This is a genomic window from Venenivibrio stagnispumantis, from assembly GCF_900182795.1.
Classification (GTDB): Bacteria; Aquificota; Aquificia; order Aquificales; family Hydrogenothermaceae; genus Venenivibrio; species Venenivibrio stagnispumantis.
The window spans coordinates 1-55,222 of sequence record NZ_FXTX01000010.1; the positions used below are offsets into that span (position 1 = coordinate 1).

At 28.2% G+C, this 55,222-nt stretch carries 59 protein-coding genes, 2 tRNA genes and 2 pseudogenes; 26 read left to right on the top strand and 37 right to left on the bottom strand.

Annotated features, from left to right (window positions below):
- Positions 1-98 precede the first annotated feature (98 nt).
- Positions 99-350, top strand: coding sequence for a rhomboid family intramembrane serine protease (locus tag QOR43_RS04770; protein ID WP_265133880.1), 252 nt, complete (start codon positions 99-101; stop codon positions 348-350).
- Here QOR43_RS04770 and QOR43_RS04775 read toward each other — a convergent pair.
- The 7 genes from QOR43_RS04775 to QOR43_RS04805 all read right to left on the bottom strand — a co-directional run bounded on the left by QOR43_RS04775 (position 345) and on the right by QOR43_RS04805 (position 6,495).
- Entirely contained in the window at positions 345-1,508 is a 1,164-nt protein-coding gene (locus tag QOR43_RS04775; protein WP_265133879.1) for a cation:proton antiporter, read from the bottom strand. The genes QOR43_RS04770 and QOR43_RS04775 overlap by 6 nt on opposite strands.
- Positions 1,509-1,510: 2 nt before the next feature.
- On the bottom strand, positions 1,511-2,923 hold the full coding sequence (locus tag QOR43_RS04780) for a potassium channel family protein (RefSeq protein WP_265133878.1): 1,413 nt from the start codon (positions 2,921-2,923) through the stop codon (positions 1,511-1,513).
- Between the two features lie 16 nt (positions 2,924-2,939).
- On the bottom strand, positions 2,940-3,470 hold the full coding sequence (locus QOR43_RS04785) for a LabA-like NYN domain-containing protein (RefSeq protein ID WP_265133877.1): 531 nt from the start codon (positions 3,468-3,470) through the stop codon (positions 2,940-2,942).
- Positions 3,471-3,480: 10 nt separating this feature from the next.
- Positions 3,481-4,272 carry an SAM hydrolase/SAM-dependent halogenase family protein gene (locus QOR43_RS04790; protein ID WP_265133876.1) on the bottom strand — a complete coding sequence of 264 codons (792 nt, stop codon included), beginning with the start codon at positions 4,270-4,272 and terminating at the stop codon, positions 3,481-3,483.
- Positions 4,244-4,690 (bottom strand): OmpH/Skp family outer membrane protein, encoded by a 447-nt coding sequence (locus tag QOR43_RS04795; RefSeq protein WP_265133875.1) that lies wholly within the window; start codon positions 4,688-4,690, stop codon positions 4,244-4,246. Before QOR43_RS04795 ends, QOR43_RS04790 begins: the two co-directional genes overlap by 29 nt.
- Positions 4,691-4,736: 46 nt before the next feature.
- Positions 4,737-5,573, bottom strand: a complete 837-nt coding sequence (locus QOR43_RS04800; RefSeq protein WP_265133874.1) for a family 1 encapsulin nanocompartment shell protein — start codon at positions 5,571-5,573, stop codon at positions 4,737-4,739.
- Between the two features lie 64 nt (positions 5,574-5,637).
- Positions 5,638-6,495, bottom strand: a complete 858-nt coding sequence (locus QOR43_RS04805; protein ID WP_265133873.1) for a YicC/YloC family endoribonuclease — start codon at positions 6,493-6,495, stop codon at positions 5,638-5,640.
- A 90-nt stretch (positions 6,496-6,585) separates the two neighbouring features.
- Here QOR43_RS04805 and hisIE point away from each other — a divergent pair, with 90 nt between their 5' ends.
- The 4 genes from hisIE to plsY are packed head-to-tail and all read left to right on the top strand — an operon-like array spanning position 6,586 to position 9,447.
- The gene (hisIE, locus tag QOR43_RS04810; protein ID WP_265133872.1) at positions 6,586-7,203 is read left to right on the top strand and encodes a bifunctional phosphoribosyl-AMP cyclohydrolase/phosphoribosyl-ATP diphosphatase HisIE; all 618 of its coding nucleotides are present in this window, start codon (positions 6,586-6,588) and stop codon (positions 7,201-7,203) included.
- An 11-nt stretch (positions 7,204-7,214) separates the two neighbouring features.
- On the top strand, positions 7,215-8,360 hold the full coding sequence (ftsZ, locus tag QOR43_RS04815; protein ID WP_265133871.1) for a cell division protein FtsZ: 1,146 nt from the start codon (positions 7,215-7,217) through the stop codon (positions 8,358-8,360).
- On the top strand, positions 8,357-8,872 hold the full coding sequence (gene pgsA, locus QOR43_RS04820; protein ID WP_265133870.1) for a CDP-diacylglycerol--glycerol-3-phosphate 3-phosphatidyltransferase: 516 nt from the start codon (positions 8,357-8,359) through the stop codon (positions 8,870-8,872). The genes ftsZ and pgsA overlap by 4 nt, the downstream gene beginning before the upstream one ends.
- The gene (gene plsY / locus QOR43_RS04825) at positions 8,863-9,447 is read left to right on the top strand and encodes a glycerol-3-phosphate 1-O-acyltransferase PlsY (protein WP_265133869.1); all 585 of its coding nucleotides are present in this window, start codon (positions 8,863-8,865) and stop codon (positions 9,445-9,447) included. The genes pgsA and plsY overlap by 10 nt, the downstream gene beginning before the upstream one ends.
- 1 nt (position 9,448) lies before the next feature.
- Here plsY and dapC read toward each other — a convergent pair whose 3' ends face one another.
- The 4 genes and pseudogenes from dapC to QOR43_RS04845 all read right to left on the bottom strand — a co-directional run bounded on the left by dapC (position 9,449) and on the right by QOR43_RS04845 (position 14,724).
- A complete protein-coding gene (dapC, locus tag QOR43_RS04830) occupies positions 9,449-10,603 on the bottom strand; it encodes a succinyldiaminopimelate transaminase (protein ID WP_265133868.1) in 1,155 nt (384 codons plus the stop codon).
- A complete protein-coding gene (locus QOR43_RS04835; RefSeq protein ID WP_265133884.1) occupies positions 10,600-13,719 on the bottom strand; it encodes a DNA gyrase subunit A in 3,120 nt (1,039 codons plus the stop codon). Before QOR43_RS04835 ends, dapC begins: the two co-directional genes overlap by 4 nt.
- Positions 13,711-14,067 (bottom strand): annotated as a pseudogene (locus tag QOR43_RS04840) (DNA gyrase subunit A); the annotation flags it as partial. The gene QOR43_RS04835 and the pseudogene QOR43_RS04840, both read right to left, overlap by 9 nt.
- Positions 14,068-14,151: 84 nt before the next feature.
- On the bottom strand, positions 14,152-14,724 hold the full coding sequence (locus QOR43_RS04845) for a Uma2 family endonuclease (RefSeq protein ID WP_265133867.1): 573 nt from the start codon (positions 14,722-14,724) through the stop codon (positions 14,152-14,154).
- 126 nt (positions 14,725-14,850) lie between these two features.
- Between QOR43_RS04845 and QOR43_RS04850 the strand changes: the two genes are divergently transcribed.
- From QOR43_RS04850 to gltA, 4 genes are read left to right on the top strand one after another with little or no spacing between them, the layout of a single operon-like run.
- Entirely contained in the window at positions 14,851-15,420 is a 570-nt protein-coding gene (locus QOR43_RS04850; protein WP_265133866.1) for a DedA family protein, read from the top strand.
- A complete protein-coding gene (locus QOR43_RS04855) occupies positions 15,417-16,325 on the top strand; it encodes an aspartate carbamoyltransferase catalytic subunit (RefSeq protein WP_265133865.1) in 909 nt (302 codons plus the stop codon). Before QOR43_RS04850 ends, QOR43_RS04855 begins: the two co-directional genes overlap by 4 nt.
- A 58-nt stretch (positions 16,326-16,383) precedes the next feature.
- Positions 16,384-17,298: an ornithine carbamoyltransferase gene (argF, locus tag QOR43_RS04860; RefSeq protein ID WP_265133864.1), complete on the top strand. Its 915-nt coding sequence runs from the start codon at positions 16,384-16,386 to the stop codon at positions 17,296-17,298.
- A 10-nt stretch (positions 17,299-17,308) separates the two neighbouring features.
- Positions 17,309-18,739 (top strand): NADPH-dependent glutamate synthase, encoded by a 1,431-nt coding sequence (gene gltA, locus QOR43_RS04865; protein WP_265133863.1) that lies wholly within the window; start codon positions 17,309-17,311, stop codon positions 18,737-18,739.
- A gap of 58 nt (positions 18,740-18,797) precedes the next feature.
- On the opposite strand, the gene QOR43_RS04870 is transcribed toward gltA, so the two are convergent.
- The 10 genes from QOR43_RS04870 to QOR43_RS04915 form a co-directional block, all read right to left on the bottom strand.
- Positions 18,798-19,868: a M24 family metallopeptidase gene (locus tag QOR43_RS04870; RefSeq protein WP_265133862.1), complete on the bottom strand. Its 1,071-nt coding sequence runs from the start codon at positions 19,866-19,868 to the stop codon at positions 18,798-18,800.
- On the bottom strand, positions 19,868-20,422 hold the full coding sequence (locus QOR43_RS04875) for a DJ-1 family glyoxalase III (protein ID WP_265133861.1): 555 nt from the start codon (positions 20,420-20,422) through the stop codon (positions 19,868-19,870). The genes QOR43_RS04870 and QOR43_RS04875 overlap by 1 nt, the downstream gene beginning before the upstream one ends.
- A gap of 78 nt (positions 20,423-20,500) precedes the next feature.
- The gene (locus QOR43_RS04880) at positions 20,501-21,670 is read right to left on the bottom strand and encodes a metallophosphoesterase family protein (protein WP_265133860.1); all 1,170 of its coding nucleotides are present in this window, start codon (positions 21,668-21,670) and stop codon (positions 20,501-20,503) included.
- Entirely contained in the window at positions 21,670-21,873 is a 204-nt protein-coding gene (locus tag QOR43_RS04885; protein ID WP_265133859.1) for a YgaP-like transmembrane domain, read from the bottom strand. Before QOR43_RS04885 ends, QOR43_RS04880 begins: the two co-directional genes overlap by 1 nt.
- Before the next feature lie 87 nt (positions 21,874-21,960).
- Complete coding sequence (gene thiO / locus QOR43_RS04890) at positions 21,961-23,058, bottom strand: glycine oxidase ThiO (protein ID WP_265133858.1); 1,098 nt, start codon at positions 23,056-23,058, stop codon at positions 21,961-21,963.
- Positions 23,059-23,087: 29 nt separating this feature from the next.
- On the bottom strand, positions 23,088-23,774 hold the full coding sequence (locus tag QOR43_RS04895; RefSeq protein WP_265133857.1) for an MBL fold metallo-hydrolase: 687 nt from the start codon (positions 23,772-23,774) through the stop codon (positions 23,088-23,090).
- A 71-nt stretch (positions 23,775-23,845) separates the two neighbouring features.
- Positions 23,846-24,568 (bottom strand): SDR family NAD(P)-dependent oxidoreductase, encoded by a 723-nt coding sequence (locus QOR43_RS04900; protein WP_265133856.1) that lies wholly within the window; start codon positions 24,566-24,568, stop codon positions 23,846-23,848.
- A gap of 1 nt (position 24,569) precedes the next feature.
- Entirely contained in the window at positions 24,570-26,627 is a 2,058-nt protein-coding gene (locus tag QOR43_RS04905; protein WP_265133855.1) for a thioredoxin domain-containing protein, read from the bottom strand.
- 74 nt (positions 26,628-26,701) lie between these two features.
- On the bottom strand, positions 26,702-28,567 hold the full coding sequence (locus tag QOR43_RS04910; protein WP_265133854.1) for a sensor histidine kinase: 1,866 nt from the start codon (positions 28,565-28,567) through the stop codon (positions 26,702-26,704).
- A 9-nt stretch (positions 28,568-28,576) separates the two neighbouring features.
- Positions 28,577-29,191, bottom strand: coding sequence for an endonuclease III domain-containing protein (locus tag QOR43_RS04915; RefSeq protein WP_265133853.1), 615 nt, complete (start codon positions 29,189-29,191; stop codon positions 28,577-28,579).
- Positions 29,192-29,398: 207 nt separating this feature from the next.
- Here QOR43_RS04915 and QOR43_RS04920 point away from each other — a divergent pair, with 207 nt between their 5' ends.
- A complete protein-coding gene (locus tag QOR43_RS04920; protein WP_265133852.1) occupies positions 29,399-29,848 on the top strand; it encodes an Hsp20/alpha crystallin family protein in 450 nt (149 codons plus the stop codon).
- Between the two features lie 120 nt (positions 29,849-29,968).
- The gene (hfq, locus tag QOR43_RS04925) at positions 29,969-30,226 is read left to right on the top strand and encodes an RNA chaperone Hfq (protein ID WP_265133851.1); all 258 of its coding nucleotides are present in this window, start codon (positions 29,969-29,971) and stop codon (positions 30,224-30,226) included.
- Positions 30,227-30,235: 9 nt separating this feature from the next.
- On the opposite strand, the gene QOR43_RS04930 is transcribed toward hfq, so the two are convergent.
- The 4 genes from QOR43_RS04930 to QOR43_RS04945 are packed head-to-tail and all read right to left on the bottom strand — an operon-like array spanning position 30,236 to position 34,266.
- Positions 30,236-31,342, bottom strand: coding sequence for a glycosyltransferase family 4 protein (locus QOR43_RS04930; RefSeq protein ID WP_265133850.1), 1,107 nt, complete (start codon positions 31,340-31,342; stop codon positions 30,236-30,238).
- Positions 31,339-32,070 (bottom strand): 3-deoxy-manno-octulosonate cytidylyltransferase, encoded by a 732-nt coding sequence (gene kdsB / locus QOR43_RS04935; protein WP_265133849.1) that lies wholly within the window; start codon positions 32,068-32,070, stop codon positions 31,339-31,341. Before kdsB ends, QOR43_RS04930 begins: the two co-directional genes overlap by 4 nt.
- Positions 32,067-32,867 carry a thiazole synthase gene (locus QOR43_RS04940; protein WP_265133848.1) on the bottom strand — a complete coding sequence of 267 codons (801 nt, stop codon included), beginning with the start codon at positions 32,865-32,867 and terminating at the stop codon, positions 32,067-32,069. Before QOR43_RS04940 ends, kdsB begins: the two co-directional genes overlap by 4 nt.
- A 22-nt stretch (positions 32,868-32,889) precedes the next feature.
- Positions 32,890-34,266: an MBL fold metallo-hydrolase RNA specificity domain-containing protein gene (locus tag QOR43_RS04945; RefSeq protein ID WP_265133847.1), complete on the bottom strand. Its 1,377-nt coding sequence runs from the start codon at positions 34,264-34,266 to the stop codon at positions 32,890-32,892.
- Between the two features lie 106 nt (positions 34,267-34,372).
- Here QOR43_RS04945 and uvrB point away from each other — a divergent pair, with 106 nt between their 5' ends.
- Positions 34,373-36,364 (top strand): excinuclease ABC subunit UvrB, encoded by a 1,992-nt coding sequence (gene uvrB, locus QOR43_RS04950; protein ID WP_265133846.1) that lies wholly within the window; start codon positions 34,373-34,375, stop codon positions 36,362-36,364.
- On the opposite strand, the gene QOR43_RS04955 is transcribed toward uvrB, so the two are convergent.
- From QOR43_RS04955 to QOR43_RS04975, 5 genes are all read right to left on the bottom strand, one after another.
- Positions 36,351-37,226 carry a glycosyltransferase family 2 protein gene (locus QOR43_RS04955; protein WP_265133845.1) on the bottom strand — a complete coding sequence of 292 codons (876 nt, stop codon included), beginning with the start codon at positions 37,224-37,226 and terminating at the stop codon, positions 36,351-36,353. The two genes, uvrB and QOR43_RS04955, sit on opposite strands and share 14 nt — an antisense overlap.
- On the bottom strand, positions 37,213-37,986 hold the full coding sequence (locus tag QOR43_RS04960) for a glycosyltransferase family 2 protein (protein ID WP_425609134.1): 774 nt from the start codon (positions 37,984-37,986) through the stop codon (positions 37,213-37,215). Before QOR43_RS04960 ends, QOR43_RS04955 begins: the two co-directional genes overlap by 14 nt.
- Before the next feature lie 244 nt (positions 37,987-38,230).
- Positions 38,231-38,854, bottom strand: a complete 624-nt coding sequence (locus QOR43_RS04965; protein WP_265133843.1) for an O-methyltransferase — start codon at positions 38,852-38,854, stop codon at positions 38,231-38,233.
- Between the two features lie 4 nt (positions 38,855-38,858).
- Entirely contained in the window at positions 38,859-39,677 is an 819-nt protein-coding gene (gene rsmI / locus QOR43_RS04970; RefSeq protein ID WP_265133842.1) for a 16S rRNA (cytidine(1402)-2'-O)-methyltransferase, read from the bottom strand.
- Positions 39,677-40,489: a hypothetical protein gene (locus QOR43_RS04975; protein ID WP_265133841.1), complete on the bottom strand. Its 813-nt coding sequence runs from the start codon at positions 40,487-40,489 to the stop codon at positions 39,677-39,679. The genes rsmI and QOR43_RS04975 overlap by 1 nt, the downstream gene beginning before the upstream one ends.
- Before the next feature lie 71 nt (positions 40,490-40,560).
- Between QOR43_RS04975 and QOR43_RS04980 the strand changes: the two genes are divergently transcribed.
- From QOR43_RS04980 to QOR43_RS05025, 10 genes are all read left to right on the top strand, one after another.
- A complete protein-coding gene (locus QOR43_RS04980; RefSeq protein ID WP_265133840.1) occupies positions 40,561-41,025 on the top strand; it encodes a MotA/TolQ/ExbB proton channel family protein in 465 nt (154 codons plus the stop codon).
- Positions 41,012-41,407: an ExbD/TolR family protein gene (locus tag QOR43_RS04985; protein WP_265133839.1), complete on the top strand. Its 396-nt coding sequence runs from the start codon at positions 41,012-41,014 to the stop codon at positions 41,405-41,407. Before QOR43_RS04980 ends, QOR43_RS04985 begins: the two co-directional genes overlap by 14 nt.
- Positions 41,408-41,410: 3 nt before the next feature.
- Positions 41,411-42,292: an energy transducer TonB gene (locus QOR43_RS04990; protein ID WP_265133838.1), complete on the top strand. Its 882-nt coding sequence runs from the start codon at positions 41,411-41,413 to the stop codon at positions 42,290-42,292.
- A 62-nt stretch (positions 42,293-42,354) separates the two neighbouring features.
- A complete protein-coding gene (locus QOR43_RS04995; RefSeq protein ID WP_265133837.1) occupies positions 42,355-43,557 on the top strand; it encodes a methionine adenosyltransferase in 1,203 nt (400 codons plus the stop codon).
- Positions 43,558-43,625: 68 nt separating this feature from the next.
- Entirely contained in the window at positions 43,626-43,937 is a 312-nt protein-coding gene (locus tag QOR43_RS05000; RefSeq protein WP_265133836.1) for an ATP synthase subunit I, read from the top strand.
- Positions 43,915-44,409 (top strand): phosphate-starvation-inducible PsiE family protein, encoded by a 495-nt coding sequence (locus QOR43_RS05005; RefSeq protein WP_265133835.1) that lies wholly within the window; start codon positions 43,915-43,917, stop codon positions 44,407-44,409. Before QOR43_RS05000 ends, QOR43_RS05005 begins: the two co-directional genes overlap by 23 nt.
- Positions 44,406-45,176: a prepilin peptidase gene (locus QOR43_RS05010; protein WP_265133834.1), complete on the top strand. Its 771-nt coding sequence runs from the start codon at positions 44,406-44,408 to the stop codon at positions 45,174-45,176. The genes QOR43_RS05005 and QOR43_RS05010 overlap by 4 nt, the downstream gene beginning before the upstream one ends.
- Complete coding sequence (locus QOR43_RS05015) at positions 45,176-45,505, top strand: winged helix-turn-helix domain-containing protein (RefSeq protein ID WP_265133833.1); 330 nt, start codon at positions 45,176-45,178, stop codon at positions 45,503-45,505. The genes QOR43_RS05010 and QOR43_RS05015 overlap by 1 nt, the downstream gene beginning before the upstream one ends.
- 316 nt (positions 45,506-45,821) lie before the next feature.
- Positions 45,822-46,280, top strand: coding sequence for a D-glycero-beta-D-manno-heptose 1-phosphate adenylyltransferase (gene rfaE2 / locus QOR43_RS05020; RefSeq protein WP_265133831.1), 459 nt, complete (start codon positions 45,822-45,824; stop codon positions 46,278-46,280).
- Positions 46,280-46,828 carry a CDP-alcohol phosphatidyltransferase family protein gene (locus QOR43_RS05025; protein ID WP_265133830.1) on the top strand — a complete coding sequence of 183 codons (549 nt, stop codon included), beginning with the start codon at positions 46,280-46,282 and terminating at the stop codon, positions 46,826-46,828. Before rfaE2 ends, QOR43_RS05025 begins: the two co-directional genes overlap by 1 nt.
- Here QOR43_RS05025 and dapE read toward each other — a convergent pair.
- From dapE to QOR43_RS05060, 7 genes are all read right to left on the bottom strand, one after another.
- Entirely contained in the window at positions 46,806-47,852 is a 1,047-nt protein-coding gene (gene dapE / locus QOR43_RS05030) for a succinyl-diaminopimelate desuccinylase (RefSeq protein WP_265133829.1), read from the bottom strand. The genes QOR43_RS05025 and dapE overlap by 23 nt on opposite strands.
- Before the next feature lie 5 nt (positions 47,853-47,857).
- Complete coding sequence (locus QOR43_RS05035) at positions 47,858-48,652, bottom strand: IclR family transcriptional regulator (RefSeq protein ID WP_265133828.1); 795 nt, start codon at positions 48,650-48,652, stop codon at positions 47,858-47,860.
- A gap of 36 nt (positions 48,653-48,688) precedes the next feature.
- Positions 48,689-48,764, bottom strand: a tRNA-Asp gene (locus QOR43_RS05040).
- Between the two features lie 13 nt (positions 48,765-48,777).
- Positions 48,778-48,851 (bottom strand) — tRNA-Val (locus QOR43_RS05045).
- A 31-nt stretch (positions 48,852-48,882) separates the two neighbouring features.
- Complete coding sequence (locus tag QOR43_RS05050) at positions 48,883-49,098, bottom strand: hypothetical protein (protein WP_265133827.1); 216 nt, start codon at positions 49,096-49,098, stop codon at positions 48,883-48,885.
- A 4-nt stretch (positions 49,099-49,102) separates the two neighbouring features.
- Positions 49,103-49,330 (bottom strand): hypothetical protein, encoded by a 228-nt coding sequence (locus QOR43_RS05055; protein ID WP_265133826.1) that lies wholly within the window; start codon positions 49,328-49,330, stop codon positions 49,103-49,105.
- Positions 49,327-49,956 carry a uracil-DNA glycosylase gene (locus QOR43_RS05060; protein ID WP_265133825.1) on the bottom strand — a complete coding sequence of 210 codons (630 nt, stop codon included), beginning with the start codon at positions 49,954-49,956 and terminating at the stop codon, positions 49,327-49,329. Before QOR43_RS05060 ends, QOR43_RS05055 begins: the two co-directional genes overlap by 4 nt.
- A gap of 259 nt (positions 49,957-50,215) precedes the next feature.
- Here QOR43_RS05060 and ligA point away from each other — a divergent pair, with 259 nt between their 5' ends.
- From ligA to QOR43_RS05080, 4 genes and pseudogenes are all read left to right on the top strand, one after another.
- Positions 50,216-52,282, top strand: a complete 2,067-nt coding sequence (gene ligA, locus QOR43_RS05065) for an NAD-dependent DNA ligase LigA (RefSeq protein ID WP_265133824.1) — start codon at positions 50,216-50,218, stop codon at positions 52,280-52,282.
- A complete protein-coding gene (locus QOR43_RS05070; RefSeq protein WP_265133823.1) occupies positions 52,279-54,048 on the top strand; it encodes a lytic transglycosylase domain-containing protein in 1,770 nt (589 codons plus the stop codon). The genes ligA and QOR43_RS05070 overlap by 4 nt, the downstream gene beginning before the upstream one ends.
- 2 nt (positions 54,049-54,050) lie before the next feature.
- Positions 54,051-54,704, top strand: coding sequence for a riboflavin synthase (locus tag QOR43_RS05075; protein ID WP_265133822.1), 654 nt, complete (start codon positions 54,051-54,053; stop codon positions 54,702-54,704).
- Between the two features lie 83 nt (positions 54,705-54,787).
- Positions 54,788-55,222, top strand: a pseudogene (locus QOR43_RS05080) (RNA-guided endonuclease TnpB family protein); the annotation flags it as partial.

Sequence of the window (55,222 nt, forward strand, 5' to 3'; positions counted from 1 at the left end):
TTATCAGAAAACCATCTTAAGAGTTTAACTTTTTATCCTTATATTAAGGAGGCTTTTAATGTGATATAATTATCATTCCTTTTCGGTTTTGGTATTATATGAAACTTTACCCAAATGCAAGAATATTAACTATTATTCCACCGTTTATTTTCTTTGGATTTGTTCTTCCTGCTTGGTTTTTTGTAGGATATTGGTTTATTATGCAAGTTTTATTTGCTTTAATTACCCCAACTTATATGGGTGGTGTAGCTTGGTATGCCCATATAGGTGGGTTTATAGCCGGCTGGTATCTTACAGATATTTTATACCAGCCAAAAAAGGTTAAGATTTATTATAGAGAAAGATTATGATAATAATTTTTTTGCAAAATTTCTAAATATAAATGGATATAAAAATGCTGTTAAGATAGCAGTTAAGAGAATAGCAGAAGCATTATCTTTGCTAAGTAAATTTATTTCGTATCCTATTGTTGCTATTGCAGCCAATAAAGTAAGAGGAAAAGATAAAGCAAAAGGTGTTAAAATTATCTCTTTAAAAGAAAATCCGGCAAACCTTAAAATTAAAGAGGCTAAAAATCTAACTGAAAGAATTAAAATACTTAAAAATAAAGCCTCAATAATTATATGAGGCTGAATAAGTTCTAAAAGATTAAATCTCAAGCCTACATCTATAAAAAATATAGGAATTAAAAATCCATATCCAAAAGAAGATAATTTATGAATTATATCTTCTTTTTCTTTAAACAAAGCAGAAAAAATCATACCACCGAAAAATGCTCCTATAACAGGCTCAAGACCAAGTAATACTGCAAGGGAAACAAATATGAACATATTTGATATATTCATTCTTACAGATATTTCAGAAATTCCTTCACTTTTAAGAACTGATATTATCTTTTCCGGATACCACCAAACCAAAAGCTTAAACAATTTCAAAAGTAAATACACAAAAGTAAAAAAAGCATATATCTTAATCAGATGTAGCAATGTTTCCATAGAAAAACCATTTTTAGCTATTACAAAATATATAGTTATGAATATTAAGCTTAAAACCTCCCCTATTCCACCTATAACAAGTAATGCCTGTCCGAAATTAGTAGATAATAAATTCAAATCTTTTAAAATAGGAAATAAAAGGCCTATAGCAGTAGTAAGTATAACAAGACCATATATATTAGGAAGATTAAAATATAAAACTGTGATGAAAGAAAAAATTACTATCAGAAAATTTGTTAATAAAAATATTAATTTAGTTTTTGTTTTTAACTTTTTAATTAATTCAAAATTAATTTCCATACCGGCTAAATACATCAATATTATAAATCCAAGTTCACCTAAAAATTTAACGATTTCTGTTTGTTTAAATATTTCAGAAAAAAATAATCCTATAATAAGACCAAAGAATATTTCGGCAACTGAAGAGGGTATATTTATTTTTTTACTTATAAATGGCATAAGAAAAGCACCTAAGGACACAACAAGTATTAAAAGAGCTTCAGTCGTATGCATATTTAATCTCCAATTACCGGTATAACTAAGGAGGAATATTTATACTTTTTAGCAATTAAATAATGCTCCAACGGTTCTAAAAGGGATATTTTTTTATTTTTATATGACATTATCAAAAGAGAAGAAGGAAAATTTTCCATATATTTTAATGTTTCTTTTACTGAATTTCCTTCTAATATGCTAAAATTCATACTTTTTTTATAAATTTTTTCAAAATCTTTGATTACTTTGGTTACTTCTCCTAATTCTTTTTCATCAGCCTCTTTTCTAAGAGATTTAGGTAATGCTACATAAAACGGAATTACTTCTAACTTAAATAACCTTGATATTTCCATACCTATTTCCAAGGTATATGCCGGCTTAGGTGAATTCATTAAAACAGCTATGTATGAATAGCTATTAGTTCCCTTAGAAACTAAAAAAGGTTTGTTGGCATTTTCAAAAATTGTTTTTAATTTTAATCTCTCAAAAAATGATAAACCATTAAATGGAAAAACATAAAAAGCAACATTTTCATTTGAAAATAAAATATCTGATAATCTAATTATGTTATATTTTATCTCAAAATTTTCAAATTTATCTTTGATAATATTTAAAACTTCATTTTCATCACTTTCATAAGGAAATATAACAACTTTATTGGTTTTTATATATTTAATAATATAAGAAATCTCATCTATCACATACATAAATCTTTCATTAAAAGGTATTAAAATATCTGTTCCAAATTGTAATGGGAATTGAGGCACTCCTTTGAGTAATATATTTGATATATTTTCTAATATTTTTGGTTCACCTACCAAGATAACTATATCTCCAATCTTTAATCTTTCATCATCTGATGGTAATATTATTTTATTATCCCTATAAATAGCCGCAACTTTCCATTTTGTTGAGTTTATATATTTTAACTTTCTATCCACAAGATTAGATTTAGCCGAAATTTTAACTTCTATAATATCTCCTTTTCCTAACCCAATATTTGTTGCTATTTTATATCCTTTTTCAAGCAAGGAAATAATAGAAGTAGAAACTATCTCTGTAGGAGTTATTATATTGATATTATCAAATTCTGAAAATTTATATTTTTCTTCAGCATTAAATAAAACAACTATTATAAGCATTTTTTGATTGAAAACTGTTCTCACTAAACGACATATCTCCAAAGAAACATCTATATCTTTAACAGTTATTATTATAGATTCAACATCGGAAAAATCCAGTTTTTTCCAAACAAGAATAGAACTTGCATCTCCATGAATTATTTCTATTCCTTCTTTAAAAATATTATTTAAATTTTTTATCTTTTCCTCTTTAAACTCTATGACAACTATATCAAAATTTTGTATAACTTTTTTTATTATTTCTATTCCAAAGCTACCTGCCCCTACAATAATAATTTTATTTTTTTTCATAATGTTTACCTCATAATTACAAAAATATATCCTCACCAAAGATGGATAAATCTATAAATTCATCTGCCACTTCAATTAATTCTTTTGCAGCTGTTTGTTTAAAGGCTGCAATTTCTACTTTTACTCCTTTTGTTTTCAAAAATCTAACAAGTTCACTAAAATCTCCATCTCCACTTGCCAAAATTGCCACATCTACTTTTTCAGATAATGATATTGCATCTATGGCTATTCCCATATCCCAATCTGCTTTTATAGTAGTCCATAAAACGCCGGTATCATCTACTCTTTTAAATATTTTTGGTTCTTTTTCTCTAACATAATAACCTATATGCTTTAATGTATTTATAAAATTCTTTTGGTCTACCCCCTGTAATTTTACAAGATAGGCTATTGCTCTTATCAAAACTCTATCTGCCACAACTTTATATAAAACAGTCTCAAAATTTACTTTTCTATTAAAAGTATCTCTTGCCGAGTAATATAAATTTTGAACATCTAAAAAAACTGCAACCCTCTGGTTTTTATAGAGTTTATTATTATACTGCATAACCTCTCCTTTATTTTAAAATTATGACTTCTTCAAATAGATTTATATTAAGTATATCTTTGGCACTATTTTCTTTCAAGAATATTTCATAAAATCCAAAACTTCCTTTTATCAAAGATGGAATATATTTATCTCCCTCTTGAAAATTATTACATATTTTTAGCTGATAATCTCTAAATAATATTTTGCTATTTTCCGGTATTTTATCAATATTTGTAATAGCATTTCCGAATTTATCAAATTTTATAACCTTACCTATTATTCTATCTTCTTTTTCTTCCGGATAAATATCTTTCATTATCACTAAATTATCTTTTTTTAACTTTTTGCCAAAATTTTTTAATGCTACTCCCCTTGATATGTAAGCAGATACCGGTGCAAAAATATCCCTTCCGTGAAATGTGTTCGTATCACTTTTTAACATATATTTTTTATTTTCTATTTTAACAATTTCCTTTATCTTTTCATTTTTTAAAGGTAGGGTAAGAATTCCATTGTTTGGAGATACGAATATATAATTTTCGGTTTTTACTATGATAGCTTCTCTTTCTGTGCCTACTCCTGGGTCTACTACCGATAAAAATATGGTTCCTTTTGGAAAATATTTATAAGTAGCATTTAATATAATAGAGGCTTCAAGTATTGAAAAAGATTCTACTTCATGGGATATATCAACTATTTCTATATTTGGATTTATTGAAAGGATAACGGCTTTTAAAGACCCTACAAAACCGTCTTTATTTCCAAAGTCGGTCAGTAGGGCTATTATTTTTTTACTTTTTTGATTTTTTATAATTTTCATCAAAATACTTTAAAAATTCATCTGTTTTGTCAAGTTCATCTTTACCGTATAAAACAGCCTGTTTATCTATGATGAGTGTGTAATTTTTTGCTTTTGCAAAAGAACTGATATTATCCTGAACATTTTTCATAAAAGATTGAATTAACTCTTCTCTTTTGGCAAGTATTTCTTGTTGTTTTTGAACTGCTAAAGCTTGAAGTTCTTCTTGAGCCTTTTGGTCACCTGGTTTTAATGCTTTTTCTTTTTGAGAAATCTCTTCCTGAGCCTTTTTAGCCATGTTTTCTAATATGCTTTGGGCTTCTTTTCCGGCTACTGAGTCTCTAACAATTTTTTGGATATCAATAAAAACTATCTCTGCTGCAAATGTAAAACTTGAGATAACTAAAACTGATAACAATGAAAATAAAATTTTAAACATAAAATCCTCCTTTAAAATCAAATTTTAATATATATTACCACAAATATTATTCTATTGTGCAGATACTTTCAGGTCTTTTTATTCTCAGTGCCAATATCTCAAATATTCTAAAATAATGATCCATATTTTCATAATTTATATAGGCTGTTATCATATCCTGGGCTACTAAAATATCCATATTTTCTATTCCTGCAGAGAGAACTATTGCTGTGTTTGGTGGTATTACAGGAGTAGCAAATATTCCAAAATCACATAACTTTCTTATCTGTTCTATTTCTAATATTCCTGTATTTGAATAAACTCTATGAAGTTTTGCATAATCTTTTGTATTTAATATTAAAGCAAAGTTTGAGTAAAATCCGGCATCATTTAAAACCTGAATAGCTTGGAGAACATCTTCAAATGCATTTCCGGTTTTATTCCACTCCGAAATTGATATAGAATTTCTACCAACAACATTTAGAAGTCCCGGATATCCAATGGTAGCATCTCCGTGAAAAATAAGCTGGTCTTCTGCTATACAAACGGACACTGTTGCAGTTGCAACTATACTTTTATCTATACCGGCATTTATTTTTTTTGCATACTCTATATCTCTCCAATGAATTTTAAAATCTTTATACAAAATCGGTAATGGCAAAAATTTTCTATCTTTTATCTGAACTACTCCGCATTCCTGTTCTCCAAATAATCCACAAGCTCCATAATCTCCACTGTCTATAATATCATAATTAATAGATTGAATAGATGGGTCAGGTAAAGTAGAGATTTCTATAAATCTCCTACCTATCAATGTTTTTCTTGCTGTTTCTATTACAGTATTATCTATCTCTTGCCATTGGCTTTCTGTTAAAGGTGCCTCATTTCTTTTTAAAAATTCCATTTCTATAACCTCCTAAATATCTTTTCCTAATCCTAAATATAAATATTAATTTTAGTTTTGCAATCTATTCTATATTTTGAACCTGTTGTTTTATTTTATCTATCTCTGATTTTATCTGAACTGTAAAACTACTTAAATCCGGAATTTTGTTTCCCATTGTTGTTGCTTCTCTAAGCATCTCTTGGGTTAAAAAATCAAGCTTACGACCGATGGCTTCATCTTTTTTAAGCATATCTTTAAAAGCAGATATATGAGCTTTTAATCTTACTATTTCTTCTGTTATATCCATTTTTTCAGCAATGATACTACTTTCAATAAAAGCCCTTTCAGAAAAATTTTCTCCAAGAAGTTGTTTTATTCTGAGAGAAATTTTTTCCTGATATCTTTTGATAATATCATCTTTTATCTTTTCTACCTCTTCCAATAAATCAGATATATTGCTTAATCTCAAATCTATATCTTCAATCAAGAATTGTGCTTCTTTTTTTCTTTCTTCTTTTAGTTTTGTCAAAGCCTCTTCTAAAACTTCCATTATTAATGATTTTTTATCTTCCTCTATCTCTTTTTCTTCTTTATTTGTTAAAGCAAAACTAATATCATAAAGTTTATCATCTGATAGATTTAAATTCATATTTTGAAATATATCTCTTAATGAGTTTAATGTATTTTTAAAACTTTCTACATCAAAAGCAAGATTAATAATATTGTTATCTACATAATTTATATAAATCTGAAAACTTCCTCTTTCAAAGAATTCTTGGACTTTTTTTCGGATATCAAGTTCTAAATAAAAAAGAATATCTTTATTACCTTTGATTGAAATATCTATCCCTTTATTATTAACTGATTTAATCTTTACAGAAATTTCACAATTATCAATATTTTTCTTTATAAAAGAAAAACCGGTCATACTATACGGCATAAAAAACCTCCAATTTTTTCTTTATTTTATCACAGCTTTAAATTAAATTTATGGTAGAATATTTTTTAGTTTGAGTTAGAGGTTTTTTTTATGTTTGAAAATTTGAAATTTGATGAAAATGGATTAATACCTGTTATTACCCAAAGTTATTATACAGGAAAAATATTAATGCAGGCTTATGCCAATAAAGAAGCCCTTGAAGAAACTTTAAAATCAGGTTATGCCACTTATTATTCCCGTTCAAGAAAATCTTTATGGAAAAAGGGAGAAACATCAGGAAATCTCCAAAAAGTTATAAAAATTAAAATAGATTGTGATGAAGATAGTGTTTTATATCTTGTAGAAGAAGAAGGACCGGCATGCCATACAGGAAGAGAAAGCTGTTTTTTCAGAGATATAGATTTTAAAGAGGATGAAAAACCTGATGGTTTTGAAGTTTTTTTTAAATTATATGAAAAAATAAAAGATAGAAAAAATAATCTACCGGAAAACTCTTATGTTAGCTCATTATTTAAAAAAGGTTCCGATAAAATAATTCAAAAAGTAGGAGAGGAAGCAGTAGAAACAGTTATAGCTTTAAAAAATGGAAAAAAGGAAGAAATTATTTATGAAGTTTCAGATTTAATATTTCATCTACTGATTGCTTTGGTAGATAAAGAGGTATCATTAAAAGAGATTGAAGAAGAGTTATTAAGAAGGTATAAATAGGAGGGTTTGATATGGAAATAAATATTGAAGCTAAAAATCCATCAAAAATTAAGGTTTTCGGGGTTGGTGGTGGTGGAAGTAATGCAGTTGCAAGAATGTATCAAGAAGGTCTTCAAGATGTGGAGCTTTATATTGTTAATACGGATTTACAACATCTTGCATCTTTACCGGTTCCAAATAAAATACATATTGGAGAATCAAAAACAAGAGGACTTGGTGCAGGTTCAAAACCGGAAGTAGGAAGAGAAGCAGCCCTTGAAAACCTTGATAAGATAAAAGAGGCAATGGAAGGGGCTGATATGATATTTATAGCAGCCGGTTTAGGTGGTGGAACAGGAACAGGTGCAGCCCCTGTGATAGCTCAGGCAGCAAAAGAGATGGGAATATTAACGGTAGCAGTAGTTACAAAACCTTTTGCATTTGAAGGTAAAATAAGAGCCAATATAGCAGAACAAGGTCTTCAAGAAATAAAGGATAAAGTAGATACATACATTGTGATTCACAATGAAAAATTATTATCAATTGCCGGAAGAAATTTAGCTTTTTCTCAGGCATTTAAATTAGTTGACAATATCCTATACAGAGCTGTAAGAGGAATAACAGATTTAATATTAGTTCCTGCTCTTATCAATCTTGATTTTGCCGATGTAAAAACTATAATGGAAAATGCAGGTAAGGCTTTAATTGGTGTAGGTTCCGGAAAAGGAGAAAATAAAATTGAAGAAGCAGTTATATCTGCAACAACATCTCCACTTCTCGAAGGAACATCTATACAGGGAGCAAAAAGAATACTTATTAATATAGAAGTTAGTCCCGATTTATCGTTTATAGAAGTTAATGAGGCTATAAAACAAATAAGAGAACAGGCTCATGAAGAGGCTCATATCATATTTGGAGCTGCTATAAACAATGAGATAGAAGATGAAATAAAAATAACAGTTGTGGCAACTGATTTTGAAGGTGAAGAAAAAGAAGATTACATTCAAAGAAAAAAAGAGATATCAGTACAACCTACACAACAAAGAAAAGTTATAATACCACCAAAAACAGAAAAAGAACAACCAAAAGAAATTCCAAAAGTTCAACTTAATGATGATTTCCTAAATGAAGATTTAGACATACCGGCCTATATTAGAAAAAGGGGTAAACCGTCTTGATTATAAGTTTGGCTAATCTTACAACATTATCAAGATTAGCTATTATTCCTTTTTTGATATATGCTATCTTGAATGAAAAATATATTATTTCAGGAATATTAACCGGATATGCTATCTTTTCTGATTATATAGATGGCATAATAGCAAGAGCTAATAAAGATGTAACAAAACACGGAGAGTTATTAGACCCGGCTGTAGATAAAATATTTACAATATCGGTTTTGGTTGCTTTTGTTGAAAAGCAAGTAATATCTACTTATGTGGTTTTTTTAATAGTTTTAAGGGAAATGATTATAACTTGGGTCAGGTCTGTTTTGGTAAATAAAGGTATAGTTTTGCCGGCTTCTTATCTTGGAAAGATAAAAACAACTTTTCAGATGATAGGTATTTTTCTACTTACTATAAATTTTAATTTTTATGGTGTTATATTTTTATGGATATCTATATTTTTTGCTTATGTATCTGCTATTGATTATTTTAGAATCTTTTATAGAGAGAAAGCATGGATTTAGCAATTTATCTACTACTGACATATATAATTGCCTCAATTCCTTTTGGTTTATTAATATCTAAACTATTTGGCAGGGATATAAGGAAAGAAGGAAGTGGAAATATAGGTGCCACAAATGTAACAAGGGTTCTTGGGAAAAAAGCCGGATTTTTAGTTTTAATACTTGATGCATCAAAAGGGTTTATTCCTACTTATTATGCTTATTATTATTTTCAGGATTATTTATATATTTCCTTAGTTGCAATTATAGCAGTTATTGGTCATTGTTTTTCTATATTTATGAAATTTAAAGGTGGTAAAGGAGTAGCAACTGCTTTGGGTGTGCTTATAGCTTTATCCGGTAAAACTGCCTTTATTATAATCTTATTCTGGCTTGGAGTTTTTCTTATATCCGGATATGTTTCCCTTGCATCTATTCTCTCCGCTTCTTTATCCTGGGTTGTTATATTTTATGTAGAAAACAATATTTATTACACAATCGCTGCATTTATAATATCTTTAATAATATTTTATAAGCATAAGGACAATATCAACAGATTACTATCGGATACAGAACATAGATTCTTGCATAAATAAGTTATCTATGTATTTTCTCCCAAACTTTTGTAGCTTCTTTACATTCTTCTATTGTTGGAACAAGGGCTATTCTGAAATATTCTGATTGGCATATATTTTCTTTTACTTCTGTAGAACTACAGAAATTTTCTCCTATGGAAACTATAATTCCATTTTGTATTAGATTTTTCACATAATCTTTTGAAGGTGATTTTATCCATATATAAAATGTTGCTTTTGGATATAGATACTGTAAGCCTATTTTATCTAAAAATTCTATCATTATATCTCTTTTTGCTTTAAATATCTGATTTCTTTCTTTAACATGCTCTTCATCTGACCAAGCTTTAGCAGCTGCAAGTTGTATAAAATCCGGTGAAGCTACTCCAAAATTTGCTCTTTGTTTTTTATATTCCGATATTATTTTTTCATCTCCGGCAATAAATCCAGACCTGTATCCTGTCATTCCGCTTCTTTTAGATAAAGAATGGAAAACCACTACATTTTCTTTTTCTATTTCAAGTAAAGATAATGGTTTTTCTTCAAAATATATCTCTGTATAACATTCATCAGAACAAAGGATTATATTATATTCTTTGCATATATGATATATATCTTCAAGATAACTTTTATCTGCTGTTGCTCCGGTTGGGTTATGTGGATAATTTATCCAGACTATTTTTGTTTCTTCTAATATAGATTTTTCTACTTTATCTAATCTGAGTAAAAATTTATCTTCTTCTTTTAGTTTTATAGGAGTAGGTATGCCATTTGCAAATAATGTGCCTCTTTCATATACCGGATATGCCGGTGTGCCAAATATTACTCTTTTTTTTGCTTCTTCTTCATCTATAAAAACAAGTGGAAAATGAAATATCGCTTCTTTTGAGCCGGCAGATGGTATAATCTCTTTATCCGGATTTAACTTTACTCCAAACCTTTTTTCAAACCATACTGAAATTGCATCTCTTAACTCTTTTCTTCCGGCTACAGAAGGATATTGGGAGATTTCCGGAATAGAGTTTTTTAAAGCATCTATTATAAATTTTGGTGTTGGTTCCCTTGGGTCTCCTGTCCCAAAATCATATATCTTTATATTTTTTTCTTTAAGAGATGCTTTTATCTTATTAAGCTCTTCCATTGGATATTCTTTTAACTCTTTTATAAATCTATTCATTCTTTTACCTCTGGATATAAAATAGCTCCTATAACTTTATCTTTAAATAATAACTCTCCAATGGCTGTTCTTTTTGATGTTGGGAATACTTTTTCATCTATTTTGGTTTTTAATATTCTGCCGGATTCAAGGGAAAGTATTACTGTATCGTTTATATTTACAGGTAGTATTACAGAAAGGGCATCATCTTTATTTAATTTTACAGTCATTAAACCTTTTTGTCCTCTTTTCTTCGTAGGAAATTCTTCTACCGGAACAAGTTTTGCATATCCTTTTTCTGTAATTGTTAAAAGATACTTTTTATCCTCTTTTAATAAAAATCCACCTACTACTTCATCTGATGGGTCAAGGTCTATTGCTGATATTCCTTTTGCTTTATCTTTTGTGATTCTTATTTCATTTCTTTCAAATATTAATAAATCTGCTTTCCTTGTGTATATTCCTAATACCGTGTTATCTTGGTCTGCAAAAGCTGTGCAAAGGGCATCATCTTCATCAAGAGGCATTATATTATGTGCCTGGGATTTATAAAATATATCTTCATCAGACATTCTTTTTATAAATCCTTTCTTAGATATTAAGAATACTCTATTTTCTTCTCCTTCTGATTGGTAAGCAGTTCCTACAATATCAGAATCAATATCTATTTTTTCCGGTAAATCTATAACAAGAGACCAATAAGCTGTGGCTTTTTCTGTAATAAAGCAAACCGGCTTAGAAGAATCTACCATCTGCAATGATATTATTTTTTCTCTTGGAACTGAGCTATTTGATACATCTTGAATAACTTTATTAAATAGCTCTTCTTTTGTATAAGGCTCTGCAAGTTTATATTTTATTATTCTTCCACTATTTAAAACTGCAAATATATAATCTTCTTTAAATGTTAAATCTTTCTCTGCTGATATTATAGATGTTTTTCTTTCATCTGCATATTTTGAGATTATCTCATCCATTTCTTCAATAAATATATTTATCTTTTCTTCTTCGGAAGATAATATTTTTTTGTATTTTTCTATATCTAATTTTAGCTGATTTTGTTCTTCTTTTAATTTTTCTGTTTCAAGGGCTGTAAATCTTGATAATCTCATATCAAGAATAGCATTTGCCTGTTTTTCTGATAAATTAAATTTATCAATCAATTGATTTCTTGCTTCTGATATATCTTTTGCCTTTCTTATTGTATCTATTATATTATCAGCATTTTCCAATGCTTTTATTAATCCTTCTAATATATGGGACCTATTTTCTGCTTTTTCTAAATCAAATAAGGTTCTTCTTGTTATTACTTCTAATCTATGTTTTATAAATTCTGCAAGGATTTCCTTTAATGTCATTACTTTTGGCTGTTTATCTGCAAGGACTGTAAGGTTTATTGGAATATTTTTTTCAAGTGGTGTGCTTTTATATAATTTTTTCAATACTTTTTCAGGGTCTGCTTCTCTTTTTAGCTCTATTACTATTCTTATTCCGGTTCTGTCTGATTCATCTCTTAAATCTGATATTCCTTTTTCTTTTCCTGTTTTTACAAGTTCTGCTATCTTTTTAATAAGTTCTACTTTATTAACCTGATAAGGTATTTCATATATAACTATTCTTTGCCTGTTTCCGGGAAGTTTTTCTATTCTGGCTTTACCTCTTACGGTTATAGAGCCTTTAGCTGATTTGTAAATATTTATTATCTCTTCTTGTGATGATATTATTGTTCCACCTGTTGGAAAATCAGGAGCTTTTATAAATTGACATATTTCTTCTATGGTAGCATCCGGAAATTGGGCAAGATATTTTAATGCTTCTCCTACTTCCCTTAAATTGTGAGGAGGAATGTTAGTAGCCAAACCTACTGCTATACCGGATGTTCCATTACATATAAAATTAGGAAATTTAGAAGGTAAAACCGTTGGCTCTTGTAGGGAAGCATCAAAATTAAGACTCATATCTACAGTATTTTTTTCTATATCTGCAAGCATTTCCATTGCAAGCTTTGTTAATCTTGCTTCTGTATTGTGATTAATAATTCCATTGGCGACAAAAGAGTGGCAATCACTATTTACCCTTATAGAGTAAACAACTTTTTTTCCGGTTTTTCTTATATTTTTTACTTTTGCAAAATAATATCTATTTTTTAGTAGTTCTTTTAAAAATTGAATATCATTAAAATCAAATATTTCTTTAATTTGATGCCAGATATTTTCTATTTTGTAATATCTGTTTATGTTGAGATTTAAGTTATACTTTCTAAATATATACTCTCTTAAATAAGGTATAAATTCTGTTCTATCTGTTAACCAGTTATTATTTTTTAATATATTTTTTAATTTTTTCTGTTTTTCTTCTGTCAAAAATCCTACGTTTTCATAAAATAGCTTTATATTTGAGTATTCTGATATAGATAAATAATTGAGATATAAATCTTTTTCTATTTTTGATATAATGCCAAAATTAAGAAGTAAAATCTGGATTTGTTTTAATAGATTTTTGCTTTTAGAAAATAGATAGATAGAGCTTTTTTCTTCATCTACTACTGCATCTTTTTCAAACAAAGCTTTTAAAAATGATTTTTGTATATTTTTAGAAGATTTTAAAACAATAGATGGAATTTCTTTTTCTTTGATTTTCTGGATAACTTTTTTACTTTTTATATTTGAGCTATGCCAATCTCTATCTATTTTATAGTTTAAATTTTCACCTTTTATTATATTTCCATAAGCTATATAAGAGCCAAGTAAAACTGCTTCTTCTTCTGTGAGTAAATCTTGGATTGAGTCTATATCATTAAATCTGCTTACTACTATATAATCTCCTTCTTTTATTTTATCAAGGGTTTTCCATACATAAACCGGTTTTCTATATTTTGTTTTACTTCTTTCAAAAACTAAAACCGGATGGTTATAACTTCCTTCTATCTCATATCCTTCTTCTGTTTCTATCTTTATTGTGTAATGTTCTCCACTATTGAAAAACATATCAGAATGATTTATTTTTCTATTTAATGATTGGACTTTTATATCTATTGGATTATCTGAATTCAGCTGGCTGTTTGGAACTAAATCTTTTATTTTTATTAATCCTTTATCTGTATTTATTAATGTATCTCCGACAACGCAATATCTCATTGCTGCCGGTGGGTCTCCATCTATTGAGCCAAAGTTTCCCTGTCCTTCAATAAGTGGATATCTTAATGTGAAATCCTGTGCCATTCTAACAAGTGCATCATAAACAGCTGCATCTCCATGGGGGTGATACTTTGCTATAACGTTTCCTACCGTTCTTGCTGATTTCTTGTATGGTTTATTAGGATGCATTCCTTCTTCATACATTGCATAAAGTATTCTTCTTTGAACCGGTTTTAAACCATCTCTAACATCCGGAATAGCCCTTCCAACTATAACAGACATTGCATAATCTATATAAGAGCTTTTAACTTCTTCTTCTATCGGAACTTTAATGATTTCTTCTGACATTCTTACACCTCATTGGAATTTTTAGATTTTTATATTATATATTTTACCATAGAGGGTGGTGGTTTATCTAAGAGTCATTAAGATTTAAAATATATCTGCCAAGTTAATTTCGCTATTGAATATAGAAATTTTTTCATCTTTTTTAAAGATATGTATTTCTTTAAAAAATTTACCGGCTGGGTTTGTGTATTTTTCAATGATATTTTCTTTTAAATTCACAATCCAGACTTCTTTTGCTTTTCCTTTTGCATATATTGGTAGTTTTATCTGTTTGTCATATTCAATAGTTGTATCTGATATTTCTATTATTAAATAAGCATCTGATATATGTGGTATATCTTCCTTTTGATATATGCTCTCAGGATAGATAGCTATATCCGGATATAAAAGTTCTTTATTTGATTTTTTTATTGGATTTTGAGACCATATTATATATTTTTCATTTTTCAGATATATTATTTCATAAAGTTTTTTTTCTAATCTTTCTAAAACTTTTGCATGCCTAAATCCAATAGGTGTCATCATAATGGGCTTTCCATCTATAAGTTCTATTTTATTATCTGGTTTGATTAATCCAAATTCATACATTTTTTGCAGTTGTGCTATTGTAAATTTATAAATTTTAAGTTTTATATTTTTTTCAGATAATAATGGCATGCAATTTAACCTCTAAAATTGATATATACTAAAAAATATAATATAAAAACAAAATCTTGCCAAGATAAATAAACAAAATAATTATGATTTAGGCTATAATTTATTAAAACAATTTGAGGAATAAATTTGATAGAAAATGTAGAGTTATTTTTACAGCAGTATGGGTATATTGCTGTATTTATAGGCACTTTTATAGAGGGAGAGGTTTTTCTTATTATTACCGGTTTTTTTATTAAACATGGTTTTTTAAATCCGACTTTATCTTTTATATTTGGAATACTTGGAGCATTAATTCACGAGCTTATATATTTTTATCTTGGAAAATGGAAAGGAAGACAGATTTTACTTGGGAATAGATATACCAGAAAAAAATATAAAAAAGCAAAACAGATAATAGAAAAATATGGATTATTGGCAATTTTCTTAGTTAGATTTATGTATGGAATGAGAGTTATTCCTATGCTTATTTTCGGAGCTACCGGTTTTAATGCCTTAAAATTTATATTTTTTGATATAATTTCATTATCTATTTGGGCTGTATTTTTTATATCTGCCGGTTATTTTTTAGGACATACTGCAGAATATATATTTGGAAAAGCTAAAGAATATTATTTAATATTTGGATTAATTATAATATTTATCGGATTGATTTGGATTTTAATACATTATGCTAAAAAAAGTGAGGAAAAAAAATGAAAGATTTATTATCGGTTAAACAGCTAAATAAACAACAAGTTATGGATATTTTTAATATAGCAAAAGATTATAAAACAAGATATAAAGCCGGAGAAAGAAAATTTACAGATTTGAAAGGTTATTCTATATTACTTCCATTTTTTGAAAATTCTACAAGAACAAGAACATCTTTTGAACTTGCAGGTAAAATACTTGGAGCAGATACAATAAATATCTCTGCATCTGCTTCTTCTGTTAAAAAAGGAGAAACTTTATATGATACTGCAAAAACCCTTGAAGCTTTAAATACAGATTTTATTGTTATAAGACATTATATGTCAGGGGCACCTTTTCTTATTGCAAAAGAGGTTAAATCTCATGTAATAAATGCCGGAGATGGAACAAATGAACATCCATCTCAAGCTTTCCTTGATGCTTTTACTATTTTAGAAAAAAAAGGAAAAATAGAAGGTCTAAAAATAGCTATAATAGGAGATATTTTACATAGTAGAGTAGCCCGTTCTGACTCTATTTTATTTAAAAAATTTGGAGCTACTGTTATATTTTGTGCTCCAATCACAATGCTTCCAAGACATACAGAAGGTTTAACAGCAGATTATATTACCACAAATATAGAAGAAGCTCTTTCAGAATGTGATGTAGCAATATTTTTAAGAATACAACTTGAAAGACAAGAAAAACCATATTTTTCCACTCTTAATGAATACTCTGCAAAATATGGATTAAATAAAGAAAGATTAAAAATAATGAAAAAGGACGCATTAATAATGCATCCGGGACCTGTAAATAGAGGTGTAGAAATTCAAAGTGAAATTGTTTATTCAAACCAATCTATAATTTTAGACCAAGTAGAAAATGGTTTATTTGTTAGAATGGCTATCTATAAATATCTATTAAATGTTTGATATACACTATCTTGATTTAAAAATAAAACAGTGTTATATTTTTTATGGAGGTTTTTAAATGAAAAAAGATTTTTTATCGGTTTCTGATTTAGAAAGAGAGGAAGTTTTAGAGATTATTGATTATGCAGAAAAATTAAAAAAAGAGCCATTTAGCGACAAATCTTTGCAGAATAAATCTGTTGGTCTTATTTTTATGAAGCAATCAACAAGGACAAGATTATCTTTTGAGGTGGGAGTTTATCAACTTGGAGGACAACCTTTATATATATCCGGTTCCACAACCCAATTAAGCAGAGGAGAAGATATAAAAGATACGGCAAGAGTTATGTCAAGATATTTGGATATGATAGTTATAAGGACATTTTCACATAAAGAAGTAGAAGAGCTTGCAGAATATTCTTCTATCCCTGTTATAAATGCATTAACAGATTATCTTCATCCATGTCAAGTTATGGCAGATTTACAGACCATAAAAGAAAGATTTGGAAGATTAGAAGGTTTAAAGCTGGCTTATATTGGTGATGGAAATAATATGGCAAATACATTGTTAATAGCCTGTGGTTTAATGGGAATTGATATATCTGTTGCCACACCTTCCGGATTTGAACCAAATGGAAAAGCAGTAGCAGAAAGCATAGAGCTTGCAAAAAAATCCGGAGCAAAGATAGAAATAACGAACGACCCAAAAAAAGCAGCTTTAAATGCTAATATACTTTATACAGATGTTTGGGTAAGTATGGGTCAAGAAAATGAAAAAAGTAAAAAAGAACTTTTTAAAGGATTTAGCATAAACAAAGATTTGGTTGCAATAGCTTCACCGGATGTTATTGTAATGCATTGCCTACCTGCCCATAAAGGAGAAGAGATAACAGAAGATGTATTTGAAGAATTTGCAGATGTTATTTTTGACCAGGCTGAAAATAGATTACATATACAAAAAGCATTAATGAGCTATCTAATTAAAAATATATAGGAGGTTTCTTATGGCAAAAATAACTTACAGAAGACATGACAGAAATCCTATTCCACTTTTAGACCCAAATATAAGAAAAACTACATTCAAAGAATATGCTCTTGGCTTTGGACATACAGCAGCAGAAGATGAAGCAGATAGATGTATCCTTTGTAAAAAAGCTCCATGCACTCCTTCTTGCCCGGTTAATTCAGAGATGGAGAAATGGATAGAACAAATTCAAAAAGGGAATCTGATTGAAGCTTATAAAATATTAAGAAGAAATAATCCATTTAGCTCAATATGTGGAAGGGTTTGTCCCCAAGAAAGACTTTGTGAAAGCACCTGTGTTTTAACATTTAAAGATAATGGACAGGCTGTTTCTATTGGTGGCCTTGAAAGATTTGTAGGAGATTCTATCAGAATGTCTGGAATAGATTGGATAGATGAAAAAGAACCACCAAAAGGAAAAAGTGTTGGAATAATAGGAGCAGGTCCTGCCGGACTTGGAGCAGCATATTTCTTAGCAAAAAAAGGTTATGATGTGGTTGTATATGAAGCATTACCTTTTGCAGGCGGTGTAATGAGATATGGAATACCAAAAGCAAGATTACCAAGACATGTTCTTGATTTTGAAATAGAACTTATAAAAAAACTTGGAGTAGAAATTAAAACAGGTGTAAAAGTAGGACAGGATATACCTTTTGAAGAAATAAGAAAAAAACATGATGCTGTATTTATAGCTGTTGGTTCAGGTCGTGGTAAAAAAATGGGAATTCCGGGAGAAAATCTAAAAGGTGTATATACAGCAATTGGATTCTTAATGAAATCAAATGTTGATTATGTAGACCCTATGCTTGCACCTGATGAAGAGATAGAGCTTCCAAGAGGTAAAAAAGTAGCTGTAATAGGTGGTGGATTTACTGCTGTTGATTGTTTAATAACATCTATAAGACTTGGAAATGAAACACATCTTATATATAGAAGAACAAGAGATACATCTTCTGCAAGAGATGAAGAATGGGACCATGTAGCAGAAGAAGGTTGTATTCTTCATTGGTTAACCCAACCAATAGAAGTAATAGGTAATGAAAAAGGAGAAGTTGTAGGATTAAAATGTATAAAAATGGAGCTTGTCCCTGATGAAAAAGGTGGAAGACCAAAACCAGTAGAAGTACCAAATTCAGAGCATATTATAGAATGTGATGTAGTTATAATGGCAGTAGGACAGGGAGATAATCCTATTGCTTATAAAGATGTTCCCGGATTAAAAATAGATAAATGGAACAATCTTTCTACTGTAGATGAAGGATTTAGAACAAATATAGAAGGAGTTTTTGCTGGTGGTGATGTAGTAAATGGTGGAGATACAGTTGTAAGAGCCATAGCCCATGGTAAAAAAGCTGCCGAGTCTATCCATGAATATCTAACAACCGGAGAATGGAAATATAATAAAGAATAAAAATCAAATCCCCCCTGATAAAAACTCAGGGGGAAATTTTTAAAAATAATGGAAAATTTTAAAGAATAATTTCGTCTAAAGGTGTTTTGGTTAAGATTTCTGCTCCTGTTTTTCTTGCAACTACAATATTTTCCAGTCTAACTCCGCCAATTTCCGGAATATATATTCCCGGCTCTATTGTAAATACTGTATTTTCCAAAAGAATATTTTCATTATCTTTATAAATTCTTGGTTCTTCGTGGATTTCTACACCTATTCCATGTCCAGTTGAATGCTTATAATAATCTCCATATCCATATTTTGATATAATTTCCCTTGCCTTTAAATCTATCTCCTTTATAGGTATTCCGGCTTTAACTGTATTTACAGCTTCCAAATGGGCTTCCTTTACTACTTTATAAATATCTTTTATTTTTTGAGAAACATTACCTAAGAATATAGTTCTTGTAAAATCAGAACAATATCCTTTATATATAAGTCCCATATCAATTAAAAGAGGTTGATTATTTTCTATCTTTGAATCAGAAGTTTCCCAATGAGGAATAGCAGAATGTTTTCCTGTTGCAACTATTGATTGGAAACTTTCACCGACCCCACCTTCTTCAAATATTAAATCTATAATCTTTCTTCTAACATCAAGCTCCGTTTTGAGCCCTTTTATCTGTCCGATTAAATTTTTAAATACATTATCAATTTTATGGACTGCTTCCCTTATAATATCTATCTCTTCTTCTGTCTTTGTTATCCTAATATCATTTAAAAATCCTTCAAATCCTACAAGTTCTCTATCTAATCCTTCTTTTAATTTTTCATAAAAAGAGATTGTAATTTTATCTTTTTCAAAACCGATGCTTTTCTTTGTTATCTGAGATATTATCTCTTTAAGATGTTGTAGTGGCTTTTTTTCAGATGTTCCAAGTTCTATTACATTCCAATCTTTCAGTTTTTCTTTTGCAGAAGTGATATATCTTGAATCTGTTAAAAAATATTTATCTTTTTCTGTAAGAATAACAAAAGCATTTGAAGAATTAAATTTAGATAAATAAAATACATTGGCTTTACTTGAAAATAAAAAAGCATCAAGATTGTTTTCTTTTATTTTATTTTGTATTTCTTTTAATTTATCCATTAGCAGCATTTATCAAATAATGTGGCTTTTTTTATCTCATCTGCTTTTTCTTTTCCTACTAATTTTTCCACTATTTTTAATGCAAAACATGCTGCCGTTCCCGGTCCTCTGCTTGTTAATACATTACTATCTTCTACTACCATATCTTCTAAATAATTTACATTTTTTAATTTATCTTTATATGTAGGATAAGATGTTGCTTTTTTCCCTTCTAACACACCGGCTTCTGATAATACATAAGGTGCAGCACATATTGCACCGGTTAATTTACCTTTATTATAAAAATGTTTTATTAGATTTTTAACTCTTTCATCTGCATTTAGATTATCTGTTCCCGGTTGTCCTCCCGGAAGAACTATCATATCAAAATCATCCGGATTTATTTTATCAATAGTTGTATCCGGAATAACCTTTACTCCTCTTGTGCTTGATATATATCCATCATGCAAACCTGCAATAACAACATTTATACCGGCTCTTCTAAGAATATCTATAATACTCATTGCCTCAATCTCTTCAAATCCATCTGCAAGTGGAACGACTACATTAGCCATCACTCAAACCCCCATCACATCAAAATATATATTATATATTTTATCCAAATTTATATTTCTCACAACTAACAAAATGAGCTATATCTCAAAAATCTCAGTATGTGAGTTTAGATAAGCTTTTATTTCTTCTATATTTTCAAAAGTTTTTATCTCATTTATAGTTTTTATTATTTTATTTTGTAGTTCTTTATCTGTAATTAATCTATTTATTGTTTCTTCTATTATTATATTTTCTTCTGCATTAAAAGAAAAGGCGTTTTCTTCTAACCCTAAATCTTTTTGTTTTCTTATTAAACTAAATCTTTCTGTTAAAACTTTTTCTTTTATGCCTTCTTTTTCAAGTAAAGATACTATATCTTCTTTTGATAAATCTTCTAAGGTTATTTTTATCTGTAAAAGTGGCTTTTTCTCAAAATCTTGGTCTAATAAATTTTTCAGTTCTTTCAACTGGTTTTCTAAATATTCTTCTTTTAACTCAAACCTGATTACCGGTCTATTTTTTTTAAGCTTAAATTCTTTATAATTTAAGGTTTTATCTGAATTTATATCAAAAATATAGATATATCTTTCTGTTATATCTTCTTTTTCATTAATATCCGTAAATTCTGTTGCTCCCGGATAAAATATGGTAGCATTGATATTTTTATCAAATCTTGGTTGTTTTAAAGCATGATAATGTCCTACTCCAATGTAATTAAAAACCCTTGCCGGAATTTCATTATTTAGTGATAATTTAGAATCTGGAAACAAATCATTAAATTCTTGATGAAGTAAGATTATATTAAAAGTATCATCTTTTAGTTTATCCGATATTCTATTTTCTATGATTTCTCTTAGAGAGTTCACTTCCCGTAAATATGCCCTTGATATATATTTTAATCCGGTGATTTTAACACCATTAAACTCATAAATATCCATATTTTCTATAAGATTTGCTCCAAAATGTTTCAGTATCTCAACCGGCGATTTTTCTTTTGTAAGATTGCCTCTATCATGATTTCCGGCTATAAGATAAAAAGGAATATTTTTATCTTTTAAAAGTTTTAATATTTCTATTCCTTCTAATATAGCTTCATTTGAAGGTTTAGAAGAATGGAAAAAATCTCCGGAATGTATTACAAAATCTACATTTTCATCAATAGCTGTCTCTATTGCTTCTTTAAAAACATCAAAAAAATCCTTGCCTCTTTCAGGCAAGGAGTATTGATTATATCCAAGATGTGTATCTGAGATATGTAAAAACCGCATTATTTCTCACACATACTTTGTTTGCCTGTTAATTTCATCAATATGACATCAGATGGACAAAATCCTGTAACTCCGGCAATAAATGCCATAACGGCAACAAACCATATTAAATATTCTCCCCATTCATGACCACTATTCATAAGCACAAGACCTAAAACTAAAATAATTGACATCATTATTCTTTGTATTCTCATCGGTGACATTTTGCTTACCTCCAAAAATTTTATATAAATCTAATTATAATATAAAAAATTAATTTTACAATATTTTTAAATTAAAATTGTATAAGTTCAGAATGATGGTATATGCTTCAAAAATCTAAAAATATCATAAGCTTTTAGATATATATTTTCTTCTTCTTTATGAATTAAATCTGATAGGATTTTTGCTATATATGGAGCAAGTAAAATGCCATTTCTATGGTATCCGGTTGCAAAATATAGGTTTTTAATGTGACTTTTGCCTATAATAGGAAAATGGTCAGGTGTATCCGGTCTAAAACTATACCACATATCAAAAAATCTTTTATTAAAATGAGGAAATGTATCTAATAATCCTGTTAATAATTTATATATTCCAAAAACTGTATTTCCTTCTTTAAATGCTACTTTTTCTTCAGTTGCCCCTATTAAAGTTAAATCATAATTTTTCCTTGGAATAATATAAGCTTTACTGCTATAAAATATATTTTTCAAAGATTTATCTTTTATTGATATCATCTCTCCTTTTACAGGAATTACCGGAATATCAAAAATTGTTCTACTCCAAGCTCCTGCTGACAATACACAGATATCTGCTTCTATTTCTTCTCCATTTTTAAGTTTTACTGATTTAAATAAATTATTTTTTTCAATTATAGCTATTACTTCTGTTTTTTCTAATATTTTTATTTTTTCACTTTTTCTTACTAAATTTATTAAAGCATTTGTAAGTAATCTATTATCTACCTGAGCATCATCAGAATAATAAGCTGCTCCAATAACTTTATCCGAAATGGCATAACCCATATTTACAATATCTTCTCTACTTAGCCATGAAGCTTTTAGATTTTGAGATTTATAAAAATTTATTCTTTTGTTTAGTATTATAGCCTCATCTTCAGAGAAAGCCGGAACAATTATTCCACATTCAGAATATCCAACATCAATACCGGATTTTTTTTCTATCTCTTTAACATAATCTTTATAATATTCTCTTGCTTTTAAACATAAATCTAAAAATAATCCATCTAATCCTTCTGCTTGTGGAGCAAGCATACCACCGGCTGCCCATGTTGCTCCTTTACCAAGAAAATCTTTTTCAATTATAACAATATCATAACCGTGTTTTTCAAGCTCTAAGGCTACCGTTAAACCAGCTATTCCACCACCAACAATTATGGCTTTCATTTACTTCTTTTTACCTCTTTTTATATTTTTTAAAAAAAGATTTTCATTCCATCTTTTGCAGCTATTACTTCAAGTTTTAATTTTTCTGATAATTCTTTTGCTATTTTTTCCGGATTATATTTTAACATCATAACGCTAAAATGTGTTAATATTGCTTTTTTAGGCTTGGATTTCTCAATTATTTTTTCCACATCTTTGACTGATAAATGATTAATATCTGCTACCGGTTTTACAAATGTGGTATTAAATATCATCAAATCAGGATTTTCCGGATAAGCATAAAGCATATCTTCATAAAATTTCCCACAAGGAACATATATAACTGTTTTATTATCTGTGAAAAATCCTAAGCTGTAATTTTCTACATTATTATGAATATGTTTTATAAGAGGTTTTATCCTTATATCTTCATAAATAATTTCTTTATTTTCTTCTATTGTTTCAACTTTTTTTATGCCTTTTAAAGAGTATTTTAAGACTACAGGGTCATCTCCATAAACTGTATCGTTTGGGGCTATAAGTAAATCTTTTTTCTTTTTATGGCTTTTTGTTGCAGATTCTATAACAGCATTTATATCGCTAACATGGTCTAAATGTCTATGGGATAATACAAATATATCTATATCTTCCGGCTCTAATTTATTTTCAAAAATCCTGATAAGTGAACCCGGCCCTGGGTCTATTAATATATTTTTTCTATTTAAAGATAACCACATTCCACCGGAATGCCTTAGTTGTCTAAATACTACAACTCTCCCGCCTGCTGTTCCAAGAAAATGTATAAAATCTAAAATATTAATCTACCTCCTTCTACCGGTATTTCTGCTCCGGTTGTAAAATCCGATTCTATTAAATATTTTACAGCTTTATATACTTCAATTTCTCCTGCCCATCTTTTTAAAACAGTTTTTTTAAGAGGAATTTCTTTATCTTCTAAATCTTCAGGTGGTATTATTGGTCCGGGTAAAATAGCATTAACAAGCACATAAGGTGCAAACTCTTTTGCAAATGCCTTTGTCATTGTAAGCATTGCTCCTTTTGAAATAGCATAAGGCGTATAATCTTTATAAGGTATTTTAGCTGCATAATCAACAATATTTATTATCCTTCCTTCTTTCCTTTTATACATCTCAATTCCAAACTCTTTAGAAAGCAAAAAAGGAGCCTGAACATGAATTTTATAAAAATTATCCAAATCTGATAATGAAGCTTCTTCTATTTTTACCGGATAATATATAGATGCATTATTTATTAGAATATCTACATCTACAGTATTTTTTATCTCTTTTATCATATTTTTAAGTTGAAATTCATCTCTCAAATCTGCTTGAAATGTATAGGCTTTTACACCAAGAGCATTTATAGTCCTTTTTAAATCCTGTGCTTCCTCTACAGAATTAAAATAATGGATAATAATATTTGCTCCATCTTTTGCAAGTTCTAAGCTAAGGGCTTTTCCTATTCTTTTTGCTCCACCTGTGATTAATATATTTTTTCCTTTTATCTCCATTTTATCCTCTGTTTAATAATTTTAATGCATCTTCCGTATTTTTTACAGGCATATTACAACTAAAATCTTTGCATATATAAATATTAATATCTTTTTCGTCAGATTCCATATTTTCTGTATAAGGTGCTATCTTTCTAACATAATCTGAAAGATAAAAAAGAACTTTATTTGGTATATATTCTTTGTTTATATTTTTTGCTACTTCCAATGCTTTTTGTTTATCACCGGTTATAACTATCTCATATCCACCATAAAAAAGATAATCAAGGGCAAAAAGGAAAAATGTATGATAAGAAGGTAATCTTTTTATATCTGAAGCAAAATATTGAACGGTTTTATAAATTTTTTCTTCTAACTCTAAATCTGCTGTTATTTTTTGAATTTTTATTAAATCATATAAAGCTACAGAATTTCCGGAAGGTATGGCACCATCATAAACCTCTTTTGCTCTTGTGAGAAGTATCTCTCTATCTTTTGGTGTAAAGAAAAATCCTCCGTTTTCTTCATCATAAAATAGCTCTATCATTTTTTGTGTTAAATTAATTGTATTTTCCAGATACTTATCTTCTAAGGTTGCTTCATAAAGCTCAAGTAGTCCGAATATAAAATAAGAATAATCATCAAGATTTGCATCTATTGCTGCCTCATTTTCTCTGTATCTATGCAATAATCTACCATCTTTATACATTTTATTTAAAATAAAATCTGCAGAAGATTTTGCATAATTTATATAACTATCATTTTCAAAGGCTTTTCCGGCAATAGATAAAGCTGCTATTATAAGACCATTCCAATCTGTTAGTATTTTATCATCTTTAAGTGGATGAACTCTTTTTTCTCTTTCTTCAAATAATATTTTTCTCCATTTTTCTATCTTTTCAGAAAGTATATCTTTATCAATTTTTAGTTCTACGGATAATTCAGGTATATCTTTTTTTAAATAAATTATATTTTCTCCGGTTTTTCTTCCGGTAGCTTCTTCATAAAAATTACCTTCTTCTTCAATATTAAATATCTTAATAAATAAATCTGCATCATCTTTTAATAAATTCTTTATCTCTTCTATTGTCCATAGGTAAAATTTACCTTCTTTTCCTTCACTATCTGCATCCTCTGCACTGTAAAATCCACCATTTTCCCTATCATACATATCTCTTGTAATATATTCTATTATCTCTTCTGCAACCTTTTTATAAAATGGATTTTTTGTTATTTGATAAGCTTGAGAATAAGCTATAATTAACATGGCTTGGTCATAAAGCATTTTTTCAAAATGTGGTAAAAGCCACATATTATCAGTTGAATATCTATGAAAGCCATATCCAATATGGTCAAATATTCCGCCAAGTCTCATTTTTTTTAATGTTTGCTCTGCCATATATAAAGCATAATCATCATTTTTTCTTTTGTAATATTTAAGTAAAAATATTATGTTGTGAGGTGTAGGAAATTTAGGTTTAGAAGAAAAACCGCCATAATTTTTATCAAATCTATTTTTTAATTCATTATATCCTCTATCTATAACTTCCGGTGATATATTTTCTTTTGATGGTTTATTTTCATTTTGGATATATTCTACAACTTTTTTAGCTCTGTTTAATAAATCTTCCCTGTTATTTTTCCAATAATTTATAACTCCGAGTAATATATCTTTTAATCCGGCTCTATTATATCTACTTTCTTTTGGAAAGTATGTCCCTACAAAAAATGGTTCTTTATCCGGTGTCATTATTACCGTAAGTGGCCAGCCACCGTGTCCATTTAGCATTAAGCATATATCCATATATATTTTGTCTATATCCGGTCTTTCTTCTCTATCTACTTTTATAGATATAAAATTTTCATTTAATATTTTTGCTATCTCTTCATCTTCAAAAGATTCTTTTTCCATAACATGACACCAATGGCAGGTAGAATATCCAATAGATAAAAATATTGGTTTATCTTCTTTTTTTGCTCTTTCAAAAGCTTCTTCACACCAAGGATACCAATCAACCGGATTATATGCATGTTGTAAAAGATATGGGCTTTTTTCATTTATTAATCTATTTGGTTTCATCTTAATAACCTCTTTAATTTTTAAGGAAAATTATATAGATTTATAAGAATTACACAAAGATTTTTATCATATAATCATTTTGGAAGTTTTACTATGAATAATGCACCATTTGGGATATAGACTGCATTTATTGTTCCTCTATGTCTTTCTATAATCTCTTTTGTTATAGCAAGACCAAGACCACTTCCTTTTGGCTTGTCCGAATAATAAGGCATAAATATCTTTTCTATATTTTCTTTTTTTATTCCTTTACCGTTATCTTTAAAAGATATAATTACATAATCATCTTTATCTTCTACATTTATATCTATCTTATCTGCACCGCTTTCTATACTATTTTGTATTAAGTTAGAAAAAGCTTGTTTTAACATCTTTTCATCAGCTTTTATGATTATATCTTTATCTATATTTATATTTATTTTAAATTTATCTGTTTGATATCCGGTTTTTAATATTTCTAAAAGTTCTTTTAGATTTACATTAGATACAGAAAGATTTTCTAAAAATGTTCCAAATTGTGAAAACTCCCTAAGTAGATTTTCCAGATGCTCCACTTCATTTATTATAACATTTATATTTTTTTCAATAATTTCTGAGATATTTGGATTATTTTTTTTGTATTGGATTAATATTCTTTCGGCAGATAATTTTATAGGGGTAAGAGGATTTTTTATCTCATGGGCTATTCTTCTAACTATCTCTTTCCATGTATTTAATTTTTGTGCAGTTATTATATCTGTAATATCATCTAAAACAATTACATATACTTTATCTTTTATTTTTGTTGCTTTTATTATTAATAATTTACCTTCATATTCAAATGTTGTTTCTTTTGAAGGTATTTTTTCAATCTTTAAAAAGCCCAAAAACTGCTCTAAGGGTTTTCCTATCAAATTTCTTTTTTCTACGCTTAATATTTCTTCAACTGCTTTATTTAGATTGTTTATATTACCATTTTCATCTGTATAAATTACACCGGTTCTTATATTTTCAAGAATTGTTTCAAGATATTTTTTATTTTCTTCTAATTTGTTGTAAAGCTGGGCAAGTTGTGATACCATTTGATTAAATTCATCTATAAGGATACCTATCTCATCTGATGCTTTAACATTTACCCTAACTAATAAATCTCCATAAGATAATCTTTTAGAAGCCTCTGCAAGTTTTTCTATAGGTATGGTAATACTTCTGACTATATATCTTCCGAACCAAAATGCAGCAAATATAACTACCATTGTAATAGTAAGAAGTAGAGAAATATAACTTATCCTGATAGGTGCTTTATAATATTTGAATTGAGCATATATCTCTTTTGCTTGATTTATTTTTTCTTTTGAAATCTGAGTATTGTAATATATTACTATTTTTCTGTTTTTTTCTAATTTCTCATATTTTTCTAAATTTTTATCTATTTTTCCATATTTTTCTAAAATTTTTCCATTTTTATCATAAATAACAATAGCCTGAATATTAAAATATTTTATAGCTTCTTGATAAGATAATTTTTTATCTTTTATCAAGTTATAAACATTTTCAATCCATTTTTGGTTAATATTGGAAATTTCTTCTATCTGTTTTAATCCTTCTTCTATTTTCCCACTAAACCATAAATTGGTAGCATTTGATATTAGAGAAACAGAAACTGTAAATAAAACCATAGAAGGTATAACTATCATAAATATAAGAATAGATGTTAATTTGGTTCTTAACCTTCCTTGGGTTTTTTCTTCAAAGAATATCTTTATTAAATATTTTAATGTTAAGGCTACCAAAATAAGAAAAAAGATAACATCTAAGTTGATTACAAATAGAAATAAATACGGATTTATTACATCTTTAATTTTTTCAAGTTTTTTAAATATATAAATATTAGAGATAATAAATAGTATGCTAACAACACCAAGAATAATAATATTTCTCTTTAATTTTTCTTTTTGCATAATAAAAAATTATATCAAAAATTGGCACTTATTTTTTAATTGACAACTTCCACACAGAGGTAATTTTTTACAAAAATTTTTACAATGAAATACTATTAAAGCATGAAATTCTTTGTAAATTTCAACATCTTCCGGAATATTTCTTTCAATTAATATTCTTAAATCATCATATTCTATATTTTCATCATCAATTATACCAAATCTATAAAAAAATCTTTTTGTATATTTATCTACTACAAAATAGGGTTTATCTAAGCCATATAATAGAATTGTATCAGCAGTTTCTTTTCCTATTCCTTTTATCATCAAAAGTTTTTCTCTGGTTATATCTGCTTTATCTATATTAGCTAATCTTTTCAGGACTTCAGCTTTTTGGTTATAAAATCCGGCAGGTTTTATAAGAGCTTTTAATTTTTCTATATCTATATTTTTTATTTTCTCAAAAGAGATTAAATCTTCTTTTAAAAGATTATATAAAGCTTTTTCAACATTATTCCAAGATGTGTTTTGTGTTAAAACAGCACCAATTGCCACCTCCTCAAATTTATTATCTGTCAAAAGTGGCCACCAATTTTGATATCCGTATATTGATAGTAAATTTTGATATAATTCATATATTTTCATAATTATTATATTTTAACTTATTTTCAAAAACCCTTTACATCTTAAAATTTTTCTTTAAATTTATAAGAAGATGTTATATTAGAATGGTTTAATATTTTAGTGTATTTTGCTAAATTTTTTTAACAAATTTAAACTAAAATCTATTGACAAATTTAAAATTAGATTTATATTATATAATGTAAAAAATTTAAAAAGGAGGTAGTGAAAATGGAAAGAAGATTTTTCCCAGCAATTGTAACAAATCCTTTAAGAGAGCTTGCAAGAATTGAGAATGAAATTGACAGACTTTTCAAAGAGTTTGTTCCTACTGTAGCCAGAGAAGCAGGAGTTATAACTTGGGCTCCAAGGGTAGATGTTTATGAAAAAGATAACAATATCATCGTAGAAGCAGAAATACCGGGAGCTAAAAAAGAAGATATTGAAGTTAAAATAAGAGATAATAATGTGATTATCAAAGGAGAAGTTAAAAAAGAGGAAGAGAAAAAAGAAGAAAACTATTACAGAAGTGAAAGATTTTATGGTGTGTTTGAAAGAGTTATACCTCTTCCTGCAGAAATAAAAACAGAAGAAGCTAAAGCAGAATTTGAAAATGGAATACTTAAATTAACATTACCAAAAGCAGTATCTGAAAAAGAAGTAAAAATAGAAGTTAAATAATAAGCCTATAAATAAACCAGATTTGAAGCCTGCTATAAAGCAGGCTTTTTTATTTTTAAATGAAATTTTGATTTTTTTGTAATATAATAAAATTGTAATTATTGTGGAGGAGAGAGTTATATGTCAAAAAGTAAAGGAAGATTGCAAGAATTATTCTTAAATGCTATAAGAAAACAAAAAGTTAGGGTAGATGTATATCTTGTAAATGGAGTAAAGCTTGAAGGAAAAATAAGATATTTTGATAATTTTACTATCTTATTAAAAGAAGGGCCAAGACAGGTTTTAGTATATAAACATGCAATAACAACAGTTATGCCAAAAAGAGAGATTGAGTTTGTATATCCGGAGCAAGAAGAAGGAGAAATCTCAGAAGATTAATTTTTATTTTCAATAATTTTTTTCTGAAACCAATTCTTTAAATAATTTAATATATTTGTCCGTTGTGTTTTGTATAGAGTAGTAAGATGCTGTTTGGATAGCATTTTCGGAAATTCTTTCATACTCTTCTTGTGGCAGATTTAAAACATACTCCATTTTTTTTCTTAATCCTTCAAAATATCCAACTTCTACTGCAAATCCATTATATCCATCTTTTAAATATTCACCTATTCCGCCGGCAAGAGTTGATATAACTACTTTTCCGGTAGCCATAGCCTGTAATACTGCTCCGGCAATTCCTTCAAGATAAGAAGAAAAAACAAAAAAATCAGCCATATTAAGAAGCTGTGGAACATCTTTTCTAAAACCAAGGGCTATTACTCTATTTTCAACATTAAATTTTTTAGCTATTTCCGGTGCATATTTATCTGTATCAAGTCCTACAAGCATTAAATAGCAATTTTTACAATCAACTTTAGCAAATGTTTCTATAAGTTTATCCTGTCCTTTTACCTGAGGATTCCAATTAGCCACATTTATAAATAATACCGAATTTAAAGGAATGCCAAATTCTAATTTTCTTTCTTTTTTATTTTCAGGTTTAAATCTTGAAAAATCTATTCCACTTTCTATGGTAATTAATTTTTCCGGAAAAAAGTTGTTTTCTTCCAAAATATTTCTTATTTCTTTTGATACACAAACTATTTTATCTGAGATTTTATATTTTAAATTTTTTGATAAATATGAAGGAATAGAAGCAGACCTTTTAACTGTTATAAGTTTTGGTTTTTTCTTCAAGAATAGATAAACTACTCTTACAAAATCAAGGGTATGTGGAGAATTTGCCAAAACTATATCAAAATCCCCTTCTTTTATTATTTTCCAAAGTCTGTAATAATTCATTGGATTTAATCTGTTTGGTTTTTTATGGTTTTCAAAAAAATGAAATTTTACATTATAATCTTTCAATCTATCTACCATTTCTTGATATTGAAAAGAGATAGCCATATGAATATCTATATCTTCTCTTTTTGATAACTCCCTTGCAAGAAGATAAACCTGCTCTTTTGTTCCACCCCAGCCAAATCCATCAACAACGGATAAAACCTTTATCATTCGTTTTCCTCACAAAATCTCTCATAATCTTCTTTTGTATCTATTCCGATTGTATCTTTTGAAGCAAGTAAAACTTTTATTTTATAGCCGTGATATAAAGCTCTAAGTTGTTCAAGTTTTTCAAGCTCTTCTATAAAAGGATTGGATAGTTTGAAAGCAAAATCAAGAAGAATGTTTTTTTTATATCCATATATACCAATATGTTTTAAAACCGGATTTTGATATTTATTAATCATTTCTTTAAAATCTATATCTCTGTAAAATGGTATCATTGCCCTTGAAAAGTATAAAGCATTATTGTTTTTGTCTAAAACAACTTTTACAACATTTGGATTTATATAATCATCTTCATTTTTAATAGGATATGCAAGGGTTATTATATCTGCTTCTTCTGCTGATAGTTTTTGTATATCTTCCGGTGATATAGATGGCTCATCTCCCTGAACATTTATTATAAAATCATAATCTAAATCTTTTGCTACATAAGCTACCCTATCTGTTCCACTTTTTAGCTCTGACGGTGTCATATATATATCTATTGGATAATCTTTTAAGGCTTCTTTAATTTCTTGGCTATCTGTTGCTACTATAACTTTATCTATATTTTTTACTTTAAGGCAGTTTTCTACCGTCCAAGCAATAATAGGTTTATCTTTTACTTTTAATAGTAATTTATCTTTTAATCTGGTGGAGTTTTTGCGGGCAGGTATTATAATACAGCTTTTCATCTACCTATTATGCCTTCCATAGGTGAAGATGCAGATGCATACATCTTCTTAGGTATTCTACCTGCAAGATATGCAAGTCTTCCGGCTATAACTGCATGTTTCATTGCTACTGCCATTTTTATCGGGTCTTTTGCCTGAGCTATTGCTGTATTCATAAGAACTCCATCTACTCCAAGCTCCATAACTATTGCTGCATCTGATGCTGTTCCTATTCCGGCATCTACAATAACTGGTATTTTTACTGCTTCTTTTATAAATAAAATGTTGTAAGGATTTTGTAAACCAAGCCCTGAGCCTATTGGTGCGGCAAGTGGCATAACAGCGGCACAACCTATTTCTTCAAACCTTTTAGCCATAACAGGGTCATCTGTAATATAAGGTAAAACTGTAAATCCTTCTTTTACAAGGATTTCTGCTGCTTTTAATGTTTCTATCATATCCGGATATAATGTTTTTTGGTCTCCTATAACTTCAAGTTTTACAAATCCGTGTCCAAGAGCTTCTCTTGCAAGTTTTGCCGTTAAAACAGCTTCTTCTGCAGTATAACATCCGGCAGTATTAGGAAGTATCATTATTTTCTTTGTATCTATATAATCAAGTAGATTTTCTTTTGATTTATCTGTTATATTTACTCTTCTTACGGCTACTGTAATCATTTCTGCACCGGAAGCTTCGGTAGCCTCTTTTGTTTGTTGAAAATCCTTATACTTTCCAGAACCAACGATTAATCTTGATTTAAACTCTTTACCACCTATTATGAGCTTGTCATTTTCAAGAAGCTTTTCTAAAATATCCATAAATTTACCTCCAAAATTTAATTTAAATAATATATACAGTTTCTTTTTTTAATACAATATGAGGATTAAGTTTTAACTCCTCTTTTATTTTTTCTTTAAATGCTTCCATAACTTCTTTTTCACCATGAATAATATTTACTGCTTCCAATCCTTTTATATTAGATAACCATTCTAACAATGTAGGTTGGTCTGCATGAGATGAAAAACCATTTATTGTATAAATTTTTGCATTTACGGCTATCTCCTCTCCATAAATTTTAACATATTTCGCACCATCAACTATTTGTCTGCCAAGAGTTCCTTTTGCTTGATAACCAACAAATATAACAGAAGATTCTTTCCTCCAAAGATTATGTTTAAGATGGTGCTTTACTCTTCCTCCATTACACATACCACTTCCGGCTAATATTATGGCTCCACTTTCTATATCATTTATTTTTCTTGATTCTTCTACCGACTGGGTAAAATGCAAATAAGGAAAATTAAATAAATCTTCTTTGTTTTGCAATTCTTTTTTAAGATACTTTTTAAATGTTAAAAATATCTTTGTTGCTGCTATTGCCAGCGGACTATCTAAAAAAACTTTACAAGGTGGCAACTCTCCTTTTTCATACATCATTTTAAGTAAATATAAAATTTCCTGAGCCCTTTCCAAAGCAAATGTAGGTATAACTATATTTCCTCCATCTTTAAAACTTTCTATAATAGCATTTTTAAATTCTTCAATACTTTCTTGGAGTGATTTATGCTTTCTATTTCCATAAGTTGATTCTATAAATACAACATCTGCTTTATCTTGATAAGTTATAGAATTTAGCAATAATTTTTCTTTTGTCCCTAAATCTCCGGAAAAAACTATTATTTTATCTTTTATTTTTATTTCTACAAAAGCAGAGCCAAGAATATGTGCTGCATCTTTAAATGTTATTCTTATATTGTCTGTGATATAGTAAGGCTCTTCGTATTCAAGCAATATTTTAAAAAATTCCATAGCTAAAAAGACATCATCTTCATCATATAATGGTTTTTTAGCTTCTTCCGGTTTTCCTCTTCTTAATGCTTTTTTATACTGGACTTTATACTCTTCTGCCATTACATTTGCAGCATCTAAAAGCATAATTCTGCTTAAATGGTAAGTTGGTTTAGTTGTTATTATCTTTCCTTTAAATCCTTGTTTTACAAGTAAAGGAATTCTTCCTATATGGTCTATATGAGAATGGGTTAGAATAAGATAATCTACCGAAGCCGGAATAAATCCAAAAGGTTGATAATTTTCATCTTCTTCTAATCCTTGAAACATTCCACAATCTATCAGTATATTGATATTATCAATAGTTAAAAGATGAGCTGAGCCGGTAACACCTTCCACGCCACCAAAAGACCTAACTTTTATGCTCATATTTATCACCTCAAAAATTTATAAAAAAATTATAACATTAGCTCAATCTTGAATAAGATGAAATTTTGCAAATATTATATATTTATGATTAAAAATAGGAGCAAAAATGGGAAACAATCTATTTAAAATTGTATCTAAATTTAAACCGGCAGGAGACCAGCCAAAAGCCATAAAACAGCTTTATGAAAATCTAAAAAAAGGCATCAATGAGCAGGTATTACTTGGAGGAACTGGAACAGGAAAAACTTTTACGATATGCAATTTAATAGAAAAATACGGAAGACCTACGCTTATTTTGTCTCACAATAAAACATTAGCTGCCCAGTTATACAGAGAGATTAAAGAGTTATTTCCGGAAAATGCAGTAGAATATTTTGTATCCTATTATGATTATTACCAGCCTGAAAGTTATCTTCCACATAAAGATTTGTATATAGAAAAAGACAGCTCAATAAATGATTATATAGATAAATTACGACATTCTGCTACAAAAAGTTTAATAGAAAGGGAAGATACAATAGTTGTTGCTTCCGTATCCTGTATATACGGACTTGGAACACCGGAATTTTATGAAAAATTGAGATTACAGATACATACAGGAATGATAATAGATAGAGACCAATTTTTAAGAAAATTAGTTGAACTTCAATATCAAAGAGATGATTTTTCTTTTAAAAGGGGAACATTTAGAGTAAAAGGAGATACAGTAGAAATTTTACCGGCTTATACAGAAGATATAATAATAAGAATAGAATTTTTCGGAGATGAAATAGAAAAAATAACAGAGATAGATATTTTCAACAGAGATATAAAAAAAGATTTAAAAAGAACCGTAATATTTCCTGCAAGCCATTATGTTATACCAAGACCTGATATGCTTGAAGCCATTAAACAGATAAAAGAAGATTTAGAAAAAGAAGTAGAGGAATTTAGAAAAGCCGGTAGAGAGCTTGAAGCAAACAGATTACTCCAAAGAACAAATTATGATATTGAGATGATGCTTGAAATAGGCACATGTAAAGGTATTGAAAATTACTCAAGATATTTTGATGGAAGAAAACCGGGAGAGCCACCATATACATTGATAGATTATTTCCCTGAAGATTTTCTCCTTATTATAGATGAATCCCATGTAACAATTCCTCAAATAAGAGCAATGTATAACGGAGATAGGGCAAGAAAAGAAAATCTTGTAAATTACGGATGGAGATTAAAATCAGCATATGACAATAGACCTCTCAAATTTGAAGAATTTTTACAAAAAATACAAAAAGCAATATATGTATCAGCAACCCCAGCAAAATGGGAAATAGAAAGGTCAAAAGGTGTAATTGTAGAACAGATAATCAGACCAACCGGATTATTAGACCCTATCATAGAAGTTAAAAAAACAGAAGGACAGATAGATGATTTAATTTCTGAAATCTGGAAAGTAAAAGAAAGAAATGAAAGAGCAATAGTAATAACATTAACAAAAAAAATGGCAGAACATCTATCAGAATATCTACAAGAAAGAGATATAAAAGCAGTTTATCTTCATTCTGAAATAGACACCATAGAAAGAACAAAAATAATAAAAGAGTTAAGAGAAGGAAAATATGATGTAATTGTAGGAGTTAATTTATTAAGAGAAGGTATAGATATGCCGGAAGTTTCACTTGTAGCAGTATTAGATGCAGATAAACAAGGATTTTTAAGGTCAACCACTGCATTAATCCAGATAATAGGAAGAGCAGCAAGAAATGAAAACGGAAAAGCAATACTTTATGCAGATACAATAACACCATCAATGCAAGAAGCAATAGATGAAACAAACAGAAGAAGAAAAATTCAGGAAGAATATAATAAAAAACACGGCATAACTCCAAAAACAGTATCAAAAGAGATAAAAGAGCTTATCTCCTTAGAAGAGATGAATCTGTATGAGCTTTATCAGCAGATACCGGAAGATATAAAAACTCCGGAAGATTTAACAAAACAGATAGAAAAACTTGAAAAACAGATGTGGGAACATGCAAAAAATTGGGAATTTGAAAAAGCGGCAGAATTAAGAGACAAAATAGAAAATCTCAAAAAATTAGCCACTATTTTGATATAAAAAATCTGTCTATTCTAAATCCTCTTTTTAAAAAAGTTAATAGATTTCTTTTATCTAATAAGATTGCCGGATTTTGTTTTATTGCTTTTATAAGCATATTATAACCGGTTTTAAAATCTCCAAATTTAAAAGCTATTTCTGAAATATGAAAATAAAAATAATGCCTGTATTCTTCTCGTATTTTATTTTTATATTCATAATAGATTTTTAAAGTCGCCTTATAAAAATTTGGATTATTTTTACTTGTTCTGTTTTGATGTTCCCGTATATAAACAGAATTATTATCTATTAAAGCTATCTTTAACCCATTTAGATAAGCTCTTATAAATATTTCCCAATCTTCTCTCATCAAAAAATCATTTTTATATAAAAGATTAGTTTCTTTTTTTATAGCTGTTGCAGAAGGGTATCCTATATTTCCGGAAAATATAACTTTTTCAAGAGATGAAATTTTTTTTGTTGAAAATCTAATCATATTACCATTTTCATCTATAAAACTGCGTGGATATGAATATATCACATCATATTTATCAAAAATTTTAATTGTTTTTTCAATATAATCTTTTACCCAAATATCATCATAATCTAAATAAAATATATAACTTCCTTTGGCTTCTTTTAAACCTAAATTCCTTGAATAAACTCTTTCTTTATTTTTTTCATTCTTAAAATATCTAATTTCTCCGGAATTTATTAGCTCATTAAAATTTTCAAAAATAACCTTTTCAGTATTATCGGTAGAAGCATCATTAACTATAATTATTTCAAAATCTTTAAATGTTTGGTTTAAAACTGAATTTATAGAATTTTTTATATATTTTTCACCGTTATAAACCGGTATAATAACACTAACTTCCGGCATTTTTATCTTTCTCCTTTTGCTCCAATTCCCATAAAAAAAGATATTTTAAAAATGTAGAAAAAAGATAACTCATAGAAACAGACAAACCCCTTATACCATCTAAAAATCCAAGTTTCAAAAAATATTGTCTGAAAAATGCCCATAATGGATTAATAATAAGATTATGATATTTAAATTTTTTTCCTCTTTTATATAGTTCTTCTGCAGAAATTTTTGCATATTTCAAAGATTTAGTATAATGCTGAAAAATATCTTTATATGTATAATGATACAAATATCCATTTAATTTAGATTTTTTGCCATCACAAATAACTTTTTCATGTAAAAATCCTTCATACCTCACTTTTTCTTTATTAAATAATCTTATTCTGTATTCCGGTTGCCAGATATGCTCTAAAAATTTATTTACATAAAATGTTTTCCTATTTACAGCAAAACAATCATATTTTGAAAATAAATTTTGCTCAAATACATTTATTATGCTTTGTTTTAATTCTACAGAAATTTCCTCATCAGCATCCAAAACTAAAACATATTTATTACTTGTATTATCTATACCAAATTGCACTTGTAAAGGATAACCTTCCCATTGGTTAAAAATGACTTTTGCACCTAACTTTTCCGCAATCTCAATAGTTTTATCAGTGGAACCGGAATCTATAACTAAAATTTCATTAGCTATATCTTTTATACTATTTATAGCCCTACTTATATTTTTTTCCTCATTTAATGTAACAATAACAACAGACAAATCAAGCAATTTATCCACCATTATTTATTTTTAGAAATATTATATATCGGAAGATTTAATTTAAAAAGGTGGTGAGGCTAATTTCGGCCTCACCACAAATATGGAGGAGGAGGTAGGGTAGGTAGCAGTATGAACCTTTATCAACTTAATTAATATGCAAAATTTATGCCAATAGATAAAATTTTCAATAATAGTGAAAATAGTTCAGATAATATATAAAATCTGTCCCATTTGGAACAATAGCTGCTGATAATCAATCCTTATAGGCTATTAAAACGCCATCTCTTATAGGTATTAAGACAGAAAGATAATTTTCAAACATATACTGATTAAATTGTGCCACTATCTTTGATTTATTATCTTGTGGATTTACCACATTTCCATACCATAAGGTATTATCTGCTATTATTAAAGCATTTTGGTTTAGATTATTTTCAAGTTGTTTTATAGCTTCTAAGTATCTTGATTTTTCCAAATCTAAAAAAAGAATATCTATATTTTGGTATTTTTTAGCTATTTCTACTGCATCACCTACTTCAAATATAGCTTTATCTGTTAGGTTTGTTTTTTCAAATAATTCTTTTGCTTTTTCTATATTTTTTTCTTGATAATCTATAAGCACGACTTTTCCATCTTCCATTGCTTTTGCAAACCAGTATGCAGAATATCCAAATCCGGAGCCAAGCTCCACTACAAGCTTTGGCTTTTTTAATTTTGTTATAAGATGGATTAATAACCCTACTTCTCTATTGATTATTGGAAAATCCGTTTCATCTGCATATCTTTCAAGCTGTGATATTATTTCTTCATCTTCTATTTTTATTTTTCTTGATAAATCTTTTATATAATTTTTTATATCCGGATTAATTATAAACATCTTTTTACTCCACAATTTTATTTACCAAATCATAAGCAAAATTCCTTTTTATACCAAACTTTTCAATAATCTCTTTTACTAAATCCTTTTTTGTTTTATTTTTTAAATTTTTTTTAATATAATTTTCTACTGCTTTTATATCAATATTTTCTTCTTTTTCCGGATAAGCTAATATAACAAACTCACCTTTTAATTTTTCTTTATTTTTTTCAAAAAAATCTATAATATCTTTCGGTTTTCCGTAAATATATTCTTCATGAATTTTCGTAAGTTCTTTTGCCACTACCATATCGCTATTTGGCATAATTTGATTATATATATATAATGTCTTCATTATTCTTTTTGGGCTTTCATATACAATAAATGTATAGCCTATTTCTTTATATTTTTTAAGCTCTTCTTTTATTTTTTTTGGATTTAAAAATCCTACGAATAAAAATTTATCAGAAGGAAGTCCTGATGCTGATAATGCTACTGCCCCGGCAAATGCTCCGGGAATAGCAACTACTTTAATATTATTTTCTCTTGCTTTTTTTACAACTTTATATCCGGGGTCTGAAATACAAGGTGTGCCTGCATCTGATATTAATGCTACATCTTCATTTTGTAATATCTTTATTATTTTTTCTGCTTTTTCTTCTTCAACCACATCATAATATGATATTAATTTTTTATTTGTTATACCATAAGCAGATAAGAGTTTTTTTGCAACTCTTGTATCTTCGCATGCTATATAATTTACAGAGTTTAAAACTTCTACTGCTCTATAACTAATATCTTTAAGATTTCCAATTGGTGTAGCAACGATATATAATGTTGGCATTATTTAATTATTTTATCATGTAGATTTTTATATCCGGTAAATATACCATTTTTATAAACTGCAACTTTACCATTTGGAAGATATATGTTAGTGTTTATCTTTTTTCCTATCTCTGTATTATTAATTTCTGCAAATTTTATATGTTTTTGGGCAAATGGTTCTAAATATGTTTTTGTATAAAGCTGAATATATCTACTTTCATCTAATATAGATAAAGTTATATCTTTTAAAGTTATTGGTGTATCGTTCTTTATTATATAAAATCCGGTTAATTTTTTATTGTCCATATCATATATATAAGAAACATCCCAACTTATATCCGATACCGGATATTTAATAAATATTGTTGCAGTTTTAGGTTTATCAGAGTTTAATTTTATAGTTAAATAAGGTGATGTTATTTCTTGCCATCTTAATGAAGATGATATTCTACTTGGGAATGTAGGAAGGGTTGTTACTACTATACCTGATTTTGTATCTATTGTAATAAAGCCATCTTTTATAGATACTACCGTTCCTCTTATTAATCTTCCATCACCTTCTATTGATACAGTTTTTCCTACTAAATTTTCTATGGTTGATTGTTTTGTAATGGATGATATATATCCTAAGATTTTTACATCATTACTTTTTATCATTAAAGCATCTGTTTTTGCATTAGGTAATAATGAAACAGGGCCTACAACACTTTCACCTTGAGCTACCAAAAATTCTGTTTGCTGTATGTATGTGGAATTGTTATTTTTACCTACAACTAACTCATTGGCAAAAGCAAAACTAACTAAGAATAAAAAAATAAAAATTTTCTTCATCTAAAACCTCTTTGAAATTAATCAGATATTATTATAAAATTATACAATAAATTAAATTTAGAGGTGGATTTATGAGTATAACACAGATTATTTTAAACATTGCCCTTATAGGTGGCGACCCTGTTTTGTATATTTTACTTTTGATGAGTATTATTACCGTAGCAGTAATTGTTGAAAGATTTATCTCTTATAAAGATATAGAAAAACATTTATCAGAATATAAAGATGAGATATCTTTAAGGCTTGATTTGGAAAAGCGGCTTGGTATTTTAGCAACATTTGGTAATAATGCTCCTTTCATAGGTTTATTTGGAACGGTTTTAGGTATTATAAAAGCTTTTCATGATTTAGGGCATTCTTCTGAGTTTGGCGTCCGTGTTGTTATGGCAGGAATATCTGAAGCTCTTGTAGCAACTGCTATGGGTCTGTTTGTAGCTATTCCATCTGTTATTGCCTATAACTATTTTGTAAGAAAAAGCAGGAAAATTTTAATGATTTACTCTGCTATGAAGGAGAAAACAAATGAAAATAAATGATGAAGAAAAAGAAATTTCCGAAATAAATATGACACCTTTTGTTGATATTATATTAGTTGTGCTTATTATATTTATGGCAACTGCTACCTTTATGGTAGAAGGGAAAATTCCTCTTGATTTACCAAAAGCAAAAACCGGAGAAGCAGGAAAAAATATAGAAAGAATAGAAATATCCATAAAGAAAGATGGCTCTATATATATTGCAGATAAAAAAGTATCTCCTGAAGAGTTAAAGCAAGAGCTGGAAAAAATAAAAAGCGAAAATAAAGTTGTAGCATTAAGGTCAGAAAAAGAAACACCATTTCAAAATGTTGTTACAGTAATTGATATTTGTAGGTCTGCAGGAATAGAAAAGTATGTTATTGAAACAAAAAAAGAGTAATAAATGAAGGATTTTATCACAAAAAATCTGTTTGGGATAAGTTTTGCAATATCAATATTTATTCATATCTTGCTTTTTGTTTCTCTTTATTTTTTATCGGTAAAACCTGAGAAACCACAAGAAGAAAAGGTTATAACAGTATCAATAGAAGAAGCTTTAAAATCTGAAAAACCAAGGCTTCCTAAGATAGAAAAACCAATTCCATCACTACCACAGGAAGAAATCAAAAAGCCAAAACCACCTGAAGAACCAAAGCCTGAAAAAAAACCGGAGATTAAGCAAGAAACAAAACCGGAAGAAGAACAAAAACCTAAACCAGAACAGCCTAAACCTCAAATAAAACTGGAACAATCAATAACTACTAATAAACAAACAAAACCGGAAGAAGAACAAAAGCCTAAACCAGAACAATCCAAACCTCAAATAGAGCCGGAACAATCAATAACTACCAATCAAGAAACGAAAAAAGAAGAAAAAATAGTATCACCAAAACAGGAAACAAAACCTACTCAACAACAGCCACAACAACCTATAGATATAACAAAAGGAAAAACAGATAAGTTTGAAACATTACCAAAAAAAGAGGAAGATATAGATGGATATCTTAAAGAGTTAATAAGATATTTAAATGAGGTTGCAAGGGAAAGAGATTTATATCCACCTCTCGCTAAAAGATTAAAAATAGAAGGAGAAGTGGTCGTTAGAGTAACAATTAATGAAGATGGAACTATTGATGAAAACTCTATAAAGATAGTAGAAGGAAGCGGTTATAATGTATTGGATAAAGGAGCAATAGAAATTTTGAAGAAATTATCACCATACAAAAAACCTCCTAAAAAAATAACCGTTGAAATTCCTATAGTATTCCAAATAATAAATATGTAAAGCAAAAAGCTCAAATTTATGATATTCTAATTATTTCAAATTTTTATATAGGAGGTATAAAATTGGCAAATATCGCTATCACTACCCTTGATTTTCAAAAAGTTTCAGAACAACCGGTTGAGATTGTTGAAAGAAAAGGGACAGGACATCCGGATACAATATGTGATGCATTAGCTGAAGAGCTGTCCATAGCTTTATCAAATCTTTACAGAGAAGAATTTGGAGCTATTATGCACCACAATGTAGATAAAGCCTTACTTATAGGTGGTATTGCTGACCCACAATTCAAAGGTGGTAAAATTATAGAGCCTATAGAGATATATTTAACAGGAAGAGCAATAGATGAAAAAGGAAATAAAAAATTACCGGTAAAAGAGCTTGCAATAGAAACAGCCCATAAATGGTTAAAGGAAAATATTCCAAATTTAGATATAGCAAATCATGTTATTATCCATCCTAAGTTAAAACCAGGAAGTAAAGATTTAGTAGAATTATTTGAAAGATTCCAGCTTAAAGGAGAAATTCCTTTGGCTAATGATACATCTTTTGGTGTTGGATTTGCTCCATTTTCAGATATAGAAACAATTGTTTATGAACTTGAAAGAGCTTTAAACAGTAAAGAATTTAAAAAGGAACATCCATATGTAGGAGAAGATATAAAAATAATGGGTGTTAGAAACAATGATAATATAAGAATAACAATAGCTATGGCTTTTGTTGATAAATATATAAATGATATAAAGGATTATGTAGAGAAAAAAGAGATTGTTACAAATTATGCATACTCAATAGCAAAAAAATTAACAACAAAAACTGTGGATATATTTATAAATACTGCTGACGATATAGATAATCAATCTGTATATATAACAGTAACCGGAACATCTGCAGAAGCAGGAGATGATGGACAGGTTGGAAGAGGAAATAGGGTTAATGGTTTAATCACACCTTATAGACCTATGAGTTTGGAAGCTGCAGCGGGCAAAAACCCTGTTAGCCACATAGGAAAAATTTATAATACGGCTGCAATGGATATGGCAGAAAGAATAGTAGCAGAAATAGAAGAAGTGGAAGAAGTATATTGTTATCTTGTTAGCCAAATAGGTAAACCAATTACAGAGCCACAAGTATGTGATGTTAAATTAAGAACATCAAAAGATATAAAAGGCATAGAAGAAAAAGTAAGAAAAATAGCCCAAGAAGAGATTGATAAACTCCCTGAAACTTGGAAAAAATTCTTAAATAGACATTTCAGATTATATTAATCTTTTTTACTATCCTCTCCTTTCGGAGAGGATTTTTGATATAATATCTTTCAAAAAAGAGGATTTTTATGGAGATTTTACTTTATACTCCTTTATTTTTTGTCGGTTTTATAGCCGGAATATTATATTTTAGTCATATGTGGAAATCTATACATACATTTGGAACAGACAAATCTAAGGTATTTCTTAGCATGATACTTAGAGTTCCTATTCCTATAATAGCTTCTTTTATTGGTTATTTTATAGCCGGATTAAATGGTATACTTTCTGTTTTAGCCGGATTTACAGTATTTCAAACAATTTTTTTAATAAAAAAATGTAAAGATTTAAAAAATCAAGTAGAAAAAGAATTTAGCAATGAAAATAACAACCAAAATTAAAGCAAAATTTAGCAGATTTATTGAAAATTTAAATAATAATCTTCTTTCTTTTTTTGAAGGATTTTATACTTTAACCCATCTATTTCTTGCTGTTGTATTGGTTGTAATATCTATTGGTATATTTGTTTGGTTTATTCATGATGTTATAGGATTTATAAAATCTTTATTCTCTTTTAAAGGAAATATTTCTTCTGCTGCTTTTAGATTGCTCGGTATTGCTATTTTACTTTGGCCATTATCAGGTCTTTTAAAAGCACAGATAGAACTCTTAAAAGGAAATCCTATCTCAATAACAATATGGATAGATATAGGTATATCAGGGGCTATAAGAGCAATTTTACTTACAACAGCAGAAGGTGGAGATATAAAAGAAAATTATTATTATATAGTAATAGCATTTGGTCTTGCTATTATTAGACTTTTAGTTGTGTATATGGAGTATCTTCAAAGGAAAGGAGAAGAAACAAAGTGATTTTAGAATATTTGGGGGCTTTTATTCTTGGTTTATCTGTAGGAAGTTTTTTAAATGTGGTGATATATAGAATGCCTATGGAAAAATCCATCATATACCCACCATCTTCCTGTCCAAATTGTGGATATAGATTAAAATGGTATGATAATATACCGATTATCTCTTATTTAATATTAAAGGGAAGATGTAGGAATTGTGGAGTAGAGATTAAAATAATCTATCCTTTAGTTGAACTACTTACCGGTATTCTTTTTGTTTTTGCATTTGCAAAATGGGGATTAACAATAGATTTTGTATTTTATGCTTATTTTATAGCATCTATGATAGCTATAGCATTTATTGATTTAAAACATTTTATTATTCCGGATAAAATTAATTTTGCCGGTATATTAATGGGATTTATATTTGCATATTTAAGACAGGATTTTACAGTTTTAGATGCTTTAATCGGTGGATTGGTAGGTTCATTATTTTTACTTGCTATTTATTTTCTTTATCTTAAGGTTAGAGGGATAGAAGGGCTTGGAATGGGAGATGTTAAGATGCTTGCTTTTGTAGGCACATTTACCGGATATTTTGGAAGTTTATTTGTTATATTTATAGGTTCTTTACTTGGTGCTATAATCGGGATTTTGCTTTTAAAAATTCAAGGAGAAAAAGATTTAACTAAAACTGTTTTACCTTTTGGTCCTTTTCTTGCAATTGCTTCAATAATATATATCTTTTTTGGAGAATATATAAGATCTTGGTTTTTTGGAGGTATGTGATGAATTACAAAATAAAATACAAGATATGGTTTGAAAAAGATGGAGAGATAGTAATGGGTCATGGTAGAGAAGAGCTTTTGAGAAAGATAGATGAGGTTGGCTCTATAAAAAAAGCAGCTGAAGAACTTGGGATAACATATAAAAAAGCTTGGGAATATATTAATGCAATGGAAAAAAGATTAGGTGTAAAACTATTAGAGACACAAAGAGGAGGAGCAAAAGGTGGTGGTTCTAAATTAACAAAAGAAGCAAGGAAAATTTTGGAAGATTTTAAAAGAGTTGAAAATGAGTTTGAAAAATTAAAAAATAAATTAGAAAAAAATGGATAAAAGGCAAATATATTTTGGATTTCTTTTTTCTGTTTTTATAATTATTGCAATTTTGATTTTACTTTTTAGAAAAAGCTCAAATTTAAATTTAGAAAATAGCTATATATTTATAATATCCCTTACTTCATTTATTTTGCCATTGCTTTTATTTTATAGAAAAAAAATCTCATTTATTAAACTCTGTTTAATCGGGTATATACCGGCAATTGTTGGTTTTATCATATCTTTAATTAATCAAAACTATTTTTATTTTTTTGTTGCTTTTCCTATTTTTGTATTATCTTATATAGTTATTATTCCTTTTGAGGAAAATTAGATGGAAGATTTTGTAAAAATTATTGAAGAAGAAAGAAAAAAAGGGAAGAAAATTGTTTTTACAAATGGCTGTTTTGATATAATCCATGCAGGACATGTTGATTATTTAGAAAAGGCAAAAAAACTCGGAGATTTTTTGGTAGTTGGTCTTAATTCTGATAACTCTGTAAAAAGATTAAAAGGAAATACAAGACCTATAAATCCTCAGGAATACAGAAAAAAAGTTTTAGAAGGATTAAAGGCAGTTGACCTTGTGGTTATTTTTGAAGAAGATACTCCGGAAAATCTTATAAAAGCTATAAAACCGGATATTCTTGTAAAAGGTGGAGATTGGAAAATTGAGAATATAGTTGGGGCTGATTTTGTAAAATCATATGGCGGTCAGGTATTAACAATTGATTTTATATACGATATATCAACATCTAAAATAATTAAAAAAATTTTGGAAAATTCAAAATAATGGGACTTGCAAATAAACTAACATTACTCAGAATTTTTCTTGTACCGGTTTTTATTATATTCATAGGATATAATGAACCTTTATATGCCTTAATTACCTTTTTGGTAGCCGGATTAACAGATGCCTTAGATGGTTATATTGCAAGGAAAAGAAATGAAGTTAGTTACTTTGGAAAAATTATAGACCCTATTGCAGATAAAACTTTAATAATATCTGCTTTTATATTCATATATAACTCAAATTTTATTCTTAAATTTCCTTTTTGGTTTGTTGTATTAGTAATAAGTAGAGATATCTATATTTTAGCCGGAAGTTTTTTAATTTATCTAATAAGAGGAAGCCTACAAATAAAACCATCTATTTTTGGAAAAGCAACAACATTTTTACAGATATTCATCGTTTTAATTGTTTTAACAATTAATATTTTTCCTCAGATAAAAGAGCTTTATTTTATTTATCAGATATTTTTATATTTAACTACAAGCTTTATAATTATATCCTTGCTTCATTATAGTTATGAAGGTTTTAATCAGATAAAAAATTACTGAGTATTTCGTAATTTCTTTTAACTGAATCTATTGAGACATACTCATTTTTTTGATGGGCTTGTGCTGTATCTCCCGGTCCAAAATTTATTGCATCTATATTATATTGGGACAATCTTCCTACATCTGTCCATGCTTGCTTTGCTTCAATTGGAAGATTATATTTTGATATAAAATCTTTTAATATCTGATTATCAAGAGGAACTTTTCCGGAAGGAGATATATCTGTAAATTCTACTTTTGCTTCATTATTTACTATATCCAAAAGCTCTTTTTTTGCTTGCTCTATACTTTTTCCGGGAGCGAACCTATAATTTACATTTATCTCAAATTTATCAGGGATTATATTTCTTCCACCGGAATAATTCACCATTGTTGCATTCATAACTTCATAATAGCTAAGTCCATAAAATTCAACTTTTCTATATCCAAAATTTGCCAATCTTTCTAAAAATTTATATGATTTATGAATAGCATTTTCTCCTTCCCAAGGTCTTGCAGAATGGGCTCTTTTTCCTTCAAAAATTACCCATGCATGCATTGTTCCAAGACATCCAACCTGTATTTTATTATTAGTTGGTTCAAGGGCTATTGCTAAATCAGATTTTTGTATAATATCATAATTTTGAAGAAGAGGTTCTAAACCATTCTCAACATAAGGACCTTCTTCTTTTTCATAAAATACATAAATTAGGTTATATTTTGTATTTTTTAAGTTTTCTATCAGGGACATCATTACTGCTAAACCGGATTTCATATCACTGGCACCAAGGCCATATATCTTTCCATCTATAATTTGACCTGTAAAATCATTTATTCCCGGAACAGTATCAAGATGTCCCAACAATGTTATTGTTTTTTTTGATTTATCTAAATCTTTAAAAAATATGATAGAATTATTATATCTTACAATATTTCCTTCAAATTTTTTTAAAAAATTTTCTACATAATCTGCAATCTCTTTTTCATTTCCTATAACAGAAGGTATTTTGACTAAATCAACAAGATAATTTATAAGATTTTCCATATCTTTTACTCTAAGAATAATTCTTTTGAGTATCCAAGCTTTTCCGATAATTGATTTGCTGTATCTATAAATAAATCTTTTATTTCTGTAAGTAATTTATCAAAAGATATTCTATAAGCCGGAAAAGATAAAGTTACTGCTGCTATAACTCTACCGGTATAATTTCTAACTGGTACAGATAAACATCTTACTTCTTTTTCCCATTCTTCATCATCTATTGCAAAGCCATTTTTTTTCACTTCTTGCAACTGCTTAATTAATTTTTCTTTATCTGTTATTGTGTTTTCTGTATATGGAACAAATTTAACTTCTTTAAAAAATTCTTCCAATTCTTCCGGTTCCATATCTGCAAGATGAACTTTTCCTGAAGCAGAAGCATACATAGGAAGCAATCTTCCAACCCGTGATTTAACAACTACAGTTCTATTTACTTCATAAGCATCTATATATACTATTTCAAAACCTGAACGAATTGCTAAATAAATATTTTCATTTACTGTTTCACTTAGTTTTTGCAAATAAGGTTTCGCTATATCTCTTATTTCTGTATGTGATAGATAAGAATGACCGATTTCAAAATTTTTTATACCAAGATAATAAACTTTTTTCCTTTTGTTAAAATCTACATATCCTCTTTCTATTAAAATTTCTATGATTTTTTCTATTTGATTTGAAGATACATTGAGTTTTTCTTCTATTTCTTTTAATTTTAATGGGGCTTTTTTGGCAAGAAGTAGCAAAATGTCAAAAGCTATATCAACATGCTGAACTATATAATCTGTTTTTTCTCTTTTTTTCAAATTTTTTATTTCCCCGAGGCTATTTTTTGTTAAAAGCGGAGCCGACGGGATTCGAACCCGCGACCTCCTGCGTGACAGGCAGGCGTTCTGGGCCGAGCTGAACTACGGCTCCGTTTTATTTATAGTGGGCGGTAGAGGAGTCGAACCTCTGACCCCCTCCTTGTAAGGGAGGTGCTCTGGCCAGCTGAGCTAACCGCCCAAATGCGAGTAAATATATTATACCAAAACTTTTATTCTGTCAAGTATTTTTCTTTAAGATTTATATCATACTTGATATTTCTAAACCAGATGATTGCTTCTTCTTTTGTATCAAAAGTTTTAGATTTAAAAGGATGTTCATATTTTGTAAAAAATAACCATATATATTTACCATCTTCTTCTACTAACTGGACTGCTGATAAATTCTTTGTATATATCCATAAATTCTCATTTATCTCTATAAACATATTTTTATCCTTCTTTTTGATGAACCTCTTTATGCTTTTTTCTAAGCCAATTAAAGAATGTTAAAGCTAAAATAATAAGAGAGACAGTCGCCCCAATAGATTTAGCTATTAATAAATCTGTATTATAAATTCTATATATAGAAAACCATATAAAAATGTAAGTAAGGTATAAACCATACAATAATAATGCTATTGAAAAACCTTCCCATAAAACTTTTGTAATTATATTCATCCATCACTCCTTGCTAATTCTACTACTTTTTTAATATCTTCAAAAAATGTTCCTTCTTCTTTTGGATTTCTAAGTACATAAGCAGGATGATATGTTAAAAAAACTTTTTTTCCTTGCCATTCTAATATTTTACCTCTTTCTTTAGTTATTTGCACTTCTCTTTTTAATATTCCCCTACATGCAGTAGCACCAAGTAAACATAATACAGATGGATTTATAATCTCTATCTGTCTTAATAGATATGGAAGACATGCTTCCTGCTCTTCTATTGTTGGTGTTCTGTTGTTTGGAGGTCTACATTTATTTATATTTGCTATATAAACATCTTCTCTTTTTAGACCGGCATTTTGTATTGCTTTTGTTAAAAGCTGACCGGCTCTTCCTACAAATGGTCTTCCAAGCCTATCTTCATCTGCTCCCGGAGCTTCTCCTATAAACATTAATTTTGCATCCGGATTTCCTTCACCGAGTACTGCTTGGGTTCTACTTAAATGCAAATCACATTTTGTGCATTTTTGAATTTCTTCATTTAGTTGTTTTAATAGCTCTTCTTTTGTGTTTTTCACAAATATTTCTTCAAATCCAAGCTCTTTTAAAATTTTTAAATTATTTTCTAAATTCTCCATTAAGAAATTTTATCATAAGATTTATTAAATATAAACTGTCCTATTGGTATTGCATGTAATAGATGAAAAATTATAGAAGTCGCAATACTTATCTTTTTGTAGCCCATATTTATCTCTCTTTTACCTGTATCTATATTTTATCATCTATTGTGCTAAATACCATTTTTAATATTTAAGTTGCATAAAAGATAACAACGGATTAAAATAAAAGATATAAAGAAACTACCGAAAAATAAATATAAAAAAGAGGTGTAAAAAAATGTATACTCCGGAAGAAGAAAAAAAACTGATAGAAAAAACTTACGAATTTTTAAAAATTAAGGATATAGACCAAGTTAAAGACAGGATAGAAGAACTCAGAGAAGTTATTAGATTTCATGATTATAGATATTATGTTTTAGCACAGCCGGTAATATCTGATTATGAATATGACAAATTATTTAAATTATTAAAAGATGTAGAAACTAAATATCCGGAGCTTATTACACCTGATAGTCCAACCCAAAGAATACCTTCCGAAATAACAAAAGTTTTCCCTCAAGTTAAACATCTTGCCCCTATGTTATCTCTTGATAACTCATATAATGAAGCAGATTTAAGAGATTTTGACAGAAGGGTAAGAGAGCTTACCGGTCTAAATAAAATAGAGTATGCCGTAGAGCCAAAATTTGATGGAGCAGGAATATCTCTTTTATACGAAAATGATTTATTTGTAAGAGGAGCAACAAGAGGAGATGGTATTGTTGGAGATGATATAACAAATAATCTAAAAACAATTAAGACCATACCATTATCTGCAAAATTTTCAAAATATGGTATAAAAAAAATAGAAATAAGAGGAGAAGTATTAATAAGAAAAGATATATTTAAAAAGATAAATGAAGAAAGATTAGAAGAAGGACTGCCTTTATTTGCAAATCCAAGAAATGCGGCAGCCGGTTCAATTAGATTACAAGACCCAAAAGAAGTAGCAAAAAGAAATTTAGAAGCATTTGTTTATCAGGTTAGCTATATAGAAGGAAATAAACTAAATAAACATTCCGAATATATTCAGATGCTACATAATCTTGGATTTAAAACTCCTTATGAAGTTATGAAAGTTTGCAATGGAATAGAAGAAGTAATTGATTATTGTAAAGAATGGGAGAAAAAAAGAGAAAGTTATCCTTACGAAATAGATGGTATGGTAATAAAAGTAAATGATACAAACCTTTATGATATACTTGGCTTTACATCTCACCATCCAAGATGGGCTATTGCATTTAAATTTAAAGCAAAACAAGCTACAACAAGATTGATTAATGTTATATTTCAAGTTGGAAGAACCGGAGCAATCACTCCCGTTGCCAAACTTGAGCCTGTAGAAATAGGAGGAGTTATTGTTTCTTCTGCATCATTAATGAATGAAGATTTTATTAGAGAAAAAGATATAAGAATAGGAGATTTAGTATTAGTAGAAAGAGCCGGTGATGTTATACCTTATATAGTTATGCCTATAAAAGAAGCAAGAACAGGTAATGAAAAACCAATAGTATTTCCGGAATACTGCCCATCCTGTGGTTCTAAGCTAGTAAAACCTGTAGGAGAAGCTGTTTGGAGATGTATAAATATAAACTGTCCTGCACAGGTAGTAGAGAGAATTATACATTTTGCATCAAAAGATGCAATGGATATAAAAGGACTCGGAGAAGCCACCGTAAAAAAATTTTATAAACTTGGACTTTTAAAATCAATTGCTGATATATATAGACTGGACTTTAATAAAATTAAACTACTGCAAGGATTTGGAGAAAAATCAGTTTCAAATTTAAAAAAAGCAATAGAAGAATCTAAAACAAGACCTTTATATAGATTAATCTATGGACTTGGAATAAGATATGTGGGAGAAACCACTGCAAAAACCCTTGCTAACCATATAAATTGTTTAGAAGATTTAAAAAATTGGACAGTTATAGATTTAATGAAACTACAAGATATAGGAGATAAGGTTGCAAACTCTATTTATCAATTTTTCCATAATGAAAATAATATAAAATTAATAGAAGAACTAAAAGAGCTTGGAGTTCAAACCTGTAAGCAAGAAGAGAAAAAAGAAGGAAAATTAAAAGGATTGGTATTTGTATTTACAGGAGCCCTTGATTGTTGCAGTAGAGAAAAAGCTAAAGAAATAATAGAATCTCTTGGAGGAATTGTTCTTGATAGCGTATCCAAAAAGGTAAATTATCTTGTTGTAGGAAAAGAACCTGGTTCAAAGCTTGAAAAGGCTAAAAAAATACCAACAATAAAAATAATTGATGAAAAACAGTTTTTAGAGATGATAAAATGAAAAAAATTATATTATCTATATTTATAACAACAAATATATTCGCTTCTGAAGGAGATTTTATAAAAAAAGCATGGGATAACATCAAAGAAGATAACCTTCAATCTGCCAATATCTATCTTTCAAATATAAAAGAAGGAAATCCTTTCTATTTATATAGACTTTATTTAGAAAGCTCATTAAAAGATATACCAAATGAAAAAATATTTGATATTATTAAGCAAAATAGAAATTTTGCTATATCTTCATACATAGCTTTAAAATATGCATCAATAAATTTTTATAACAATCAGTATAAAGAGGCTTTGAAATTTATAGATTTAGTAGATAAAGATGCATTATTTGATGATGATATTCCTTTTTATCTTTATTTAAAATCTCAGATTTATGAAAAAAATGGATATGATGCTTTTAATATAAAAAAAGAGCTTGCCACAGAATATATAAATGATAGATATTATGGCTATCAAACATATATGGATATATATCCGGATTTATCGGAAGAAGATAAAATAAAAGCATTAGAAAATCTTATAAAAAAAAGAATGAAGGAAAGAGCGAAATATGTATTAAATACTTTTCCGGAAACAGATGCAAAATATTATTACCAGATAAAACTTGGTGTTGGAGATTACAATAAGATATTTGAAAAGATAGATAAATCTTCAATTTATTATAAAAAGGCAATTATTCTTCTTGTAAGCAAAGAAGATAAATATTACAGATTATATCTTGAAATTATAAAACCAACAAAAGAAGAAATAGAAAAAGATTATTTTAATAACCTTGAAAATGCATTTTTTAAGAAAGATTGGAAAACATTTATAAATTTTTATCAAAAAATAGATAAAAGCTCTAAATATTATCCGGATGCTGTTTGGTATTACTTTTTATATCTTTATAGAACTGATAGATACGAAGAAGCCAAAAGCTATCTACTTGATAATATAGATTTAATAAAAGACAAATCAAAAGCTTACTACTGGCTGTATCTTGTTTCTAAAAAATTAGGAACTGAAAATATATCTTATTTAAAAGATATAGATTTTAGCAATGATTTAATTAAACTTTCTTTTTATGATATATATGCAAAAAGTTTGATACAGCCTGAGAACATTAAAAAAGTTTCATACACAATGCCAAAAATTAAAAATATTTATCTAAATCAAAATTTATCACTTATAAAAGAATTAAAAGATATAAATTTATATAAATGGGCTTATATTGAAAGTAGATATTATCTTAAAAAAACCGGAGATTTAAAAAATCTATATTCAGTATCACCTGAAGTTGCAGTTAGACAATTACCGAAAGATAAAATAGAAAGTTTTCCAAAACCTTTTAATGTGAAAGATAAAGATATGGAGAATCTTATTTATTCTATAATGAGACAAGAAAGTTATTTTAATCCTTATGCAATATCAAGGTCAAATGCTATAGGACTTATGCAGTTTATACCATCAACAGCAAAATGGATGGCTCAAAAACTTGGATATAAGCAGTTTGATATTACATATATGTTTGAACCAGAAATTAGTATTGAGTTTGGCAGAGCGTATCTATCCCACCTGATAAATCTATTTGATGGTAATCTAATTTATGTAGTAGCATCTTATAATGCCGGAGAAGGTAATGTTAAAAGATTTTTAAATTCGGAAAATATAACAGACCCGGTAGAATTTGTTGAGTTTTTCCCTTATGCAGAAACAAGAGATTATGTTAAAAAGGTTCTAAAAAATCTTTATATTTACAAAAATATAGAGGAATAAAAATGTTTACCGGATTAATAGAAGAAGTAGGAAAAGTTGAAAATATAAATAATAGTTATAAAGATATGAAACTTAGTGTAAAAGCAGATAAAGTTTTAGAAAATACAAATATAGGAGATAGTATAGCTGTAAATGGTGTTTGTTTAACAGTTATTAATATTCAGAACAAAAATATAACATTTGATGTCTCAAATGAGACTTTAAACAGAAGCAATTTAAAATTTTTAAAAATAGGTGATTATATCAATCTTGAAAGGGCATTAAGATTATCTGATAGACTCGGAGGGCATATTGTTCAAGGTCATGTTGACACCATAGGAAAAATAGCTACTATGAAAAATTTCGGTAATCATACAGAGCTTATTATAGAAATTCCGGAGGATTATAAATATTTTGTCATAGAGAAAGGTTCAATAGCAATAGATGGCATAAGCTTGACAATTAACTATATACAAAATAACAAAATATCAATAAATATAATACCCCATACATATCAAAATACCAATTTAAAATATAAAAAAGTTGGGGATTTTGTTAATATTGAGTTTGATATTCTCGGTAAGTATGTATTAAAATTTATATCCGGAATAGACATAATAAAATCAAAAGATGAGAAGTTAAAGGAACTACTAAATGAGCTAACAACAGCACCTTGATTTTTTAATCATATTTATCTATAATTACAGCATGAGAAAATTATTAAGAATTAGAAAAGCATCACCAATAAGGTTTAGTTGAAATGAGTAGTATAATCCTATCATATAGCCTAACCCTACCACAAAGCATATATCCACATTTAGATTATCTAATCTCAATAAACAAAAGAAAGATAAACAACTGGATAAATAATTTATGGAACAATGAAATATTAAATAAATTAAAACAAGCAGGAAAAGCATTAACTATTCTAAAAAAAGATATAAAAAATGAAGAAAAATGGATACCATCAAGAGTATATAGAAACTCATTAGAATTAACCGGACAGATACTTCGCTCTCAAATAGAAAGAAAAGAAATATATGAATTTATGGTAAATCATCCCTGCACTATATTTTGGAATGAAAATTATTTAGCAGACCATCTACAAAAATCACCATTATTTGTATTAAACATACAAAGACAGATAAAAAAACAATTTAAAAAAGGATATATAGAAAAAGATTATCTTAAAGCA

Coding starts and splice junctions, on each gene's coding strand:
- QOR43_RS04920 (WP_265133852.1), top strand. CDS start 29,399: ATGGAAAGAAGATTTTTCCCAGCAATTGTAACAAATCCTTTAAGAGAG.
- plsY (WP_265133869.1), top strand. CDS start 8,863: ATGGATTTAGCAATTTATCTACTACTGACATATATAATTGCCTCAATT.
- QOR43_RS04875 (WP_265133861.1), bottom strand. CDS start 20,422: ATGGCTAATGTAGTCGTTCCACTTGCAGATGGATTTGAAGAGATTGAG.
- QOR43_RS04990 (WP_265133838.1), top strand. CDS start 41,411: ATGAAGGATTTTATCACAAAAAATCTGTTTGGGATAAGTTTTGCAATA.
- QOR43_RS04895 (WP_265133857.1), bottom strand. CDS start 23,774: ATGTGGTTATCTTTAAATAGAAAAAATATATTAATAGACCCAGGGCCG.
- QOR43_RS04975 (WP_265133841.1), bottom strand. CDS start 40,489: ATGAAGAAAATTTTTATTTTTTTATTCTTAGTTAGTTTTGCTTTTGCC.
- QOR43_RS05075 (WP_265133822.1), top strand. CDS start 54,051: ATGTTTACCGGATTAATAGAAGAAGTAGGAAAAGTTGAAAATATAAAT.
- dapE (WP_265133829.1), bottom strand. CDS start 47,852: ATGGAAAATCTTATAAATTATCTTGTTGATTTAGTCAAAATACCTTCT.
- QOR43_RS05070 (WP_265133823.1), top strand. CDS start 52,279: ATGAAAAAAATTATATTATCTATATTTATAACAACAAATATATTCGCT.
- QOR43_RS04795 (WP_265133875.1), bottom strand. CDS start 4,690: ATGTTTAAAATTTTATTTTCATTGTTATCAGTTTTAGTTATCTCAAGT.
- QOR43_RS04785 (WP_265133877.1), bottom strand. CDS start 3,470: ATGCAGTATAATAATAAACTCTATAAAAACCAGAGGGTTGCAGTTTTT.
- thiO (WP_265133858.1), bottom strand. CDS start 23,058: ATGAAAGCCATAATTGTTGGTGGTGGAATAGCTGGTTTAACGGTAGCC.
- QOR43_RS04870 (WP_265133862.1), bottom strand. CDS start 19,868: ATGGATAAATTAAAAGAAATACAAAATAAAATAAAAGAAAACAATCTT.
- QOR43_RS04835 (WP_265133884.1), bottom strand. CDS start 13,719: ATGAGATATTGCGTTGTCGGAGATACATTAATAAATACAGATAAAGGA.
- QOR43_RS05005 (WP_265133835.1), top strand. CDS start 43,915: ATGAAAATAACAACCAAAATTAAAGCAAAATTTAGCAGATTTATTGAA.
- argF (WP_265133864.1), top strand. CDS start 16,384: ATGAAAAAAGATTTTTTATCGGTTTCTGATTTAGAAAGAGAGGAAGTT.
- QOR43_RS04790 (WP_265133876.1), bottom strand. CDS start 4,272: ATGAAAATTATAAAAAATCAAAAAAGTAAAAAAATAATAGCCCTACTG.
- hfq (WP_265133851.1), top strand. CDS start 29,969: ATGTCAAAAAGTAAAGGAAGATTGCAAGAATTATTCTTAAATGCTATA.
- QOR43_RS04780 (WP_265133878.1), bottom strand. CDS start 2,923: ATGAAAAAAAATAAAATTATTATTGTAGGGGCAGGTAGCTTTGGAATA.
- QOR43_RS04930 (WP_265133850.1), bottom strand. CDS start 31,342: ATGATAAAGGTTTTATCCGTTGTTGATGGATTTGGCTGGGGTGGAACA.
- QOR43_RS04940 (WP_265133848.1), bottom strand. CDS start 32,867: ATGGATATTTTAGAAAAGCTTCTTGAAAATGACAAGCTCATAATAGGT.
- rsmI (WP_265133842.1), bottom strand. CDS start 39,677: ATGCCAACATTATATATCGTTGCTACACCAATTGGAAATCTTAAAGAT.
- dapC (WP_265133868.1), bottom strand. CDS start 10,603: ATGAATAGATTTATAAAAGAGTTAAAAGAATATCCAATGGAAGAGCTT.
- QOR43_RS04985 (WP_265133839.1), top strand. CDS start 41,012: ATGAAAATAAATGATGAAGAAAAAGAAATTTCCGAAATAAATATGACA.
- QOR43_RS05050 (WP_265133827.1), bottom strand. CDS start 49,098: ATGTTTATAGAGATAAATGAGAATTTATGGATATATACAAAGAATTTA.
- QOR43_RS05055 (WP_265133826.1), bottom strand. CDS start 49,330: ATGAATATAATTACAAAAGTTTTATGGGAAGGTTTTTCAATAGCATTA.
- QOR43_RS04915 (WP_265133853.1), bottom strand. CDS start 29,191: ATGAAAATATATGAATTATATCAAAATTTACTATCAATATACGGATAT.
- QOR43_RS04905 (WP_265133855.1), bottom strand. CDS start 26,627: ATGAAACCAAATAGATTAATAAATGAAAAAAGCCCATATCTTTTACAA.
- QOR43_RS04855 (WP_265133865.1), top strand. CDS start 15,417: ATGAAAGATTTATTATCGGTTAAACAGCTAAATAAACAACAAGTTATG.
- QOR43_RS05000 (WP_265133836.1), top strand. CDS start 43,626: ATGGAGATTTTACTTTATACTCCTTTATTTTTTGTCGGTTTTATAGCC.
- QOR43_RS04910 (WP_265133854.1), bottom strand. CDS start 28,567: ATGCAAAAAGAAAAATTAAAGAGAAATATTATTATTCTTGGTGTTGTT.
- QOR43_RS04845 (WP_265133867.1), bottom strand. CDS start 14,724: ATGCCATTATTATCTGAAAAAAATATAAAACTTAAAATTTATAAATTT.
- QOR43_RS04980 (WP_265133840.1), top strand. CDS start 40,561: ATGAGTATAACACAGATTATTTTAAACATTGCCCTTATAGGTGGCGAC.
- gltA (WP_265133863.1), top strand. CDS start 17,309: ATGGCAAAAATAACTTACAGAAGACATGACAGAAATCCTATTCCACTT.
- QOR43_RS05025 (WP_265133830.1), top strand. CDS start 46,280: ATGGGACTTGCAAATAAACTAACATTACTCAGAATTTTTCTTGTACCG.
- uvrB (WP_265133846.1), top strand. CDS start 34,373: ATGGGAAACAATCTATTTAAAATTGTATCTAAATTTAAACCGGCAGGA.
- ligA (WP_265133824.1), top strand. CDS start 50,216: ATGTATACTCCGGAAGAAGAAAAAAAACTGATAGAAAAAACTTACGAA.
- QOR43_RS04945 (WP_265133847.1), bottom strand. CDS start 34,266: ATGAGCATAAAAGTTAGGTCTTTTGGTGGCGTGGAAGGTGTTACCGGC.
- QOR43_RS05060 (WP_265133825.1), bottom strand. CDS start 49,956: ATGGAGAATTTAGAAAATAATTTAAAAATTTTAAAAGAGCTTGGATTT.
- hisIE (WP_265133872.1), top strand. CDS start 6,586: ATGTTTGAAAATTTGAAATTTGATGAAAATGGATTAATACCTGTTATT.
- ftsZ (WP_265133871.1), top strand. CDS start 7,215: ATGGAAATAAATATTGAAGCTAAAAATCCATCAAAAATTAAGGTTTTC.
- QOR43_RS04805 (WP_265133873.1), bottom strand. CDS start 6,495: ATGCCGTATAGTATGACCGGTTTTTCTTTTATAAAGAAAAATATTGAT.
- kdsB (WP_265133849.1), bottom strand. CDS start 32,070: ATGAAAAGCTGTATTATAATACCTGCCCGCAAAAACTCCACCAGATTA.
- QOR43_RS04955 (WP_265133845.1), bottom strand. CDS start 37,226: ATGCCGGAAGTTAGTGTTATTATACCGGTTTATAACGGTGAAAAATAT.
- QOR43_RS04900 (WP_265133856.1), bottom strand. CDS start 24,568: ATGGAGATAAAAGGAAAAAATATATTAATCACAGGTGGAGCAAAAAGA.
- QOR43_RS04800 (WP_265133874.1), bottom strand. CDS start 5,573: ATGGAATTTTTAAAAAGAAATGAGGCACCTTTAACAGAAAGCCAATGG.
- QOR43_RS04965 (WP_265133843.1), bottom strand. CDS start 38,854: ATGTTTATAATTAATCCGGATATAAAAAATTATATAAAAGATTTATCA.
- QOR43_RS04770 (WP_265133880.1), top strand. CDS start 99: ATGAAACTTTACCCAAATGCAAGAATATTAACTATTATTCCACCGTTT.
- QOR43_RS04880 (WP_265133860.1), bottom strand. CDS start 21,670: ATGCGGTTTTTACATATCTCAGATACACATCTTGGATATAATCAATAC.
- QOR43_RS05015 (WP_265133833.1), top strand. CDS start 45,176: ATGAATTACAAAATAAAATACAAGATATGGTTTGAAAAAGATGGAGAG.
- QOR43_RS04885 (WP_265133859.1), bottom strand. CDS start 21,873: ATGTCACCGATGAGAATACAAAGAATAATGATGTCAATTATTTTAGTT.
- rfaE2 (WP_265133831.1), top strand. CDS start 45,822: ATGGAAGATTTTGTAAAAATTATTGAAGAAGAAAGAAAAAAAGGGAAG.
- QOR43_RS04775 (WP_265133879.1), bottom strand. CDS start 1,508: ATGCATACGACTGAAGCTCTTTTAATACTTGTTGTGTCCTTAGGTGCT.